Source organism: Streptomyces sp. NPDC030143, assembly GCF_055573695.1.
The window spans coordinates 56,228-112,729 of record NZ_JBVIAY010000002.1; the positions used below are offsets into that span (position 1 = coordinate 56,228).

The window sequence follows — 56,502 nt, forward strand, 5'->3', positions numbered from 1 at the left end:
CGGCTGGGCTGGAGCCTGCGCTACGTGCCCATCCCCCTCGCCACCGGCAACTGCCCCGACACGGTGAGCGCGTTCTACCACCAGCAGTACCGCTGGTGCTCGGGCTCCATGAGCCTGCTGGGGAGCAAGAAGTTCTGGGAGACCAGGCTCAGGCTGACCACCCGGCTCTGCTACGTCTCCGGTTTCCTCTACTACCTCCACACGGCGCTCTTCACCCTCGTGGCGCCGCTGATCCCGATCCTCCTGCTCGTGGCCTCGCCCGAGAAACTGAAGGCCGAGTACACGCTGCTCGTGCTGCCCAGCGTCGTCTACACGCTGCTGATCTTCCCGTGGTGGCACAGATGCCGCTACCGGCTCGAAGCCTGGGCCGCGCGCCTGATGTACGGCTGGGCGCACCTGTTCGCCGTCTGGGACACCGTGTGGGGCAGACGCCAGTCCTGGCGCCCCACCGGCTCGGCGACCGCACGGCGCAACGGCAACAGACGCCTGTGGATCGGCATCTGTTTCTGGAGCGCCGGCACGGCCGTGGTCTGGGTGGGTGCGGCGATCTGGCGGACGCTCACGCTGTACCCGCCGGACTTCGCCCTGGTGCTGGCCTCCGGGCTGTTCTACGCGGTGATCGTCGGCCGGATCCTCGTCCCGGCCCGGAGCACCGCGAAGGATCCCACGCCCGTCGCCGCGCGCACGGCACTGGTCGAACCCGCGGGGAGTCTCGGCGCCGTGTGAACACGGGGAGGTCCCCGGAGCCGGCGGAACGCTGCTCCGAGGACCTCCCCGCCACCGCGTGACGGCGTGTTCAGCCGAGGTCCACCTCGAGCACCCGGTCCGCGTCCTTGCCGGCCTTGTCCGTCGTGATCCACAGCTTGTCCCGGCCCGGCACCTTCTCGGCGAGCCGCATCCTGCCGTAGGTGTCGACGAGGTAGGGGACGGGAGTCCCGACGGTCGTGTCGGAGACGGGGACGCGCCACAGTCGCCGGCCGCGCAGCGCGGCGATGTACAGGGCGCCGTCGGCGTAGGTGAGGCCGCTCGGCACTCCTTCGGCGGGACGCCACTGGTGCACCGGATCGGTCATCCCGGCGACGGAGCAGGCGCCCTCGCAGGTCGGCCAGCCGTAGTTCTTCCCCGGTTCGATGAGGTTGACCTCGTCGTAGGCGTTCTCGCCGATCTCGGTCTCCCACAGGCGGCCCCACGCGTCCCAGGTGATGCCCTGCGGGTTGCGGTGGCCGTAGGAGTAGACGAGGGTGCCGAAGGGGTTGCCCGGTGCCGGCTCGCCGTCCGGGGTCATGCGCAGGATCTTGCCGTTGAGGGAGTTCCTGTCCTGCGCGTCGGCGGGCGTCCAGGCGTCACCGGTGGTGGCGTACAGGTAGCCGTCCGGGCCGAACTTGATGCGGCCGCCGTTCTTGCCGCCCTTCTTGATGCCCCTGACCAGGGTCCGGTAGCCGCTGAGACGGGAGCCGTCGAAGGTCATGCGCGCGATCCGGTTGCCCTCCGTGGTCGCGTGGTAGACGTACACGAAGTGGTCGCGGCTGAAGTCGGGTGACACGACGATGCTGCGCAGACCGCTCTCGGGTTTCGCGTTCACCGTGTACGGCACGGTCCCGACCTCGGTCTTCTCGCCGGAAGGGGTGAGTCTGAAGACCCGGTACGAGTCGCGCTCGTTGATCAGCGCGGAACCGTCGGGCAGCCAGCTCAGTCCCCAGGGGATGTTCCATCCCGACGAGACGGTCCGGACGGCCGAGGGCACCTTGGCGGGGGGAGCGGAGGGGTCGGGCGCCGGGTGGCCGGCCGCCGCCCGCGGAGACAGCAGTCCGGCGGCGACGGCGACGGCGGCCACGGCGCGGACCGTGACCTCCCGGTGGGTCGTGAAGGCGTACACGGGCGCGGTTCTCCTGGGAGCGGTGGCGAGGGGGGGAGCGCGTGGGGAACGGCAGGGTCACCCCCTGATCCGCTCGCGGACCCACACCCCGGACGGCTTGAGCACACCCGTGCCGGCGAACTTGCCGGCCTTGCACGTGCCCTCCTTGTAGACCGACAGATCGCGGTAGCTGTCGGAGAGACTCCACTTCGTCCAGCTGATCTTCTTCTCGGCCAGCAGGTCGACCCACTTCTGCGCCATGGTGAAGTCGTTGCCCATGCCCGCCCACGACGCGGTTCCCCACTCGGTGACGAAGACCGGGAGCTGGGCCGAGGCGCGCTCCAGGGCCGACAGGAACGGCTTCTTCGCCACCGGAGCGTAGAAGTGGAAGGTGTACATCACGTTCTTCGCACGGACGGGATTCGCGACGACCTCCCGCTCGTCGGTGTGCAGCGCCACACCGAACGTGGCCCAGGCGGGTGTGGGGACGAGGATCACGCTGTCGGGCACGCGGGAGCGGATCACCGGAATGACCTTCTCGGCGTACCGCTTGATGGTCGCCCACGGGACGTGGTGGGGTTCGTTGGCGATCTCGTAGATCACGTTGGTCTTGTTCTTGTGGCGTTCGGCGATCTTCTTGAAGAACGTGAGCGCGTTGTCGAGGTCCTCGTGCGGGTCGCCCGGGTGGATCGTGTGCCAGTCGACGATGACGTACATGCCCCGGGCGGTCGCCATGTCGACCAGTCGGCTCGCCAGTTCGGTGAACTTCTGCGGATCGGACGCGTAGCCGCCCTCGCGGGCGTACGTCGAGACACGCAGAACGCCCGCCTTCCAGTCGTGGGCGAGGGCGTCCAGCGCGGGGCCGGTCAGACAGTGCGCGTACCACTGCGTGCCGTGCGAGCTCATGCCCCGCAGCTGGATCGGCCTCCCGGACGCGGAGCACAGGAAGGTACCGCAGACGCGGATCTTGCCGTACTTCTGGACCGGGGTGACGGCCTTGGTGGCCGCCGGCCCGTTCTCCTGTCCGTGCGCCGTGGTCGCGGACAGCATGCCGAGCGTCGCGGCCAGAGCCAGACTTCGGGCGGCCCAACGGCCTGTGGAATCGAGTGAGCGCACCAGTGCCTCCGGTTGGTCGAGAGGATGCTGCACAGCACATTTGACGAAAAGAGCTTCATATGTGACGCGGCGCCGACGCGCCTCGTCCGCGGGGCGGGGTTTTTCACTCCCTTGGGGCACGGGCGCCCGTCCTCGCGTCTTCGGGACGCTGGTACGGACCGTGGCCCCCGGCCCCCGCCGTGATCTCCGACCGAAGCGCCGCCGCCGGCAGATCCACCCCGGCTCGAGTGCGCCGTCCGCGCGGTGGGTGACGGCGGTCGCGCGGCCTCCTCGGCGCCGAGGGGGCGGTGACCGCGGTGTCGCCGCCTCTTGGGCGCCGAGGGGGTCGGTGACCGCGGTGTCGCCACCCGACCCCGCGCGCGGGCAGCGCTCCACAGGGCGGCACGCAGACGGCGCTCAGGTGGAGGCGGGGACAGCCGGAGGCGGTGATCAGGCGACCTCGGCCGGCAGCTTTCCGGCGTCGACGGCGTCCACCAGTGCCCGGTGGTCCCGTTCGTTCTGGTCGGCGTAGCGCTCGGCGAACGTCACCAGTGCCCGGTCGAAGGCGTCCCCGCCGCCCAGGTAGGCGGCGATGGCGATGCGGTCGCCGGACCTGGCGTGGGCGCGGGCCAGCGTCGCACCGCAGAGGGCGCCGAAGGTCCGCATGCCCCGCGGCACCATGTCCTCGGCCACCGCGACGCCCTTCCAGTCCCACAACTGCCGTACGTAAAAATCCCGTTGTTCGCCGTCGAGCCCCTCGACACGCTCCCAGCCCAGGAAGATGTCGCTGGTGGCCTGCATCAACCGCTGCCCGGAGACGACCCGCTCGCCCTGCGTCGCACACGCTGTGGCTCCGACGTGGGGCGCCAGCACCGACTCGTCGGCCTCCTTGGCCTGGAGGAACAGCGGGTCCTCGTCGTCCCGCCCCAGCAGGAGCACGATCCAGCAGCGGGTGCCGACGCTGCCGACCCCGACGACCTTGCGCGCCATGTCGACGACCCGGTACTGCTCCAGCAGGAAGCGCCGGTCCGTCTGAAGAGTGCTGCCGTAACGCTCGATCAGCCGACCGATCTGCTCCTCGAGCCGGCCGCGCCGATCGTCCGGAAGCAGATCCTCCAGAGGGGTGACGAGCGGTGGGTCGGGGGTGATGCGGCGCCTGCCGTCGACGACCCGGGTGAGCTTGTCGAAAGCGTGTACGGCGTCGTGCGCGCGCGCCCTGGTCGCGGCCCGCCCCCAGCGTTCGCGGCCCCGCGCGGACAGGTCAGCCCCGAACCGGTCCCTCACCCACCCCTCGTCGAACTGGGCGTACCAGACGGCCAGGTTGCCGGCCCCGGCGAAGCCGCGCACGGTCTCGCGGTACGACTGCACGGTGGCCCGTACGATCGCGGCCCGCTCCTTGGTGCTGAAGCCGTTGGCGCGGCCGGCGATGGCGAGGCTGGCGGCCAGACGCTTGACGTCCCACTCCCAGGGCCCCGGCAGCGTCTCGTCGAAGTCGTTGATGTCGAACATGAGGCGACGCTCGGGCGAGGCCAGCAGCCGGAAGTTCAACATGTGCGCGTCACCGCACAGTTGGACCCGCAGACCCGTCCTCGGCGTCTTTGCGAGGTCCGACGCCATGAGGGCGGCTGCCCCCCGGTAGAACCGGAACGGCGACTCGGACATCCGTCCGTAGCGGATCGGCACGAGCTCCGGCAGCCGTGTCGCCGACTGCTTCTCGATGATCTCCAGCGGGTCCGGCCGCTTCGGTCCGGGCGCGAACTCGGCGTGGCTGGACCGGGGTACGGCGGCCCGTGCCGCCTTGCCGAGCGCGGCCCGCTCCTGCGGGGTGCGGTGCCGCATCCCGTCTCCGTCCGGATGCTTCTCGGTCATGGCGACGGCTCCCGGGGAAGATCACCTCGGCGCGGGGCGGCCGCGCCGGGCTCGTGCCGGAGGGGCGGCACGCTCACAAGCCCCTCGCCTCAACGTATCCCCGCAGGGGGAGCACGGCGAGCCGAGTGCTGCCGCCGAAAACCCCCGTCGACGCTGCCCCGGACGGGGTCGGCATCGGGCGTCGGCGCGGGGATCCGAGGCGCCCGCGCGCCCCGGGAGGGTTCGTCCGGGTGCGGTCCCTCGGCAGGACGGCAGGGAGGGCGACCTGATCGCGTCAAGGGTGGACATCCGATGTTTGCCGGATCCTCTTCCTCCTGGTCGACCGTCTGAGCTGTCCGGTCCGGGGGTTTCCACGCCATCCTCTGGCCAGGAGCACCTCCCTGACCATCAATACATCCAAGGTACGGCGCCAAGGTCATCCGGTGGCCCAGCACCGGCGGAACCAACCAGGAGTGGCAGGTCATCGCCCTGTAGACGGCCACGGGCCGGGGGACCGGTGACGAACCGGACGCTCCAGCGGCGGCCGGCACGCGGATCCGTGCCGCCCCCTCCGAGCCCGGGCGCCCCGGCGCCGACCGCGCTGCCGAGCGGCTCGACCCTCTCGCGCGGCCGACCCCCCGCGCAGGCGGCGGGCAGGACGGGGGCCGTCCCGCCGGCGGGACGGCCCCCGTCCGTGAGATGCCGGTGCGATGCCGCCGAGGCCGTCAGGACAGCGCGCTGCCACCGCGCGTCCGCCCAGGACTGTCACGCCCCGGCTCCACACCCGGCCGGAGCATCTGGCCCGCCGCCAGTTCGCGGTAGAGGGCACTGCCCGAGAGCAGCTCCTCGTGGCGTCCGCCGGCGGCGGTGCGGCCGTCCTGCAGCACCACGATGTGGTCCGCGTGCTGCACGGTGGACAGGCGGTGGGCGATGACCAGCAGGGCGCACTCCTGGGCGACGTCCTTCATGACGGTGGTGAGGGCCGCTTCGTTGATCGCGTCGAGGTGGGAGGTGGGCTCGTCCAGCAACAGCAGCGAGGGGCGGGCCAGCAGCGCGCGGGCGAGGGCGACGCGCTGGCGCTCGCCGCCGGAGAGGGTGCTGCCACGTTCGCCGATGACGGCGGACAGGCCGCCGGGCAACCGGTCGACGACGTCTTCGAGCCTGGCCAGTTCGATGACGCGCCGGACATCCGCTTCGGTGGCGTCGGGTACGGCGTAGGCGATGTTGTCGCGCAGGGTGCCGTGGATGACGTGTGTGTTCTGGTCGACGACGGCGATGCCGCGCCGGCATGCCGCACGGGTGAGTTCGGCCGCGGGCCGCCCGTCGAAGAACACGGTGCCCGCATCCGGCTCGTAGAACCGCGCCACCAGGGCGAACACCGTGCTCTTGCCGGCTCCGGACCGGCCCACCAGTGCCACGTACCGCCGGTGGGGCACGGTGAACGAGACGCCACGCAGCACCGGCCGCCGCGGATCGTAGGAGAAGTGGACGTCGTACAGGGCGAGGGCGGGGTGCTCGCGGGTGGGCGACGGCCCGGCCGGCCGCGCCGTGGGTGCGCGGTCCCTCGGCATCCGGGCTGCGGTGGGCTCGACCGTCAGACGGAGCGCCTCGTCGATGCGCTGGTAGGCGCCCATGCCGCGTTGGACGAGCCCCACGGCGCGGAAGACGGAGGACAGCGGCAGAACGAGGTACGAGGCGTACAACAGGAAGGCGACGAGGTCGCCGAGGGAGCCGGCGTCGCCGCTCACGCGCAGACCGCCGACGACGAGAACGATGAGGAACGAGCCCTGGACGGCGAGTTCGACGGCGGTGCTCATGACGGAGGCGAGCTTCGCGGTGCGTACCCCCGCGCCGTAGGCGGCATCGACGCGGGCACCGATGCCGGCCGCCTCGCGTTCCTCGGCGCGGTGCACACGGACCATCGGCAGGGAACCCAGGGCGCGTTCCAGGTCGGCGGCGAGGGCACCGACCGAGTTCTGCATGTGTTCGGACGCGCACCTGATGCCCGTGAGCAGCGAGGCGACGACCACGGCCGCAGCCGCCACGGTGAGGGCGACCAGGAGCAGCAGCACGGGGTCGAGCCAGGCCATGAGGGCGATCGCCCCGACGGCGACGAGGCTTCCCGTCACCAGATCCACCAGGGCCTGCGACACGACCTCCCGCAGCAAGGTGGTGTCGGTCGTCACCCGGGAGATGAGGTCGCCGCCCCGGTGCAGGTCGTACTCCCTCATCTCCAGCCGCAGCAACCGTCCCACCAGCCCGTGACGCAGCTGCCGTACGACTCCTTCGCCCATCCGCTCCAGGAGGTAGCGCCCCGCGGCTCCGGCCGCCGCCTCGACGAGGAACAGCACGCCGAGCAGGACCAGCAACGGCCAGACGACCTGTCCGCGGCCGGTCGCGTCCACGACGTCCTTGGCGACCAGTGGCTGGGCCAGGCCCAGCGCGGAGCCCAGGAGGGTCAGTACCGTGGCGACGGCGACGGCGCCCCGGTGCCCGGCGGTGAGCCGGTACATCGTGGCCACCGCCGCCCGGGTGGACCTGCTGCCCTCGGCGGCCTCGGCCCGGCCGCCGCACGGGACCGTCGCGCTGGTCATCGGTCCGTCGACGGTGACCGCGGGCCGACGACCACCAGCGGGGCGAAGTAGCCCGTCGGCACATCCTCGCCGACGGGACGGCCTTCCGCCTCGATCCAGGCATGCGCGGTGAACGGCGGGACGACGCGTACGCCGGTGCACCAGGTCGGCCACGTTCCGCCGAGCCGGCACAGCAGCGCCGCCCCCAGGGAGCGCGGCAGACACCCCTTGGGCCCGGCGCAGTGCAGACTGACGGCGCACAGGGCGTCGCGCGCGTTCCGGGCCTGCGCCGTGGTGGCGGGCGCGGCGCCGCGCCGCAGAACACCGAGGACGCTGCGGATGCGGCGGGGCGGCAGCAGCGCGAGGGCGACGGCGGGGAGCAGGACGAGGCGGGCGGCCAGGCGCCGGGACAGGGGCACGGCACCGGGTCGCTCGAGCGCGCTGGGCGTCGTCATGAGGCGAGCCCCGAGCTGCGAAGCTCCCGCACGAGGGTCTCGACGTCCCGCAGGGCCTGCGCCTGGTCGATGTCGAACTCCCTGACCAGGGCGGCGGCCGCGTCCACCTCCTCGCCCCCGTCCAGCAGTGTCCGCACCACCAGCGTGGCCGTCGGGTTCAACTCCCAGTAGGAGCCGCCCCGTTCGTCCAGCAGCACGGTTCCGTAGTCGGTCTCGGCCGTGGAGACGTTGTCGCCGAACCGCAGGGGCATGTGGGGACCTTTCTGACGTGTCTGACGTGACTGAGGGTCGGTGCGGTCAGGGTTGGGGGACACGGGTACGGCCGTGGGCGAGTCCCCGCAGCCACACCTCTGCGGCGATCGTGGAGTACAGGACGGCCTCGGAGAGCCCGCGGGAGGCGGGCCGCAGGGCGAGGCGGCGGAGCTCGGCGCCGTCCACCAGGCCCAGTTCCGCCAGCCGCGAGTCCTCCCACAGGGCCAGCAGGTCGGCGCGGTGTTCGCGCAGTCCGTTGGCGGCGTCCATGGAGGCCGTGGCCTTGGTGCTGCGCCGCAGGCACTCCTCGGGCACGATCCCGCGCAGGGCTGTGCTCAGGACGGGCTTGTACCGCCAGGGCGAGACGCGTTCGCTCGGGCGTACGGCGAGACACGCCTCGATCACGCGGTCGTCGAGGAAGGGGGAGGCCATCGGCAGGCCGGTGCGCGCCGCCATCCCGTCCCACTGCCGGATGACGCGGGTGCACGAGCGGATCTGCTCGAGGTCCGAGTGCAGTCCACGGTCCGGATGCAGCGGTGAGACCGTCGCCGCGGCATCGAGGAGCGCGCGGCGGGCCATCCGTTCGGCCTCCGGAGTCACCCAGTCGAACAGCCGCGGGGCCATGCCCCAGCCGAGACCCGTCGCGACGGGCGCGGGCGAGGGGTCACGCAGGTGGCGGGCGGCGTCGGCGAGCCACTTCCCGTACGGCCGCGAGTCGGCGAGGGCGCGGACCGTGCCGCCGAGCGGCCACTGCCACAACGCCCGGAACCCGCGCATCTGACGCAGGGCGAACAGCGGGCGGGTACGCAGCAGCCGGTGGTAGTACGCCTCGGAGCACCATGCCACGTGATCGCCGCCGATGCCGGTCAGGTGCACCCGGCTGCCGCGTGCGGCGAGGCCGGGCAGGTGGTGCAGGACCCGGGAGCGGTCCATGACGCCGATGGTGGGTTCGTCGAGGAGGTCGTCGATGCCGAGCAGGTCCTCGTAGACCAGCGGCGAGGCCTCGGCGTCCCAGACGAGGTGCTCGACGTCCGGGAGGTGTCCGATCGCCCGCTCGGCCCAGCGCAGGTCGGTGTCCGCCGGATCGCGTCCGGGCCATGTGCCGGCCACCACGTGGGCGGGGGAGCGGTCGGCCAGGAAACAGACGGAGGTCGAGTCCAGGCCGCCGGACAGGTCGCAGCTCACCACGCCGCCCTGACGGGTACGTGCGTCGACGGCCTCCTCCAGTGCCGTGCGGACCAGCGGCGCCGCTTCGGCGAGCGGCCGGACCGGCTCCGGCGGTGTCCACCACCGGGTGTGCCGTGGGGTGCGCCCGTCCGCGGCGACGACCAGGGCGTCCTGCGGAGGAACGGCGGTGATCCCCCGCCACATCGAGGTCTCGAACAGCGGATACGGGGCCGGCCACAGCAGTCTCACGGCCAGTTCCCGCGCGTCGGGGTCGAGGCCGAGGACGGTGGCGAGCGTGTCGGCCCGGGTCGCGGCCACCCGCACGTTGTCGATCTGCGCGTGGAAGACGAGCCGCAGTCCGGAGGCGGTTCCCTGCACTCTGATCCGTCCGTCGAGGGCGCCGACGAGATGGAAGCTTCCGGGCAGGGAGTGAGCCAGTGAGTCGAGTTCGGCGAGATCACGCACCCGTGCGGCCCGGCGCCGCAGTGCGTCGGCGTCGACAGGGCAGCAGCCGACCACGGCGAGGGAGGCGCCGCCGGCGTGAGCCGCGACGACCTCGTCGTCGTGCCAGTGGCCGACCAGCCAGGGCCGGCCCGACGCGTGCGCGAGCGTCCGGACTCCGGGGCGGGTGAAGGAGCGGGCCACGGCGGCCGCCTCCGCATGGTCGGTGAAGACCGCGAAGTGCGCGTCGCCGGGGCCCGTCCCCGCACTCTCGTGCTGTTCAGTCATGACGTCGGGTCAGGAACCGTCGCCCGTCAGTTCTTGCTCAGGATCAGCCGGTCGTTGCCGGAGCGCCCGAGGAGCCCGGTCTCCTTCCGGAAGCTGCCGAGCCGGACGAGCGTCGGTGCCTCGTATGCCTTCTTCATGACTACTCCTCACATGGGGTTTCCCGACCGCTTCCCTTGACCGACGGTCCGGGCTCTTCGGGAACCCGGGCCGGGAAGTGGCCGCAGCACCTAGCTAGCTGCGGATCGTGAGACCAGGGCAAGAACATCAACAAAGGTCAGATGATGTGCACAATCCGCCTCGCCTGGGTTGTGCGCCCCTCTCCTCACGGGTGGTCGCGCTGCCGCATCGACGGGGCGGTGGTGGTGCGCCGCATGCTCAAAGAATCGTTTCGACATGCTGCCGGGCAGTCGATCGCCCGCCTTGCCGCACACACCTGCCGGCGGCCGCGAGGCCGGCAGTGCCGGGCGCGCGCTGTCCTCCACGGAGTGCTCCCCGTCTTGTCGCTCCCACGCCGGATCCTCCGCGTCCGTGGTCACGAAGGACCGGCCTCGGCGAGGTCCCGTGCCCGCAGCGGTGTCCTCTCAGCCGCCGCCACCGGCGCTGCCGCCTGCGGAGTCGGTCCGCTGGTCGATGTCGGGAACGCCGTCGGCGTCGTCATCCCGCGTCTCCACTGCCCACAGGCGGCGGTAGACGCCGATGCGTCGCCCGACCAGCAGCGCCGCGAGGACCGCGGCGATCCGCGAGCCGAAGAGGACGGCGGCCTTGGTGTGCCACTCCGGCCGAGACCGGGTGCAGCAGACGGGAGGTCCGCTCGGCGGGGGAGGCGGCCTCGCCCTTGTCCCGACCGCTGCGCAGGATCAGTCCCCTCGCCACCCCGGCCACGGTGGCACGGACGCCTCCGTTGTACATCGGAAGAGTGCCACCGGGCGGTATCGGGCGTCATGCGGTGACGGATCGGCCCAGCGGGAGGAGTGATCTTCTCTCAATGGGTAAAACTGATGCAAAGAGCCCTTCCGTGCCCAAACCGGTGAGAAGAGGCACGCAATGGATCCTTGGCTGATCTGGTTGATCATTACTGCCGTGCTGGCCGTGGCGGAGATCCTCACCCTCACCGCTGCGCTCGGAATGCTGGCCGCGGCCGCGTTGGTCACGGCGGGTTCCGCGGCGCTGGGGCTGCCGCTGCCTTTCCAGTTCCTGGTCTTCACCGCCGTCGCCACGGTCACCGTGCTGTTCGTACGTCCCGTCGCCCTGCGCCACCTGCTCCAGCCCCACGCTCCACGGTTCGGTGTGGACGCCCTGGTCGGCAAGGGCGCCTATGTCGTCTCGGAGGTGACGGGCCTGGGCGGCAGGGTCCGCATCGACGGCGACGAATGGACGGCCCGCGCCTATGACGAGACGCTCGTGATTCCTGCCGGAAAGACCGTCGACGTCATAGAGATCAGCGGCGCCACCGCGATCGTCTACCCCCGGGACTGAAACCATGGAAACCTCGGCGTTCCTGATTGCCGGCCTGATCGTCGCGCTGTTCGCGGTCTTCACCGTGGTGCGGGCGGTCCGTATCGTTCCGCAGGCCCGCGCTCGCAACGTCGAGCGACTCGGCCGCTACCACCGGACCCTGAACCCTGGTCTCAACCTCGTCATCCCGTACATCGACCGCGTTCATCCCGTGATCGACCTGCGCGAACAGGTCGTCTCCTTCAAACCGCAGCCGGTCATCACCGAGGACAACCTGGTCGTCGAGATCGACACCGTCCTCTATTTCCAGGTCACCGATCCGCGAGCGGCCTTCTACGAGATCGCGAACTTCCTTCAGGCGGTCGAGCAGCTCACCGTCACCACGCTGCGCAACGTCGTGGGATCCATGGACCTGGAAAAAACGCTCACCTCACGGGACACCATCAACAGCCAGCTTCGCGGGGTGCTAGACGAGGCCACCGGGAAGTGGGGACTGCGGGTCAACCGAGTGGAGATCAAGGCCATCGATCCTCCGCAGTCCATCAAGGACGCGATGCAGAAGCAGATGCGGGCCGAGCGGGACAAGCGGGCCGCGATTCTCGGGGCCGAGGGACAACGCCAGTCGCAGATTCTCACCGCGGAAGGCGACAAGCAGGCCGCCGTGCTGCGCGCGGAGGGAAACCGTACCGCCGCGATCCTCCAGGCCGAGGGCCAGTCCCGGGCCATCGACGAGGTGTTCCAGGCCGTACACCGCAACGACCCCGATCCCAAACTGCTCGCCTGGCAGTACCTGCAGACGCTGCCCCAGCTCGCCCAGGGCGCGGGCAGCACCTTCTGGGTGATCCCCGGCGAGGTCACCTCCGCTCTCCAGGGCGTGTCCCGCGCCTTCAGCGAGGTGCTGCCGCAGTCGCCCGCCACCCGCGAGAAACCCACGGACGACATGGCCGCCCAGGCCGCCGACGACACGGCTCAGGCCGCGGAAGCCGCCGCCGCGGCCCTCGCCGACGCGGCCGAGGTCGATCGCGCCACCCCCGACACCCTCCCGGCGCAGCCCCCTCGCTGAGGCGGGTGACGCCGACCGGTCGACCTGGACCGGGCCCGGGGCGACGAAGGCGGTGGCGCCGAGCACGGCGCTGCGCCGGGTCCGGCGGAGACGGTGGCGCCGCGCAGGCCTGTCGGAGGAACTCCGGCCGTGGTCCACGTGAATCGACGCGGCGGCCCGGGTGGGCCGCCGCGTGCTGCGGGGTCATGCGGCAGGGGCGGTCCCGCCCTCGTCAGGGGGAACGGCAGTTCGACATGGACGCGGGAGCCCTTCGACGGCCCCCCGATGTGGCTGGCCCGCTCCCGCCAGGGCTGGTGAGCGTCGCCCGCCCCCGCGCTCCGTCGCCGTATGAGCGCTGATGTGTCGGGTGGCCCTGGGGGGGGGGGGGGGCCCCCCCCCCCCCCCCCCCCCCCCCCCCCCCCCCCCCCATCCCTCCCCCCCCCCCCCCCCACCCCCGCCCCCCCCCCCCCCCCTCCCCCACCCCCCCCCCCCCCCACCCCCACCCCCCCCCCCCCCCCCCCCCCCCCCCCCCCCCCCCCCCCCCCCCCCCCGCGGGGCCGAGGGATCCGGCTCAGGGCAGGCGCACCACCTGTCCGGCGTAGACCAGGCCGGCGCCGAAGCCGGTCAGCAGGGCGAGGCCGCCGCTGGGGGCGCGGCCGGCGGACAGCAGCTCGTCCATGGCCAGCGGGATCGAGGCCGCCGAGGTGTTGCCGCTGGTGACGATGTCCCGTGCGACGGCGGTCCGTTCGGACAGGCCGAGCTGTTCGACGACGAAGTCGGTGATGAGCATGTTGGCCTGGTGCGGGACGAACGCGTCCAGCTGGTCCACGGTCACGCCCGCGAGGTCCAGCATCCGCCGGGCCGCGGGGACGAGCTCGCCGGTCGCCCAGCGGAAGACCTTCCAGCCGGCCATGGTGATGGCCGGCCGGTCCTGCGGGCGCGCCCCGGTCCCGTCGTGCCAGGGCGCGGTCATCTTCAGGGCCGCGTTGCGCGAACCGTCGGCGTGCCACACCACCGGTCCGATGCCCGGCTCGTCGGACGGGCCGACGACGACGGCGCCGGCGCCGTCGGCGAAGAGGAACGCCGTGTCGCGGTCGGAGTGGTCGAGGATGTCCGTCATCCGCTCGGCGCCGATCACCAGGACGTAGTCGGAACGGGCCATGCGCACCAGGTCACTGGCGAGAGCGACCGCGTGGCAGAAACCCGCGCAGGCCGCCGAGACGTCGAACGCGGCGGCCTTACCCGCGCGCAGCCGGTGCGCGACCTCGACGGCGACGGCGGGCATCTGCTCCATGGAGGTGATGGTGGCCACGATGACCGTGCCGAGCTGGTCGGCGCCGATGCCCGCGGCCGCCAGCGCCTTCTCGGCGGCGGCGGTCGCCATCATCGGCAGGGTCTCGTCGGGGGAGGCGTAGCGGCGCGAGCGGATGCCCGAGCGCTTCTCGATCCACTCGGGGTCCAGCCCCGTCCGCTCGGCGATCTCGGCGTTGGGCACGGACCGTTCCGGCCGGTAGCCGCCGACGCTCAGGATGCGGCTGTGGCGCAGGTGTTGGATGTCCTGGAGGGTGGTCATGACTGGTGGGCGTCCTTTCGAGGCGCACGGGTGGTCTTCGCGCCGGAACTCCGGCGGCCCCGGGCGGTGAGGCCCCAGGGCTTGTAGGTGGAGACGGCCGTCATGAAGACCAGGCAGAGCAGGGCGAGGAGGGCCGAGCCGGACATGGCCCAGCCGACGGTGTCGAGTTCGCCGCCGCGCACCGGGGCGTTCTCGTCGACGAGTTCGTTGGCCCGCAGGATCAGCTGGTGGATCACGGAGAAGCCGAGCACCATGACGCCCATCGTCAGGAAGAACTTCACCGCCACCCATCTGCGGTGCAGCAGGCGCCACTTGGTGCCGGCGCCCACGACGATGCCGGTGATGAGCGCGAACATGCTCGTCATGCCGAGGAAGATCTCGTCGAGCATCGACATGGTGCGGTACATGGAGGCCTGCTGCTCGGCGTCGTGCGTGGTGGCGCCCGCCACCGACATGGCGAACATGCCGGTCACCAGCCCGAGCCAGCCGACCGAGATCGCCACATGGGCCGTGAGGACCGCCTTGCGCAGGCGTTGCGAGATCGTCCGGCCCTCCTCGCGCACGCTCGCCATCCACCGGTTGACAGAGGGCACGTAGAGCAGGACGAGGCCGACGACGGACGGGATCAGACTGGCCACGGCGAGGCTCGCCTGGAGCGGTCCGACCAGGGGGCGGCCGCCGAGCCGGGCGAGCCCGAGGCCGGTGAAGAGCAGGCCCAGGGAGGTGAACACCGTGAGCAGCACCCGGCCCCACTGGCGGCCGGCCCGGAGCATCTCCGCGAAGAAGCCGAACAGGGCACAGAAAGCGATGGTCAGGGCCAGGTCGCCGGTGGTCGCCGCGCCGGCCGCGCCGGTCTCGACCTGGTGGGCGATCTCGAAGACGTTGCTCGCGATCGCGGCGAGCGTCGCCACGATCACCATGGCGTAGGCCCAGCCGATGGCCGTGGGCGGGCGGGGGGAGGGCCCCGCGTCCGCGGCCGCCGCGGGGGCCGGGCGAACCGCCCGAGCAGGCGGACGGGCGGGGGCGGTAGCCTCCGCTAGCCGGTTCCGCCCGGTCCGGTCTGTCGTACTCACCGTCGCGCCTCCTTCAGGACAAGGCGCGTCCGCCCCACGGCAGCGGGGCTCTGATGCGCCGTCGGTAGCGGGTTCGTGGCGCGATCAGCGTTCCGGGGCGGCCTCGAAGCCCACTCGAAAGGCGGTGGACGGTGACACGGCCCCCGGCCGGTCAGCCCCGGTCGGCGTCGTCCAGGGAGAGCACGAACTTGTCGAGCAGCCGGGCGAACTCCCGCTGCTCGTGCGCGTCCCAGTCGGCCAGCACCCGGGAGTAGAAGTCCTGGCGGGTGCGGTGGGCGGCGGCCACGGCGGCCCGGCCCGTCTCGGTGAGCCTGAGGCAGCTGCGCCGACCGTCCTCCTGCGAGGCGATCCGCCGCACGAAGCCGGACCTCACCGCGTCGGCGACGATCCGGCTGGCGCGCGAGGGGTCGATGGCGAGCCGGTCCGCGACGAACCCGACGGTGACGTCCCGCTCGCTCTCGCTCGAACCCTCGTCGAGCACGTCGATGACGGCGAGCGTGTTCAGGTCCAGCGGTTCGGCCATGCCCTCCACGACGGGCCGGGCCAGGCTGCGCCGCGACTGGCGACGCCGGATCCGGATCATCGCCAGCTCCACGGCGTTGAGCACGCCCTGGTCCACGGGCGGTTCGTCCCCCCCACCGGGGGCGCTGTCGCGGTCTGTCCTGTTCGGCACGGTGTCCTCAGCACTCACACGTCGGAAGGCTACTCGCACATGAGTGGTCCAAGGCATTCCCGGGTGTGCAACACTTATGTGAGAAAGGCATTCATGTGCTCGCGGCAATTATGCGGTCGTGCCCGACACATCCCCCGAAGCCCCCCGAGGAGGCACGGATGTCCACCCACCCCACCGCCGCGCGCACCGCGACCCCGGTGCGCACCCGAGCGCTCGCCGTCCTGGCCACCGTGGCCGTCGGCGCACTGATCTGGCTCGTCGCCCACTCGCTCCTCGACATCGACCTGCGGGTGCCGGACGGCCCCGGCTCCACCACGACCACCGAACTCGCCCTCCCGGCCGTGCTGATCGGCACGGCGGTCGTCTCGCTGCTGGGCTGGGCCCTGCTGGCCGTGCTGGAGCGGGTGACCACCCACGCCCGCGGCGTGTGGACCGTCGTGGCGCTCCTGGTGCTCGTCCTCTCGCTCTTCGCGCCGCTGTTCGGCGAGGGGCTCGGCGCGGGCAACCGGGCCACCCTGGTGCTCCTGCACCTGGCGGTGGGCGCGATCCTCGTCCCCGCCTTCCGCCGGGACGCCCGGGCCGCCTGACGCGGCCCGCGGCCGGCCCGGGCGGTCCAGCACCCCTCCACGGGGATTCGAGTGCCGGGGGAGATCTTGGAAGCCAGGCACCGATCAGCCACGGAAGGAGACCCCTATGTGCGGCATCGCAGGCTGGGCCGGCCGCGAGGACGGACCGGCCGGCCCGGAGCCCGCGGTCGCGGCCGGCATGGCGCGGACGATGGCCTGCCGGGGCCCGGACGACTCCGGTGTCTGGGCGGACCGCAGGGCCACACTGATCCACACCAGGCTGGCGGTCATCGACCTGAGCGGTGGCCGCCAGCCCATGACCGTCGGCCCCGACGGACGGACCGGGACCGACCCGGCGGAGGCCGGCGAGGAGCCGGCCGCGGTCCTCGCCTACAACGGGGAGGTCTACAACTTCCGCGAGCTGCGCTCCGAACTGAGCGGGCTCGGCCACCGCTTCGTCACCCGCAGCGACACCGAGGTGGTGCTCCACGCCTACCTGGAGTGGGGCGAGCGGTGCGTGGAGCGCCTCGACGGCATGTTCGCCTTCGCCGTCTGGGACCCGCGCCGCCGTACGCTGCTGCTGGCCCGGGACCGGTTCGGCATCAAGCCGCTCTACTACGCCCTGACCTCCGAGGGCCTGGTCTTCGGCTCCGAGCCCAAGACGCTGCTGGCCCACCCGCGGGTGAGCCCGGCGGTCGACCTCGACGGACTGCGGGTGCTGTTCTCGATGGCCCGCGCGCCCGGCGAGAGCGTCTACCGGGACATCCGCGACCTGCCGCCCGGCCACACGCTGACCTGGGGCCCGGGCGGCGCGCGGCTGCGCCGCTACTGGCAGCTGGAGGCCCGCCCGCACGAGGACGGCCTCGAGGACACCGTGCGCACCGTGCGCGAGCTGCTGGAGAGCAGCGTCTCCCGCGAGCTGGTCTCGGACGTCCCGCTGGGCGTGCTGCTCTCCGGCGGTCTCGACTCCAGCACCGTCGCCGCCCTCGCCGCCCGCGCCCTGGCGAACGAGAACGGCGGCCGGGTCCGCACCGCCACCGTCACCTACAGCGGCTACAGCGACAACTTCCAGCCCGACCTGGTGCGCAGCGCCCCCGACGCCCCCTACGCGCGGGCCGTCGCCGAGCACATCGGCGCCGACCACCTGGAGATCGAACTCAGCACGGCGGACCTGATCGACCCGACCGCGCGCCGCGCCGTGCTGCGCGCCCAGGACGTCCCCGCCCCGTTCGGGGACATGGACACCTCGACGTACCAGGCGTTCGCGGGCGTGCGCCGGCATGTCAAGGTCGCGCTCACCGGTGAGAGCGCCGACGAGATCTTCGGCGGCTACAGCTGGGTGCACATTCCCGACCTGGCGTACGAGGAGCAGTTCCCCTGGGTCGCCTTCGAGCAGTGGCACCCGGGCACCCGCGAGGGGCTGGGACAGGGGCTGCTGGCCCCCGCCTTCAAGGCCCGCCTCGACATGGGCGCCTACTACGCGGAGCGGTACACGCAGGCCATGGCCGGCATCCCCCGGCTGGCCGGGGAGGACGCCGAGGAGCGTCGCGCCCGTGAGATCTGCCATCTCCACCTGACCCACTGGCTGCCCCGGCTGCTGGAACGCAACGACCGGCTCAGCATGGTCTCCGGGCTGGAGGTGCGGGTTCCGTTCTGTGACCACCGGCTGGTGCAGTACGCGTACAACATTCCCTGGGCGATGAAGACCTTCGACGGCAGGGAGAAGAGCCTGCTGCGGGCGGCCGTCGCGGACCTGCTGCCGGAGCGGGTGCTGGAGCGGCCCAAGGCGCCCTTCCCGGTCAGCCAGGACAGCACGTACACCAAGGCCCTGCACCAGGAGTTCGCGGAGGTCCTGGCCGACCCGGCCTCGCCGGTGCTGCCGCTGCTGGACCTGGACAAGGCACGTCATGTCATCGGCGCCGAGGGCGAGGCGGAGGCGCGGGACTGGCTGCACCGCATGAACGTGGAGATGGCCCTCCAGGTCAACACCTGGCTCTTGGCCCACGGAGACTCCGTGGACCTGTGAGGAGGACGCCCCGGACCCTGAGGAGGGGGGCGCCGGGACCGGCCGGTGGGGGAGGGGGCGCCCGGGGCCGGCCCGGTGGCGAATGCGGCCGGCGAGGACGGGGAGCCCGGACCCATGAGCACGGACCTCGGGGCTCGGACGGTGCGCCCCGGCCCCCGGCCCCCAGCCCCCGCCCCCCGGTCGGTGAGCCCCGGGCGATCGGCCCCGGGCGCGGGATCCGGGCGGGTGGGCCGGGGCGCGGTGAGTCCGGGTCCGGTGGCCGGGGCCCGTGGGCTCGGGCCGGCGGGTCACGGCCCGTGAGGGGGCGCGGTCGGTCGGCACCGGTGACGCCGTGCCCGTGAACGCGCGCCGGTGCAGCCGCGGCCGTGTCCCCGGCGCCGAACGGGCCGACGGTGCCCGGGCCGGCCGGTGCCGCCGGCACCGACCGGGGTGGTTCTGGACCGCCCGGGGCTGTTCGGTACCGGCCGGGACCGCCGGTACCGGCCGCGGTGGTCCTGGACCCGGGGCTGTTCTGGACCGGCCGGGACCGCCCCAGGGGTGCGCAGTACCGGTCGGCGGGAGTCGGTCGGCGGGGCCGGGGCCGGACATGACTCAGGGGCGCCCCGAGGGGCGCCCCTGAGGGGTCCTTGCCCTGTGCCCGCCCGGACCGCGCGGCCCGGTACCGCACTTCGCCGCGTCGCCGGAGAGCCCTGGTAGCTCCGCTACGAGGCCCCTCCGGCGGGCCTTGCGATGCACGGCACCGGACCGCGCGGCCTGATCAGGCGCTCGTAGTGCGAGGACCCCTGAGCCATGGGGGTGGACCGGTCAGGCGGCGGCGTGGGTGAGCGGTACGCGCAGGGCCGTCCGCAGCAGGGCCGGGAGCCGGTACTGGAAGTACCGGTCGGACGAGCCGTCGCTCACGAGGTCCACTTCGAGGAGGAGGAACTCGACCAGTTCCTCGAGCAGTTCCTCGGTCTCGTCCGGGTCACCGCCCAGGACGAGCGCCGCGTTCTCGACCGTGAGCACGTCCTCACCGGCGCCGGCCAGCTTGCCCAGCATCTCGCGCAGATGCGGGGCGAGACCCCGGCAGCGCCGGACGACGTGGTGGAACGGGTGCGGGCGCTGCGGCGAGACCGTCGTCGGGCGGTCCCGGCCCATCCAGTCGATGAGCTGGCGCATCGACCAGTGCGGACGCAGCGCGAGCAGGTCGGCGGCCTCCAGGACTGGGCCGGGCAGGCTGCCGCACAGGTCGACCATCCGGCGCAGGGCCGAGGCGTCGCCCAGCAGGCGGTCCCCGCCGAGGGCCTCCAGGAGGAGTTCCCCCGACTCGTCCGGGTGGAGGGGCGGGACGTCCACGGGTGTGCCGAGCTGACCGCCGCACAGGCGCCGGTAGCCGGCCACGAGCAGGGCCGACCCTGCGTGGCCCGGGACCAGATCGGTGACCTGGTGCGCCGCCGCCACGTCGTCGGCCACCAGCAGGACCCGTCGGGAGGCGAGCCAGGACTGGAGCGTCCTGGCCCGCCCGGATCTGGTCGTGGGCAGGTCGGAGCGCCGGAACCCGACCGCCTCGAGCAGTTCCGCCAGCACGTCCTCGACGGTCCGCGGCGCGGCCGGGTCGCCGAAGGTCACGTACAGCCGCCCGTCGGGGAACGCGTCGCCCAGGCGGTGGGCGACGGCGGTCGCGAGGGCCGTGACGCCCGCGCCGGGCGGCCCGGCGACGGTGACGCACCGGGCGCGGTCCGTGCCCCCCTGCTCGGTCAGCAGCCGGGTGACCCGGGCGATCTCAGTCGCCCGTCCTCTGAGCGGCACGTCCGGAGGCAGCGTCACCGGCGGGTCGGCGTCCGCGACGGCCGCGTGCGCGCCGATCACGGAGGCGCGCTCCACGGGCAGGTCCAGGCCGCGGTCGCCGGCCAGCACCTGCTGGTGCAGGCGCTGGAGCTCCGCACACGGCTCCAGTCCAAGTTCGCGTGCGAGGACCCGGCGGATGCGCTGGAACACCTCCAGGGCGTCCGGGCGTCGGCCCGCCCGGTAGAGGGACAGCATGAGCTTGGCGTGCAGTCCCTCCCGGGTCGGGTTGTCGGCGGCCAGCCCGGTCAGTTCGCTGATCAGCCGGTGGTGGCGGCCGAGGAGGAGATCGGCGTCGATCCGCTCCTCCAGCACCTCGTAGCGCTGTTCCTCGAGCCGGAGGGCGTCGATGCCCACGATCGGGCCCGGAGCCAGATCACTGAGAGCGGGGCCCCGCCACACGGCGAGCGCCCCGTGCAGCAGCTCGGCCGCCTCGGCGACCGCACCGCGCTCCATCGCCTGTCGCCCGCGTGCCGCGAGATCGGTGAACTCCCGGGCGTCCAGGCAGCCCTGAGGCAGGGAGAGCCGGTAGCCGCCGGGGGTGGTCAGCAGGGCCGGGGAGCAGTCGGCGCCTCCCGAAGGGCGTGGCTCGCTGAGTCCGGGCAACTTGCGCAGTTGATAGATGTAGGTCTGAAGTGTCGTGGCGGCGCTGCACGGTGGGCGTTCCTCCCACAGCTCCTCGACCAGTTGATGGAGCGGCACCGTGGTGTTGGCCCTCAGGGCCAGCAGCGCGAGGACTTGACGTACCTTCGGGGCGGATGGCGTGACATGCACGCCATCGTGGACGACTTGCAGGGTTCCGAGTAACCCGATCTGCAGCACTGGCCCTCCCGTTGATCGCATCTGACACGGCCTGATGCTCTTCGTGAGCCTGGGGTTGGCCCCTTGACTTCTGCTTGAGCTGCGCTCGACAGGTGCTGGCGACCCACCGTCTGTCTCAGAACCCCCTCGACGTCGAATGCCTGCGCTGAAGTATGCTACACAAGGCAATCATGTGCTGAGGGCATATAGTTGCCATATGGCTCTGTATGTGCCCTGACAAGGAGTTCCGATGACGCACACCGGCTCGGGCCACCCGAGCGGAGCAGCCGCCCCCACCCCCGCACCTGCCCCTCCACTGCCGCCCCGTTTCCCCCTCCTGCTCGCCTCCCTGCTGCTGACCAGCGCGATGTCGATGCTCGACCAGTCGATCGTCGCCACCGCGGGGCCGAGCCTGAGCGGGGACCTGGGCGCTTTGAACCTGTACGGCTGGACGTTCACGGCCTATATGCTTACGTTCAGCGTGTCCATGCCCATCTATGGCAAACTCGGCGATCTGTTCGGACGCCGGGCCGTCTACCTGTCCGCCGTCGTGATCTTCCTCGTGGGATCCGCCGCCTGTGGAGCCGCCGGTTCGATGGGCCAGCTCATCGCCTTCCGCGCCCTTCAGGGCCTGGGCGGCGGCGGGCTCCAGGTCAGCGCCTTCTCCGTGCTCGGCGACCTGATGCCGCCCCGTCAACGCGCCAAGTACCAGGGGTGGTTCGCGGGTGTCATGGTGATCGCCAACCTGGCGGGCCCGCTCGCCGGCGGTGTGCTCACCGACCAGCTCGGCTGGCGCTGGATCTTCTACGTCAACATCCCGCTCGGACTCCTCGCGCTCGCGGGCATCGCCACCCTCCTGCCGCGCACCGCGGGTCGTGCCGTCCGGCCGCGCATCGACCACGCCGGTACGGCGCTGCTCTGCCTCCTCATCGGCTGCCTGGTCCTCGGCACCGACCTGGCCGGACGGGACGGCTGGGGCGACCCGACGGTCCTCGCCCTCGGCGTCGGTGCCGTGGTGCTGGCGGTGGCGTGGGTGCGCCGTGAGCGGTCCGCGGCCGAGCCGGTCGTCCCGCTCGGGCTGTTCGCGGACCGGACGTTCACCATCTGCGTGGCCGTGGCGTTCGGGGTCAGCTTCGCCTTCTTCGGCTGCGTCAACTTCGTACCGCTCTTCTACCAGGCGGCGCTGGGCGTGAGCGCCACCCGGACGGGTCTGCTGTTCCTCCCCGCGATGATCGGCATGGCGGTGGCCACGGTCGTGGCGGGACAGGTGATCGCGAAGACCGGCCGCTACAAGTGGTTCCCGGTGGCGAGCACCGCGCTGGCCGCGGGAGCCGCCGCCGTCATGGCACTGACCTCCGAGGACACCGGCGTCACGACCGTCGCGCTGCTGCTCGCCGTCATGGGCGTCGGCGTCGGGCTGTCGTCCCAGGTGACCACGCTGGTCGCGCAGAGCACGGCGCCCCGGGAGCACATGGGCGTCAGCACCTCCACCGTGGGGCTCGCCCGGAACCTGGGCACGGCCTTCGGTGCCACCGTCTTCGGCTCGATCCTCAACGCCCGGCTGGCCGCCGAGGCGCCGCGCCTGCTGCCCGCGGGCACGGCGGACGAGATCGTGTCGGGCGCCTGGGACCCGGCGCGGACCGCGTCGCTGGACCCCCGCACCGCCGAGTCGGTGGCGGAGGTCTACGGCAACGCCATGTCCACCGTCTTCCTCTCAGCCGTCCCGGTCCTGCTGATCGGCCTGGTCCTGGCCCTGCTCCTGAAGGACACCCGCCTCCCGGCCCGCGGCCCCGGCGGCCCCGGCGGTCCCGGCGGCCCCGGCGGTCCCGGCGGCCCGGGCGGCCCGGGCGGCCCGGGCGGCCCGGGCGGCCAGGGTGGTCCCGGCGGGCCGGGTGGACAAGGCGGGCCGGGAGGACACGGTGATGCCGACGGCCCGGGCGGAAAGGGCGGTCCCGCGGGGCCCGGCGCCACCGGCGCCTCCGGGGGATCCGAAGGGCCGCTCGCGAAGCCCGGCGACGGGGGCTGAGCCCCCGGGCGCGGGCCGACGAGGGAAGCTCGACGACGAACGGGCCGTCTCCGAACGGTCCGTTCCCGAACGGACCGTCTCAGAACGGACTGTCGCCTAACGGGCGGTTCCCGAGTGGACCGTCGCCGAACGGACTGTCGCCGAAGGGGCGGTTCCCGAGTGGTCCGTCTCCGAACGGACTGTCTCCGAACGGGCGGTTCCCGAGTGGACTGTCGCCGAACGGGCCGTCTCCGAGCGGTCCGTTCCCGACGGGCCGACGACGCGCAACCGGTCGTCACCGAGGGTCGGTCGGTTCCCGGACATCGGCGAGGTCGGCCCACAGCGCGCGCTCGTGCGCGGGCAGCTCCGCGAGGGGGGTCGGGTCCAGACGTTCGGGATGCCCCGCCGCGGGGCCCGCTGCCCGCAGGCCACCGTCCCCCGTCGGGGGCAGCGCCGGCGGGACGACGTACGGGGCGAAGCCGTAGCACTCGGGCGGGGTCGGGGCGCCGAAGCAGTGCCCCACGGCGACCAGCCCCACCGCCATGTCGTGCCACACCCGCCGCAGCCACGTCCGCACCCTGCGCACCCCCGGGGCCTCCCTCCGCTCGTCTGCCGGGCCCCGAAGCTAGGCCGCGCGCCTCGAAGACCGCTGGAGCGGGGGACCAGCACGACGCCGTCGCGACCCGGCCGGGACGGGCGGCGGCCCCAGCGGGTTTCGAGCGGACGCGGGCACAGTGTTACCGGGGGTCGCATCAACGGCCTGATGGACCCCCGACCGGCGGACGGACCGGCGCGCTCCCCCCGTGGCGCGGCGACCGCCGCCGACCCGCCGCCGGCGGCTCCGGGACCGGGCACCTCGACACCCGTCCTCCCGCGCCGCCGGCGGCACCACGGCCCGCCGCCCCGGGCGCTCCCGCCCGACGCTCACCAGCCCGGCCGCGCCCGCCGTCCGAACAGCAGCCCGCGCGGTTCCGGGGGTGCCGGGGTGCCCGGTTTGAGGGGCCAGGCGAGGAGCATGCCGGCGAGGAAGCCCACGACGTGGGCCGCGTAGGCCACCGTGCCCCCGCCGGAGACGCCCTCGCCGGAGGAGTACACCGCCTGGAGCACGAACCAGAAGCCCAGCACCAGCCAGGCCGGCAGCCGCAGCGGCAGGAAGATCAGGAAGGGCACGAGGACCCACACCCGGGCCTTCGGATACAGCACCAGGTAGGCGCCCAGCACGCCGGCGATCGCTCCCGAGGCGCCGATCAGCGGGTCGCTCGAGTCGGCGTTCAGCAGGGCGAAGCCGTACGACGCCGCGTACCCGCAGGCCCCGTAGAACAGGGCGAAGCGGACGTGGCCCATGCGGTCCTCGATGTTGTTGCCGAAGATCAGCAGGAACAGCATGTTGCCCAGCAGGTGCAGCCAGCCGCCGTGCAGGAACATCGCGGTCAGGACGCTCAGCGCCGGGGACTTGTCGTAGCCCGGCGGGCCCAGCAGACAGGCTCCGTCGCGCACCTCACCGGTGGGGACCAGCCGCGGCAGCTGATCGTGGACCAGTTCGCGCGGGACGGCCGCGTAGTGCTCCAGGAACGCGTGCAGATGACACGTCTGCGCCAGCGCGCTGTCGCCGGCCACCGAACCGGACAGGCCGGGCATGAACAGGAACACGAAGACGTTCGCGGCGATCAGCGCGTACGTCACCACCGGGGTGCCGCGTGCGGGGTTCACGTCATGGACGGGGATGACCACAAGGAAGTACTGCCCCCGATCCGTTCGGCGAATCGGTGAACGCCGGTGTCCGCGGACGCGTATGAACCGGCAACCGCCCGCGGTCCGGGGAAGGCGGGCCGCGGGGACGACGTGAGGAAACAGGCGATGAACGACCGGGTTACCCCTGCCATGCACGCGACGCCCGACGGCGAGGCGGAGCTCTCGCTCGTGATCCGCCTCCCCTGGGAGGACGTGGCGCGGCTCGGCCAGGAAGCGGGCAGGCTGGCCTCCCAGATGCAGCGGCCGGTGACGCTCGACGAGGCCGTCAGCCACCGGCTGCGGTCCCGGGCCGCGACCGCCGCGCACGCCAAGCCCGCCGAGCAGCCGGCCGCGGCGCCGGTGTCGGCCCTGCCGCGGCTCAGCGGGACGGCGTAGGCGCGCGGGCCGCGTCGGGGGCGTGGGGGTGCGAGGACGGCTGCGGGCGGCGTCGTGGCGTGTCGCACGGCTCCCTCGCCCCCCGACGGCTACCCGTCCCCCCGAACTTTCGCGGCCGCCTTTCTCGCCGCCACCAGTACCGGGTCCCACACCGGGCTGAAGGGCGGGGCGTACCCCAGGTCCAGGGCCGTCATCTGTTCCACCGTCAGGCCGGCCGTCAGGGCCACCGCCGCGATGTCGACGCGCTTGCCCGCGCCCTCCCTGCCGACGATCTGGACGCCCAGCAGACGGCCGGTGCGGCGTTCGGCGAGCATCTTGACCGTCATCGGGGAGGCGCCGGGGTAGTAGCCGGCGCGGCTGGTGGACTCGACGGTGACCGTCTCGTACCGCAGGCCGACCCTGCGGGCGTCCTTCTCGCGCAGGCCGGTGCGGGCGATCTCCAGGTCGCAGACCTTGCTGACGGCCGTGCCGACGACCCCGGGGAAGGTGGCGTAGCCGCCGCCCACGTTGGTGCCTATGACCTGGCCGTGCTTGTTGGCGTGGGTGCCGAGCGGGACGTGCCGCTCCTGGCCGGAGACCAGGTCGAGGACCTCGACGCAGTCACCGCCCGCCCAGATGTCCTCGTGGCCGCGCACCCGCATCCCCAGGTCCGTCAGCAGGCCCCCGTGGGCACCGAGGGGCAGTCCCGCGGCCCGGGCGAGCGCGGTCTCCGGGCGGACGCCGATGCCCAGGACCACCACGTCCGCCGGGTACTCGGCGTCCTCGGTGAGCACCGCCCGGACCCGGCCGTCCTCCCCGGTGCGCACCTCGGTCACCTCGGCGTCGTCGACCATCGTGATGCCCAGGCCCTCCATGGCCTCGTGCACCAGCCGGCCCATGTCCGGGTCGAGGGTCGACATCGGCTCGCTGCCGCGGTTGACGACCGTCACCCGGAAACCGCGCTTGATCAGCGCCTCGGCCATCTCCACGCCGATGTAGCCGGCGCCCACGACCACGGCCCGCCGGCCACGCGTGCGCGTGAGCGTGTCGAGCAGTTCCTGCCCGTCGTCCAGCGTCTGCACGCCGTGCACACCCTCGGCGTCGGCCCCCGGCATGTCCGGCCGGACCGGACGCGCACCCGTCGCGACGACGAGCTTGTCGTACGACGTCCAGGACTCCGCCCCGGAGTCGACGTCACGCGCGCGTACCCGCCGCCCGGCCACGTCGATCTCGGTCACCTCGGTACGCAGGCGCAGGTCGATCCCCCGCGCGCGGTGCTCCTCGGGGGTGCGGGCGATCAGGTCGTCCCGCTCCGTGACGTCGCCGCCCACCCAGTACGGGATGCCGCACGCGGAGAAAGACGTGAAGTGCCCGCGCTCGAAGGCCACGATCTCCAGTTCCCCGGGCCCTTTCAGCCGGCGGGCCTGGGACGCCGCGGACATGCCCGCGGCGTCCCCGCCGATCACCACCAGCCGTTCACGCCCCTGACCCGTGCCGCGCCCGCTGTCGCTCATGCTCATGCGAACACGCTAAGGGGTCCTTGCACCCTGCCCGCCTGGGCCGCGCGGCCTGGCACCGCACCTCGCCGCGCTGCCGGAAAGCCCCGGTAGCTCCGCTACAGGGACTCTCCGGTGCCGTGCGATGCACGGCACCGGACCACTGGGCCTGACCAGGCGCTCACCGTGCGAGGACCCCTGAGGGGTGCTCGCACCCTGCCCGTCTGATCAGGCGCTCATCGTGCGAGGACCCCTGAGGGCAGCCGCGGTTCACTCCTGCCCGGGCTCATCCGGCCGCGTCCGGACCCGACTCCGGATCAGCCGCGTCCGGCGCCGGCCGCCGAACAGCCGCAGCCACACCAGCAGCAGCACCAGGCCCGCCGCGGCGAACGGCAGCACCGCGGCGCACACGACGGCGATCCACCGCAGCGTCGTCACGAACGCGTCCCAGCCGCCGGACAGCGCGTCCACGAACCCCGGGTCGTCGTCCTGCGGCTCGTCCTCCACCGGCGTCGCCGACAGCGTCAGCGTGATGGTCGCCAAGCTGGTGCGGTCCTTCAGGGACGCCTGCTGGGCGAGCAGCGCCTCCAGGTCGGCCTGGCGGCGGCTCAACTCGCCCTCCAGGGTGACGACGTCGCTCAGCTGGGTCGCCCGGTCCATCAGCGCGCGGACCCGGGCGACACTGGCGCGCTGCGAGGTGATGCGGCTCTCGACGTCCACGACCTGGTCGGTGACGTCCTGCGCCTTCGCCGTGCGCTCCAGGAGCTTGCCGGAGCCCTGGAGGTCGTTGAGGACGGTGTCGTACCGCTCGACGGGGACGCGCAGGACGACACGGGTCTGCTCGCCGCTGTCCTCGTCGCGGGTGGTGGTCTCGTCGCCGACGTAGCCGCCCGCGGCGGCGGTGGTGGCGCGGGCCCGGTCGAGCGCCTTGCCCACATCCTTGACCTGCACGGTCAGGGACGCCGTACGGATGATCCGGTTCACGGGGAGCTTCGGTGCGGCGCCGGGCTTGGCGTCGCCCGCGGCCGAGCCGGCCGCGCCCCCCTCGGCCGCCTCGGCGGCACCGGCGTGCGCCTCCCCGGCGGCGGCCTTGTCCTGTGCTGTGGAGCCGGCCCCCCTGTCGTCGCCGGCGCCGCACCCGGCGAGGGCGAGACCGGCGGCGAGCAGGACCGCCGCCAGGGCGTGGACCGGCCGCGGCGGACGGCGTGTGGGTGAGGTGCAGGGTGTGCGTCGTGTGCGCATGCGGGCGTTCCCCCCGAGGGTCGTCGGACCACTGACGTCTCTTCGACGCCCGAGCGGGGCGGGACGTTGGGGGAAAACGGTTCCGATGAGGTCACGGTCGGGACGCGGACCGGACACCGGGGCGCGGCGGGAGCGTCGGTGGGGTCTGGGAGAGTGGGGTCATGAGCGCAACGGGTACGAGCACGGGGCACGCCGTCGTCGTCGGAGCCGGGATCGCGGGCCTGGCGGCCGCCCACCGGCTGCTGGCGCGCGGCGCGCGGGTGACCGTGCTGGAGGCGTCCGACCGGGTCGGCGGCAAGCTGCTGCCGGGCGAGATCGCGGGCGTCCGCGTCGACCTCGGCGCCGAGTCGATGCTGGCCCGCCGCCCCGAGGCGGTGGCCCTCGCCCGTGAGGTGGGCCTCGCCGACCGTCTTCAGCCGCCCGCCACCGCCACCGCCTCGCTCTGGACCCGCGACGCCCTGCGGCCCATGCCCAAGGGCCACGTCATGGGCGTCCCGGGCACCGCCTCCGCCCTGGCCGGCGTGGTGTCCGAGGAGGGTCTGGCCCGGATCGGGCGCGACGCCGACCTGCCCCCCACCGAGCTCGGCGAGGACGTGGCGGTCGGGGAGTACGTGGCGGCGCGCCTCGGGCGTGAGGTCGTCGACCGTCTCGTCGAGCCGCTGCTGGGCGGGGTCTACGCCGGTGACGCCTACCGCATCTCGATGCGTTCGGCGGTCCCGCAGCTCTTCCGGGCCGCCCGCACCCACACCTCCCTGACCGAGGCCGTCCGCGACCTCCAGGCCGAGGCCGCCGCGAACGCGCAGACCGGGCCGGTGTTCATGGGCATCGAGGGCGGCGTGGGCTCGCTGCCGCTCGCGGTCGCGGAGTCGGTGCGCGCACGGGGTGGCGAGATCGTGACCGGCGCCCCCGTGACGGAGCTGCGCCGGACGACCCCGTCCGCCGGGAACCGAACGGCCTGGCGGGTCGTCGCCGGGGACCGCGTCCTGCACGCCGACGCGGTGGTCGTCGCCGTCCCCGCGCCCGCCGCCGCCGCGCTGCTCGCCGCCGAGTCGCCCGCTGCCGCCGCCGAGCTGCGCGCCGTCGAGTACGCCTCGATGGCGCTGGTCACCCTCGCCTACCGCCGCGCCGAGGTGTCCCTGCCCGACGGCAGCGGCTTCCTCGTCCCGCCCGTCGACGGCCGTACCATCAAGGCGTCGACGTTCGCCTCCCAAAAGTGGGGCTGGATCGGCGACGAGGACCCGGAGGTGGTCGTGCTGCGCACCTCCGTCGGGCGGTACGGCGAGACGGAGATCCTCGGGCGCGGGGACGACCACCTCGTCGACGTCTCCCGGCGGGATCTGGAGGCGGCCACCGGCCTCACCGCCACGCCCCTGGCGACCCGCGTCACCCGCTGGACCGACGGCCTGCCCCAGTACCCGGTCGGCCACCACGCGCGCGTGGCCCGCGTCCGCGAACACGTCGCCGCGCTTCCCGGACTCGCCCTCTGCGGTGCCGCCTACGACGGCGTGGGCATCCCGGCGTGCGTGGCGAGCGCCCACGCGGCGGTCGACCAGATCGGTGGTGACCTGCGCGCCGTGCGGGAACTCACCGCCCACCCGGTGCAGAGCCTGCACGGCGGAGCGGGAGAATGAGAACCATGAGTGACGACGCCCCCACCACCGAGCCCGGCCGGATCCCCAACAAGGGCAAGCTGGCCAAGGACCTCAACGAGGTCATCCGCTACACGCTGTGGTCCGTCTTCCGGCTGAAGGACGTGCTGCCCGAGGACCGCACCGGCTACGCCGACGAGGTCCAGGAGCTGTTCGACCAGCTCGCCGCCAAGGACGTGACGATCCGCGGCACCTACGACGTGTCCGGTCTGCGCGCCGACGCCGACCTCATGATCTGGTGGCACGCGGAGACCAGCGACCAGCTCCAGGAGGCGTACAACCTCTTCCGCCGCACCCGGCTGGGCCGCGCGCTGACGCCCGTCTGGTCGAACATGGCGCTGCACCGCCCCGCCGAGTTCAACCGCTCCCACATCCCGGCGTTCCTCGCCGACGAGACGCCCCGCGACTACGTCAGCGTCTACCCGTTCGTGCGCTCCTACGACTGGTACCTGCTGCCCGACGAGGACCGCCGTCGCATGCTCGCCGACCACGGCAAGATGGCCCGCGGCTACCCGGACGTGCGCGCCAACACGGTCGCCTCGTTCTCCCTCGGCGACTACGAGTGGATGCTGGCCTTCGAGGCCGACGAGCTGTACCGCATCGTCGACCTCATGCGTCACCTGCGCGCCTCCGAGGCCCGGATGCACGTCCGCGAGGAGGTGCCGTTCTTCACCGGCCGGCGCAAGTCCGTCGCCGAACTGGTCGAAGGCCTCGCCTGATCAGCCCTTCGCCGCCGGCACCGCCGCCCTCTCGGGGCGGTCCGCCGTGGTGGGGCGGTCCGCCGGGCTCGGCTCCGGGTGCGGTGCGCAGGCCGCGCGCCGCACCGGCAGGCGGCCCTCCAGCAGGTACGCCTCCAGGTGGCCGTTGACACAGGCGTTCGGGCCGCCCGCGATGCCGTGGGTGCCGGCGTCCCGCTCGGTCACCAGCACCGAGCCGGTCAGCCGCCGGTGCATCTCCAGCGCCCCGTCGTAGGGCGCGGCGGCGTCCCGCTCGGCGGCCAGGATCAGCGTCGGCGGCAGCTCGCCCGGCCCGGTCCGCACGTCCAGCGGCTTCTGCCGGGGCGCCGGCCAGTACGCGCACGGCAGATTCGCCCACACGTTGTCCCAGGTCTCGAAGGGCGCCACCCGCGCGAGCCGGGTGTTGTCCCGGTCCCACACCGCCCAGTCCGTCGGCCAGGGGGCGTCGTTGCACTCGACGGCCGTGTAGACGGCGTGCGCGTTCTCCGCCTCCGCCGCGGCCTCGGCGAGCGGCGCGGCCAACCCGATCAGCGGCTCGGCGTCGCCCTTCAGATACGCCGACAGCGCCTCGGCACGCGAGGGCCAGTAGTCGTCGTAGTAGCCGGCCTGCAGGAACGCGCCCTGCAACTGGCCCGGCCCCACCTTCCCGCCGGCCGGCTCGACGGCCAGCCGGGCCCGCGCCCGCTCGTAGCTGCGCAGCACCGCCTCCGGCGTCCGGCCCAGTCCGTACACGCCGTGGTGGCGGGCGGCCCACTGCCGGAAGTCCGCCCAGCGGCTCTCGAACGCCACCGACTGCGCGAGGTTGTTGCGGTACCAGATCTGCGCGGGATCGGGGTTCACCGCCGCGTCGAACACCATCCGCCGCACGTGGCCCGGGAACAGCGTCGCGTACAGCGCCCCGAAGTAGGTGCCGTACGAGGCCCCCATGAACGTCAGCCGCTTCTCCCCGAGCGCGGCCCGCACGACGTCCAGGTCCCGGGCGTTGTTCAGCGAGGTGTAGTGCCGCAGCGCGTCGCCCGTCCGCTGGGCACAGCCGCGCGCGTACGCCTTCGCCCGCGCGATGCGCTCCCTCTTGTAGGCCTCCGAGGGGTGCGTCGGCGCCGGTGAGGGGCCCTCGAGGAACCGGGCGGGGTCCTGGCAGGACAGCGGTGCCGAACGGCCGACCCCGCGCGGGTCGTAGCCGACGAGGTCGTAGGCGGCGCCGATGCGCTGCCACTGCGGCAGCAGACCGGCCAGCGGGAAGTACAGCCCGGAGGCGCCCGGTCCGCCCGGGTTGAACACCAGCGCGCCCTGCCTGGGCACCCGGCGCTTGCTGTTGCGCGGGTCGCGATGGGTGGCGGGCACCCGGCTGACGGTCAGTTCGATCTGCGTACCGTTCGGCCGGCTGTAGTCGAGGGGGACGCCGACCGTGCCGCACCGCATGCTGCCGGGCACCTCGCGGGCGTCCGCGCACGGTCCGAAGTCGATCCCCTCGGCGGCGGCGCGGGCCGCGGCCACCGCGACGCCGGACGGCCTGCCCGTGTCCGGCGCCCCGACCGCCGGACCGGCACAGAGGGACGTCAGGAGCAGGGCTCCGACGGCCGGGTGGAGGACGGAAGCTCTCATCGGGGGTCCCTTCGGTGCGCGGCGGCGACAGAAGGGATGTTTGGTGTGCCGGTCGGTCAAGGCAAGCACCGTGGGCGGGTGTCGGTCCCCATGCCCCCTGTGCGCCACCCGAGGGGCCCTCACGCCCGTCGGCAGGGCTCCCGGTGCGCGAGAGTCGCACGCGGGTTCGGTCCGCCGGTGGCGCGGATCCCCGTGGACGGCGACGGAGTCCCGAACAGGTGCTGCGGTCGTCGCGGCGCGCGGCGGGGGAGGGTCTCCAGGAGACGCGGTCCGGTGGGGGGCCCGGCGGGAGCACGGCTGCACCTCCACCCGGACGAGGGTGCCAGGCAACTCAGGTTCCCGAGCCCGAGGGCCCCTGAGCCCGACGGCCCGACGTGCCCGACGCGTCCGAGGCCCGAGGCGTCCGCGAGCCCGACGCGTCCCGAAGTCCTGAGTTCAAGGCCCCCGGAGTCCGAGGGCCCAACGCGTCCGTGGGTCCCTGAGCCTGACGACCCGACGCGTACGAGGATCCCCGCGTCCGACGGCCCGCCGTCGTACGAGGATCTCCGCGTCCGACGGCCCGCCGAGTCCGACCGCCCGAGCCTGCCCGACTGACGGCGCGTCGGCGGCCCGAGGGCGCGTCCGCCGGCCGGTCCTCAGGAACCGTCCCGCGCGGGCGGCGGCCCGGTCGCCGCGGGCGGAAGGGTGTAGTCCGGGGTGGGCGAGGGCGGGACCGGCACGAGCGGGACGACCTTCCCGGGGCCGGCCCCCGGGACCGGTGAGGCGGAGCCGCCCGTCGCGGAGGACGGGCCGGCGGCCGTCAGGTCCCTCGCCAGGGCGGCGAAGTCGACGTACCCGGTGGCCTCGAGGACCCTGATGTGGTCCAGGACCGTGGTGTTGGCGTCGTCGGCGAGCCCGCGCACCAGCGCGTTCTGGGTGCCGGCCCGCACCTGGGCGACGACGGAGAACACCCGCCCGTGCGCGAGGCGCAGGACGTTGGCGAACTTCCGGTCGTAGTCCACGCCCTGTGCCGCGTCCAGCTCCTCGAGCCAGCTCTTCTGCTGCTCGCTGGGCTCGCTCGGCAGCGCCGCCCCGAGCTGCGCGGCGACGGTGCGCACCCGCTCGTCCAGGAAGGCGTGCCCCTCCACGAGGTGCCGGCCCGCCGTCCGTACGGCCTCGGTGGTGCCCTTCGTCTGCGCCTGCCGCCCGGCCGGCAGCTCCCACAGCCCGGCGAGGCGCACCTTGGTGAGGAAGTCCCGGTCGAGTCCGGTCAGCGGCCCGTACAGCGTCGCCACCGTCGTCTCCGCGTTCAGCACGTCCACGGTCGTCGCGGGCGGGTCCTCGTACGACCAGAGCGGAAGGACCAGGGCCACGAGGGTCGCGGCCAGGCCCGCCACGATGAGCCCGGTACCGCTGAAGATGCCTCGGCCCTGGATCGGGGGTCGCGGTCGCATGGTGCCTCCTGCTCACGGCACCGCACACCAGTGCGCTTCGGGTGCGGGACCGACATATTACTGCGGCGTCACTCCGCTCCCCGGAACCCGGGTGCCACGGTCCCGGGCCCGAGGCCCCCGGCCCACGATTGCCGTCCCCGCGGTAATCCGGCCCCATCCCGGTCGTGACGGCCGCAGTCTCGTCACCGTCGCGTCGACGTCACGTCGTCCGCACCTCGAAGACGGGAGCCCCCATGTCGTCCGCCCTGCCCACCTCGTCCGCCCTGCCCACCTCGCCCGACCCGAACGACCTGTCCGCCCTGTCCGCCGAACTCGCCGTGCTGCGGCCCCGGATGGACGCCGTCAGCCTCGCCGTCCACGGGCGTCCCGAGCTGAAGTTCGCCGAGTTCCACGCCCAGCGGGTGCTGACCCGCTGGCTCGGCGAGGAGGGTTTCACGGTGACCGCGCCGGCCGGCGGCCTCGACACGGCGTTCGTGGCCGTGCACGAGGGCGCGACGCCCGGCCCGTTCGTCGCCGTCCTCGCGGAGTACGACGCGCTGCCGGGCGTCGGCCACGGCTGCGGCCACAACCTCATCGCCGCCGGGGGCGCCGCCGCCGCGATCGCCGTCGCGCGCGCCCTGCCCGCGCACCCCGGCACGGTCGCCGTGATCGGCACGCCCGGCGAGGAGATGGGCGGCGCGGGCAAGGTGCGGCTTGCGGAGGCCGGGGTCTTCGACGGCGTCGACGCTGCCGTGATGTTCCACCCCGGCGACCGCTGGCTGACCGGCCGGCCCGGCCTCGCGGCGGCGCACCTGAGGATCGCGTTCAGCGGGGTCAGCGCCCACGCCTCCGTCTCGCCGTGGCGGGGACGCAGCGCGCTCGCGGCGGCCCAGCTCTTCCTCGCCGCCCTCGACACGCTGCGGCAGTTCGTCCCGCCGACCGCCCGCCTGCACGGCATCGTCTCCGACGGCGGGCAGGCGCCGAACGTGGTGCCCGCCCACGCCGCCGTGGACCTCTACGTCCGCGACCGCACGGCCGCCTCCGCCCGGGCGCTGGTCGAGCGGGTGCGGGCCGCGGCCGAGGGCGCCGCGCTCGCCACGGGGACCCGCGCGGAGGTCACCGAGACCGGCCCGCTGTACGCGGAGCGCCGCAACAACGCGGTGCTCGGGGAGCGGTTCGAGGCGGCGGTGCGCGCCCTGGGCGCGGACATCGGCCCCTTCGACCCCGACAGCCCCGCCGGCTCCTCCGACATCGGCAACCTCTCCCTGCTGATGCCGGTCATCCACCCGTACGTCCAGATCGCCGAGCCCGGCACCCCCGCCCACTCCGAGGCGATGCGCGAGGCCGCGGCGACGCCCCTCGCCCACGACCGCACCCAGGTCGCCGCGACCGGACTGGCCGCCGTGGTCGTCGAGGCGCTCACCCACCCCGGGCTGCTGGAGGCGGCCCGGGCGGAGTTCGCCGCGGGCTCGGACCCGGACGCGACGGCGTGAGCGCCTACACTCCCGCCCATGTCGGTCGTGATCGTGCTGGAGGGGGCCGCCCCCGACCGCTTCACGGTGGCGGTGTCCCCGGCCGCGGAACTCGCCGCGAGCCTGCACGTGCTGACGGAGTACGCCCACCACGCGGAGCACGCGTCCTGGGCCGAGCGGACCACCACCGCCGGACCGCCCGCCTTCCGCGCCGGACTGCGCCGCTTCGCCCCGCTGTGGACGGCGCTGCGCTGGCGGGGCTTCTACCCGGGCCTGGACGCGCCGCTGCCGGCCCTGTCCCCGGACCTCTTCGCCGAACTCACGGCGTACACCTGCGCCAGCGGCTACCGCGGCTTCGACTTCACCCGGGTGCTGCACGACCCGGCGCAGGCCCGGACACTCCGTCAGGCGGCCTGCGCCCTGCCCGACCCGCACCCCGCCCTCGCCGAGGACCTGCTGCGCGACCCGGAGCGGCTGCGGGCCGACCTCGTCGACTTCCTCGGGCTGTGCCGCCGGGTCTTCTTCGACGACCTGTGGGCCCGCACCGAGCCCGAACTGGCCCGGGCCGCCCACCGCGTACGGCAGCGGCTCGCGGACGAGGGCCCGGTCGCGGCCCTGCTGTCGCTCAGCCCCTCCGGCGTCCGCCCGGCCGGACCGGCCCGTGTCGTCCTCGACAAGGTGCACCACACGGTGATCAACCCGGCCCGTACGCCGCTCCTGCTCATCCCCACCCGGTTCGGCGCACCGCACCTGCTCGTCAAGGACGAGCCGCGCCTGCCGCCCGTGGTGCACTTCCCCGTGGACGGTCCGGAGGTCGGCGTCACCCTGGCCCGCAGTCGCATGCTGGCGCTCACCGACCCGCGCCGGGTGCGGTTGTGCCGGCTCATCGCGCGCCAGGCGATGACCACCGCCGATCTGGCCGACCGGTTGTCGATGACCCGTCCGCAGGTCTCCCGTCACCTCCGGGTCCTGCGCGGCCTCGGTCTGGTGCGCGTGGAGCGCCACGGCCGGTACGTGCACTACGGCCTCGACCTGGCCGCCGTCGAATGCATCGGCCGGGACGTGGCGACCGCACTGCAGTACTGAGACCCGACAGCACGGGAAGGGCCGTCCGATGAACCCTCGCTACCCGGTGCTCGGCCACCGCGAGCTGGGCCCGTTCCACCCGTGGAACCGGTGGAGGCAGCGCTGCCGGCCGCTGACGGCGGGTGCTGGCGTGGTCCTGGTGCACGAGACCGACGGGGTGTACGGCACCGCCGCGGCCGCCCCCGCGCGGGCCGGCGCCGTGACCCTGGTCGACGCCCGGCGCGACGTGCGCGTGACGGTCCGCTGGGAACTGGCGACGACGGACGAAGCGTGGGCCCTGCCCGTGCTGGTCGGCTTCGACTGCACGGTCGTCGACCCGGTGGCGGTCGCCCGCTCCCGCCGTGCCGACGGCCGCTGGACGGCCCGGCAACTGCTGTCCCGGGACCAGAGACCCCGGACCCTGGACAAAGTCCACTGCGTCGACGACGTGACCGGCCTGGAGAACTCCCTCACCGCGCTGCTCGCCCCGCGCCCGGCGCACCGGGAGATACCGGGGTTGCGGGTGCGTCTGGCGGGAGTGGAGGTGGGGCCCCCTCGCGTGCTCGGCGTCGACGAGGCGTGACGGCACCCGAGCGGGCGGCCCGGCTCCTGCGGCCGCGAGCGCCGCAGCTCGCGGCCGGCCGGACCGGCGGGTCCCTGCGCCGCACGGGGCGGGGGCCGCCCGACGGGGGCCGCCGCGCCGCACCCGGGCGGGCCGCTCGGGCGGGGTTCCGGACTGCTTCCCGGGCCGGGGTGGGGGTGGTCCGGTTGCGGTGGTGTGTCATCGCCCGGCCGGTGCGTGTGCCGTCCGCCCGGGTCGTGGGCGCGGTCTCGGTGTCGCCGGGTGGTCCGGTCACCGCGGCGGCGGTTCGCGGCTCGTGGGGGTGGCCCGGTTGCGGTGGTGTGTCATCGCCCGGCCGGTGCGTGTGCCGTCCGCCCGGGTCGTGGGCGCGGTCTCGGTGTCGGCACCGGGTGGTCCGGTCACCGCGGCGGCGGTTCGCGGCTCGTGGGGGTGGTCCGGTTGCGGTGGTGGGGTCACCGCCCGACCAGCGCGCGTCCCATGCGCCCCAGCCGCGAGCGCGGCTTCGGTGCCGGCCCCGAGCGGTCCAGCCACCACCGCCGCAGCTCGCGCCGGGCCCGGCCCTCCGCGAGGCCGCCACCGAGCAGGACCCGCTCGGCGAAGTCCAGGGCGTCCCGGCGGTAGCCCGCGCGCATCGGGTGGGCCTGGGCGTAGGCGAGGAACGCGGGCCGGTAGCCGGGGCCGAGGATCACCGGCAGCTCGGGGGCGACCTTCGCCACCACGTCCGCCCGTTTGGCGGCCAGTGCCCGGGCCTGCACCCCGACGCGGACCCGGTCGAACCCCTCGGGCACCGGCGTCCCGGCGACCAGCGCGGACAGCAGGGCGGCCTGGGAGAGACCGAGACGCTGGCGGGTCGCCTCGTCGACCGGCGCCTCGGCCGCCCGGGAGGGCGCGACCGCACCGCCCGCCGCACCGCCCCGCATCCGGGCGCCGATCTCCACGGCCTCCCGGATCGTGGCCAACTCCCGCTCCAGTTCCGCCGGTTCGGGGAAGTTCTCGTCGCGCTCCAGCAGCACTCCCGGCGGGGACACCCGGGAGGCGAGGTCGGTGAGCACGTCCAGGACCGGGCGGGGCACCGGGTGGGCGTGGCTGTCGTGCCAGACGCCGTCCCGTTCGAAGCCGCCCGCGACATGGACGTACGCGATGGCCTCCAACGGCAGTTCGGCGAGCGCCTTGGCCGGGTCCTCGCCCCGGTTGACGTGGTTGGTGTGCAGGTTGGCGACGTCGATGAGCAGGCGCACTCCGGTGCGGTCGGCCAGCTCGTACAGGAACTGGCCCTCCGTCATCTCCTCGCCCGGCCAGGCGAGCAGCGCGGCGATGTTCTCCACGGCGAGCGGAACCGGCAGCGCCTGCTGGGCGATGCGCACGTTCTCGCACAGCACGTCCAGCGCGTCCCGGGTGCGCGGCACCGGCAGCAGATGCCCGGCCTCCAGCCGCGGCGAGGCGGTCAGCGCGCCGCCCGCCCGGACGAACGCGATGTGTTCGGTGACCAGTGGCGCGCCCAGCGCCTCGGCCCGCTCCGCGAGCGCCGTCAGCCGCCCCTCGTCGGGCCGGTCCGCGTCGCCGAGCCCCAGCGAGACGCCGTGCGGGACCACGGTGACCCCACGCTCGCGCAGCCGCAGCAGGGAGTCGGGGAGATGCCCGGGGCAGACGTTCTCGGCGACGACCTCCACCCAGTCGACTCCCGGCATCCGCTCCACGGCGTCCGCGATCTCCGGCCGCCAGCCGATTCCCGTCCCGAGTCGCGTCATGGTCCCCTCCTCCATCCGGCCCCCTCCGTGGTGACGGGGATATGACCCCGCCGTCCCGACCCGAACCGCCCGCCGCGCTCCTTCAGAGCAACATTTGAGGTTCGGCGGCGGCCGGCGTCAGCGCAGGGCCGGATGGTCGGCGACGACGGTGCAGCTCCCGGGCGCGATCTCGGTGAACCCCGCGTCCCGCACCAGCGGCAGCCCGCCGGCGGTCAGCTCCCGCCACCGCCGCGGCCGCGCCGTGCGCACCGCGAGCGGGAACCCGGCCTCGCGCCACGCCGTCCGCTGCTCGTCCGTCAGTTCCCACCAGGCGAGCTGCGCCCCGTGCCCGGCCTGCGCCATCGCCTTGCCCGCCGACATCTCCACCTCGGGGCTCATCCACAGCACCGGCGCTCCCGGGTCGGCCGCCGGCGGAGGCTCCGGATCGTCGAGATCGGTTCCGGACACCTGGAGCTTCGCCAACTCCTTGGGCCATCCGTCAAGCGGCACGGGCGGGAACACCCGCACCTCCGCCGCCTTCCCGGTCACCGTGATCCCCGGCAGTGTCCCGGCCCGCCGCCACTCGGCCCCGCGGGCCCGCCGCACGACCTTGCGGATCCGCGCGTCCTGCCAGTCCCGCATCGCCCGCGCCCACTCCCCGTCCCCCAGCGACCGTGCGTCGCTGAGCATCACGAGCACGGCACGGGCGGCGGTCTCCAGGGCGTCGGTCCGGGCGGGCGGCTCGGCCTTCTCCAGCCGGACGACGAGGGGCAACACGAACTGCTGAGCCCGGTCACGCGGGTTCGGCTCGGTGTGGAAGGGGCTGTCACTCACGTGGCGCAGGGTACCTGCACGCGCGTACGAGAGGATGCCCCCCATGGAACGCGCAGTACGTCTCGACGACGTGGGCCGCCGCTACGGCGTCCGCGGCCCGTGGACCCTCCGCGCCGTGAACCTGTCCCTCGCGCCGGGCACCCTGACCCGCGTCGAGGGCGCCAACGGCACCGGCAAGTCCACCCTCCTCCGTCTCCTCGCCCGCATCGACGCCCCGTCGGAGGGCCGGATCACCGGCCGGCCCCGTACCGCCTACGTACCCGAACGCTTCCCCGCCGCCCTTCCCTTCACCGCGACCGGCTACCTGACCCACCTCGGCACCGTCCACGGCCTCGGCCGCGGCGCGGCGCGGCGGGCCGCCGTCGAGTGGCTGGAGCGCTTCGGGGCCGCCGCCCACGCCCGCACCCCGATGTCCCGGCTGTCGAAGGGCACCAGCCAGAAGATCGCCGTCGCCCAGGCCCTCCTCGCCGAGCCCGAACTGCTCGTCCTGGACGAGGCGTGGACCGGTCTGGACACCGACGCGCGGGCCGAGCTGGAGCGGGCGGTCGCCGAGCGCACGGCCGCCGGCACGGCCGTCGTCTTCGTCGACCACGACCCCCGTCGGCTCGCGGGCACCCCCGACGCCGTGTACACGGTCCGCGACGGCGGCCTCCACCGCCGTCCGCAGGCCTCCGCGTCGCCGGTCGGCCCGCACGCGGTGGTCGTGGCGCAGGGGCGGCCCGGCGGACCGCTGCCCGCCGAGGCGCACCGGCTCGCGACCGTGGCCGAGGAGGTCGCCCCCGGCACCCACCGCCTCACCGTGGCCGCGTCCCGCTCCGACCTCCTGCTCCGCGCCCTGCTGACCGCCCGCCCGCCGTTCCACGTCGTCGGCGTCGACCAGGTGAGCGTCCCGCACGACCCTGCGGCCGAGGACAGCCGATGACCGCCCTCCTGCGCTACCAGTGCGCCCTGCTCGTACGCTCCCAGCGCTGGCTGCCGCCGTTCCTGCTGTACGCGGTCTTCCTGGGCGTCGGCGTGCAGGGCGGGCAGCCGGTGCTGGACTCGCTGGGCTACGCGGCCGCCGCCGTGCTGCCCGTCGCCGCCTGGCTGGTGCGCGTCTGCGTGAGCAACGAGCCCCCGGCGGCCCGCGCGGTCGTGGCCGCGGCGGCCGGACCCGCGCGGGCCCACCTCGCCGCGCTGCTGGTCGCGCTCGGCACCGCCACCGTGCTCGGAGTGGTCGCGACGGCGGTGGTGACGCTGATCAGCGACCCGGTGAGCTCCGACCACCAGCTGCGCGTGCCGCTCGCCGAAGCCTGCGCCGCGGGTCTGCTCGCGGCTCTGACCTGCGCCCTGCTCGGGACGGCCATCGGCGCGCTCACCGCCTGGCCGGTGCTGCGCTCACCCGGCCGGGCGGTCCCCGCCCTGCTGCTCGCGGCCCTGCTCGCACTGGTGGTGGCGGGTTCCCCGGCGCAGGCCGCGGTCCAGGCGCTGGTCACCGGGTCGCGGTCGGCGACGGTCAGCCCGCCCGTCCTGCCGGTGCTCGCGGCGACACTGGTGACGGCGGTGGCGACCGCGGCCGCCTGCCGGCTCACCGCACGCCGGTCGTCATCCTGAGCAGGCCGTGCGCTGCGCCTCCTGCCACTCGCAGACCGGACACAACGTGATCCCCTTGTACGACTCCGGGTACTCGGTGGGCTCCCGGCACAGCACGCACTCCGCGTACGGCGGTCCGTCGGCCCTGGGCGGCCTGGTCGCGTCGATCAGGCAGTAGGCGTTGTCGCTGTCGTCGCTCATGTCTCCAGCGTACGAGTGCGGGCGGCGCTCACCCCCGGCCGCCGGCGGCCCCGATCAGCTCGGACACCTTGACGAACCGGTAGCCCCGCCGGCGCAGCTCGGGCACGATCGCGCGCACCGCCTCCTCCGTCGTCGGAGCGGCGCTGCGCGTGCAGTGCATGACCACCACCGACCCCGGCCCGACGCCCTCCAGCACCTGCCGGGCCACGGCGTCCGCGTCCGTCGCGAACGCGTCGCCGCTCACCACGTCCCATTGCACGGCGGTGACGCCGGCCCCGGCCACCGCGCGCAGCGCCCGCCGGTCGTAGCAGCCGCCGGGGAAGCGGAAGTACGGCTTGGCGTCTGGTACCCCGACCGCGCGGAACGCCGCGTACGCCCGTTCGACGTCCGCCCGCATCCGGTCCTCGGGCACGGCCGGCAGGCCGTAACAGTCGTCGGTGAAGGCGAAGTGGCTGTAGGAGTGGTTGGCGACCTCGAAGAGGGGATCGCGGCCGATGGAGCGGGCCTGGTCCGGGTACTCCTCGGCCCACCGGCCCGTCATGAACACGGTGGCCGGCACCTTCAGCGTCCGCAGCGCCGCGATCAGCCCGGGGTTGTCGAACCGCTCTCCGGCCGCGGCCCGAGCTCCCTGACCCGCCGTCATGTCGGCGTCGAAGGTGAGGGCGACGGTCCTGTCGCGGCCGTGCGGGGCGCGTGCGAAGACCGGGGTGAGCCCGGCCGGACCCGGTGCCAGCGTCGGCGGACGGGACGGGGCGGCGGGCGAGGGCTGTGCCGGGGCCGGGCGCGCGACCTGCGGAGGCCGGACGGTGCCGCAGGCGGAGAGCGCGACACCGAGGGCGCAGAGGGCGACGAGACGGCGTACGGGAGAGATCACCGTACGAAAATATGACGAGACGTGCGGGTGGTGCGGGGAGGTGAACGCGGGTCCGCGGGCGGTGTCACCCGGGTGGGCCCCCGCCCGCGCACCACCGCGCGAGGGGACTACCGGCGCCAGGGGCCCGTCACCGCGAACGTCGTGCCCGGGGTGTAGCAGTTGACGTACATCGTGCGGCCGTCGGGGGAGAAGGTGACGCCGGCGAACTCACCCCACTCGGGTTCCTCGGGGGTGCCGATGTTCTGGCGGCCGCGGGCCACCGCGTACACCTCGCCGTCGCGGGTGACGCCGTAGACGTGCTGGGCGCCGTTGCCGTCCTCGCACACCATGAGGTTGCCGCCGGGGGCCAGGCAGATGTTGTCGGGGGACTCGCCGGGCAGCCGGATGTCCGTGTCGGGGCCGAAGACGATCACCAGGGTCAGCCGGCGGCGCCGGGGGTCGTAGCGCCAGACCTGGCCGAAGTGGTCGCCCGCCGAGCCCTCCGCCCCGCGGGCGAACGACGACACGAAGTACACGTACCGCCGGCCCCAGTAGCAGCCCTCCAGCTTCTGGGCGTGGGTGATGCCCTTCGGGCCGAAGTCCTGGAGCCGGACGGGCGTGGCGGCCGCGAGCGGGTCGGGCACGTCGACCCACTCGACGTGGTCGAAGGCCGCGCCCGTCTCCTGGATCGAGGACAGGTCCGGCACGCCCGGGACGCGCATCGCCTGGAGCCGGCCGCCCGCGCGCAGCGAACCGACGCCGCCCAGCGGCTTCTCCGGCAGGAAGCGGTAGAACAGGCCGAACGGTGTGCGGAACGCGTCCTCCGTCTCGTAGACGATCCCGCTGTGCGGGTCGACGGCGATCGCCTCGTGCTGGAAGCGGCCCATCGCGGTCAGCGGCACCGCACCGGTGCGGCGCGGGTCGGACGGATCGACCTCGAAGATGAAGCCGTGGTCCTTGGAGTAGCCGTTGGTGCCGGCCCGGTCCTCGGTCTCCTCGCAGGTCAGCCAGGTGTTCCACGGCGTCGGGCCGCCCGCGCAGTTGACGGCCGTCCCGGCGATCGCGACCCGCTCCGAGAGCACCGCGCCGCGGGGGTCCAGCGTCAGCGCCGTACAGCCGCCCTTGCCGGCCGGGTCGTAGGTCAGCCCCTCGACGGCGGGCACGGGGATTCTCGCGTCGGCGCGGTTCTCGTGGTTGCGGACCAGGTGCACGCGTCCGCCCCGGCCGGGCAGGGCCGTCATGCCGTCGTGGTTCGACGGCACGGCGCCCTCGCCGGAGCGCAGCCGGTCGCCCTCGCGGGAGAGGACCCGGTAGCGGAAGCCCTCCGGCAGGTCGAGCAGTCCCTGCGGGTCGGGGACGAGGGGGCCGTAGCCGCCGTGGCCGAGGTCGTCGGCGGCGGCGCTCTGCGGGAACAGCTCGGGCAGCGCGCCGGCGAACACGATGCCCGCGCCCACGGCGCCTGCGCCGGCGAGCATCTGACGTCGGGTCGCGGCGGGACGGGGTTGCGACATGGGGTGACCTTCCTGCTGGCGGACAGGGACGGTGACCCCGCCGTGTCTATCACCCCTCGCGCGCCCCGGGAACCACGCGCGTAGCTCGTGTCACCGCTCCACGCCGTGCGGCACGGACGGCTGTTGCTGGGCCTTCTCCAGGAAACGCAGCAGCTCCACCGGGAAGGGCAGGACCAGCGTCGAGTTCTTCTCGGCGGCCACCGCCACCACCGTCTGCAGCAGCCGCAGCTGGAGCGCGGCGGGCTGGTCGGACATCTGCTCGGCCGCCTCGGCCAGCTTCTTGGAGGCCTGGAGTTCGGCGTCCGCGTTGATGATCCGGGCCCGGCGCTCGCGGTCGGCCTCGGCCTGGCGGGCCATGGACCGCTTCATCGTGTCCGGCAGCGACACGTCCTTGATCTCCACCCGGTCGATCTGCACGCCCCAGCCCACCGCCGGGCTGTCGATCATCAGCTCCAACCCCTGGTTGAGCTTCTCCCGGTCCGACAGCAGGTCGTCCAGCTCGCTCTTGCCGATGATCGACCGCAGCGAGGTCTGCGCCATCTGCGACACGGCGAACCGGTAGTCCTCGACGTTGACGATCGCCGCCGTCGGGTCCACGACCCGGAAGTAGACGACCGCGTCGACGCGCACGGTCACGTTGTCGCGGGTGATGCCCTCCTGGGCGGGCACGGGCATCGTCACGATCTGCATGTTGACCTTGCGCAGCCGGTCCACGAACGGCACCACCGTCGTGAAACCCGGTGAGCGGACGCTGCCGACGACCCGGCCGAGCCGGAAGACCACCCCGCGCTCGTACTGCTTGACCACCCGCGCCGCCGCTGCGAGGTACGCGCACCCACCGGCGCCGACCGCCACGGCCGCCGTCAGCAGCTCCTCGAGCATGTCGACCTCTTCCGCCAGAGGCCCGAAACGGATACTCCTGCCACGATATGTCCGTGGCCGGGTCGGGGGCCATGCCCCGACCCGGCCACGAGGGGAAGACGCGCTCGGGCTAGGCCGCCGTCGTCATCCTCACCGGTTCCGTGCCGACCGTGCTGTGCCGCTCGGCCCAGTTCTCCAGCGCCGTCCGGCAGGCGTGGTCGAGGTGGTGCAGACCGGAGAGGTCCAGCTCGACCGGGCGGTCCTGCGGGAGGGACTCCAGACTGTCGAGGATCTTCGGCAGCCTGAGGAAGGTCGCGTTGCCCGACAGGTACGCCTGGACGGGCCCGGCACCCTTGTCGACGATCTCCAGCCTGATGTGCGAGGCCTCCCAGGCCGTCTTGACGACGGCGAGCGCGAGACCGATCAGGACGCCCTCGAACATGCTGACCGCGACGATCGACACGGCCGTGACGACCAGGATCAGCGCCTCGCCCCGGTGGTCACGCCACAGCGACACGAGTGAGCGGACCGGGACCAGCTTGGCGCCGGCGTGCACCAGGACGCCCGCGAGCGCGGCGAGGGGTATGTACGCCAGCACGGTGGGCAGCAGCGCCGCGAACAGCAGCAGCCACACGCCGTGCATCACCCGGGACGCCTTGGTGCGGGCGCCCGCCTGGACGTTGGCCGCGCTGCGCACGATCACCGCGGTCATCGGCAGCGCGCCCAGCACACCGCACACCGCGTTGCCGGTGCCCTGCGCGACCAGCTCCCGGTCGTACTCGGTGCGCGGCCCGTCGTGCAGCCGGTCCACCGCCGCCGCGCTGAACAGCGACTCGGCGGACGCGATCAGCGTGAAGGCGACGATCGTGCCGAGCAGACCGACGCCCGCCAGCCCGCCGAAGGCGTCGAGCGGCGGCGGCTGGATCGAGCCGAGCAGGCCCTGCACCTCGATGGTGGCCACCGGCAGGTTCAGCACCAGCGCGGCGAGCGTGGCCAGCCCGACCGCGGCGAGCGGTCCGGGCACGGCGCGCACCTTCGCCGGCATCCGCTTCCACAGCACCAGGACGGCGATGGTGCCGGCACCGAGGGCGAAGGAGGCCGACGCGTCGGTGTCCCCGATCACGTCCACGAGCGCCCCCGGCAGCCCGATGATCTTGTCGAGGCCGGAGTCCGGCGCCTTGGCACCGACCATCGAGTACATCTGTCCGGCGATCAGCACCAGGCCGATTCCGGCCAGCATGCCCTCGACGACGGAGACCGAGATGGCCCGGAAGTAGCGCCCGAGCTTCAGCAGGCCCATCGCGATCTGGAGCACGCCGGTGACGAGCACGATCACCCCGAGGGCGGGCAGCCCGAACTCCTTCACCGCCTCGAAGACCAGCACGGTCATACCGGCCGCCGGACCGGACACCTGGAGGCTGGAGCCCCGCATGAGTCCGGTGACGATGCCGCCGACGATGCCGGTGACGAGCCCGAGTTCGGCCGGCACGCCGGAGGCCACGGCCACGCCGACGCACAGCGGCAGCGCGACCAGGAAGACGACGAGCGAGGCGGCGAAGTCCTGCTTGAGGTGGGGGAACCTGGATATGGGTCGGTTCGTCTGCTGTGCCACGCCGGCGCTCACAGGGCCTCGAAGGTGTCGGTGTCGATGCGGTGTTCGCGGACGGCGCCGGTGTGCACCTCGTAGTACCAGCCGCGCACCCGCAGCCGTCCGTCCGCCAGCCGCTTCTCGACGCACGGGTAGGACCGCAGCCGCATCAGCTGCGCGAGGACGTGGTTCTGCACGGCCCGCATGACCGTGGGGTCGTCGGGGTCGACCGCCGAGGGCTCGTCCGCGGCGTGCGCGAGCCAGTCCCGGACGGCCGGCACGCCGTCGAGGTCGTCGCCGCGCACCAGCGCGCCGACGGCACCGCAGTGCGAGTGGCCGCAGACCACGACGTCCTGGACGCCGAGTACCTCCACGGCGTACTCGATGGTCGCGGCCTCGCCGGTGGGGCGGTCCGAACCGTAGGGGGGAACGATGTTGCCCGCGGTGCGCAGCTCGAAGAGCTCGCCGGGCCGGGCGCCCGTGATCAGCGCGGGAACGACCCGCGAATCGGAGCACGTGATGAACAGAACCTGAGGGGACTGGCCTTCGGCGAGCTTGGCGAACTCCTCAGGGCGCTGTCCGAACGTGCGGGCGTTGTCGATGAGGGGCTGCATGTCGTGGTGACTCCTCCTGGCGCGTCGTGGGGGACGCGTCGGACGGGCAGGACAGGGGGAACTGCTGTGGTGCTCCCTCTCAGCGGCGGAAGACCTGAAGTGCCGCCGGAGAGCGGTCCGCCGAGGATCTCGACGGACGGTGACACGGCGAGCCCGGCCCGTGGGGCGGGTGGGCGGCCGCGGGATCCAGTGCCCGCGAGGCGCGCTCGGACTCCTGGGAGGCCGAGTCGGCCGTCGCGGTGGAGCGGTGCCGGTCGCGGGTGCGCAAGGGGTCCATGGGCCCCCGTGACCGGTCGCACGCGCGCGACGTGAGGATGTCGTCGCGCGAGGACGTGCCGGAAGGTTTGATTCCGGCCTGGTCCTTGGCCGTGACGTGACGGCCCGTGTGCGCGTGTGCGAAGGGAGACGTCAAGGAGAGGAGCGGAAGGGCCAGCAGGACGGTGGCGAGGATCGAAACCACGGTCCGTACCGTCGTACCTCGCAACATGCGCCCCCCTCGAACACTCCACACCTCTAGTCCAGACCAACGGTTGGTCAATGGCTGGTCAAGAAACACGGTAACCCTGCGACGTTGTTTGCAGGGTTAACTCGGCGTTTCGAAAGAAAGTGCGCCTCAAAAGTGCGGGTCGGGTGGCGAGAACCGACCCTTGACCCGGGTGGGCAAGATCGATTAGTGAAGCTCGACGAGCCGCTGGGCGTCGCGGGCCAGGGCGGTGAGCCGGGAGATGGCCCGGAAGTACTTCTTGCGGTACCCGCCGTTGAGCATCTCCTCGCTGAACAACCGGTCGAAGGGCAGCCCGGACGCCAGCACCGGGACCTCGCGGTCGTAGAGCCGGTCGGCGAGGACCACCAGGCGCAGGGCCGTCGACTGGTCGGGAATGGGCCGCACGTCCGTGAGGCAGACCGCCTTCAGGCCGTCGGTGAGGGCGCCGTAGCGGCTCGGGTGGACCTTGGCGAGGTGGTCCAGCAGGTGCGGGAAGTCGTCGAGGGAGGCGCCCTCGGTGGCGTACGCCGTCTTCGTCACCTGCTCGTCGGAGTACGGCGACGGCGCCTCGGGCAGTCCGCGGTGGCGGTAGTCCTCGCCGTCGATGCGCAGGGTGCGGAAGTGCGCGGACAGGCCCTGGATCTCCCGCAGGAAGTCGGCGGCCGCGAACCGGCCCTCGCCGAGCTTCCCGGGCAGGGTGTTGGAGGTGGCGGCGAGCGCCACGCCCGCCTCGACCAGCCTGCCGAGGAGCGTGGAGACCAGGACGGTGTCACCGGGGTCGTCCAGCTCGAACTCGTCGATGCACAGCAGCCGGTGCCCGGAGAGGGTCTTCACGGTCTGCTGGAAGCCGAGGGCGCCGACCAGGTTGGTCAGCTCCACGAACGTGCCGAACGCCTTGAGCGCGGGCTCGGCCGGCGTCGCGTGCCACAGCGAGGCCAGCAGGTGGGTCTTGCCGACGCCGTAGCCGCCGTCGAGGTAGACGCCGCGCGGGCCCGCGGGGACCTTGGGCGCCTTCGGCCTGCCGAAGCCGAGAAAGCCCCGTTTGGCGGAACCGGCCGCGTGTGCCCCGCCGAGGCCCGTCGCGAAGCCCTCCAGGACGCCGACCGCCTCGATCTGGCTGGGCTGGTTCGGGTCCGGGACGTAGGTGCCGAAGCGGACCGAGTCGAAGCGCGGCGGCGGCACCATCTCGGCGACCAGGCGGTCCGCGGGCACGTGCGGCTCGCGGGCGCACAGGGACAGCGGGGTCGCCTCGGCTATCGGGTCGAGGCCGGTGGCGGAGCTGGAGGAGGACACGGTTCCCCATGGTAGAGCTCGTGCCAGACTGCACGGATGCGACGCCTGTTCCCTGTGACCGACCAGACAGCGACGGTTCCCGGTGAAGGGGGTGGGGCGACACCGGACCGCGAGTGGAGCCTCGACGAGCTCGCCGAGGCCTACGCCTACCCCGAGCCCGCGCCGGGGGAGCCGCGGCCGTGGCTGCGGGCCAACATGGTCTCCACGCTCGACGGGGCCGCCCAGCACGACGGCCGGTCCCAGCCCATCTCCAACGCCACCGACATGCGGATCTTCGGCACCCTGCGCGCCATCGCCGACGTGGTCGTGGTCGGCGCGGAAACGGTACGGCAGGAGGGGTACCGCCCCGCCCGCGCGCGGGCCGAGTTCGCCGGTCGGCGGGAGGCGGCCGGGCAGGGGCCCGCCCCGGTGATCGCGGTGGTCACCGCCAGCCTGGACCTGGACTTCTCGCTCCCGCTGTTCACCTCGCCGCTCGTGCCCACCCTGGTCCTGACCGGCGCGGCGGCCGCCCCCGACCGGGTCGCCACGGCGGAGCGGGCCGGCGCGCGGGTCGTGGTGGCCGGCGACGGCACGGGCGTGGAGCCCGCGCGGGCCGTCCGCGCCCTCGCCGACCTCGGGCACACCCGGCTGCTGACCGAGGGCGGCCCGCGGCTGCTGGGCCAGTTCGTGGCCGACGAAGTGCTCGACGAGCTGTGCCTGACCGTCTCGCCGATGCTCACCGCCGGCGGCGCCCAGCGGATCGCGGGCGGTCCCCCGGTCGCCGTCCCGCGGCGGTTCGCACTGGTGTCCCTCCTGGAGGAGGGCGGATTCCTGTACGGGCGGTACGGGAGGAACGACAGGGTCTGACGTGTCGTACGAGGGCCGGTGTGGCGCGCGGAATCCGGGGCATGCGGGGTCGATGCGCCCGTGGTCCCGAATTCGGCGGAATGTGCCGTTCCGGTTAGCTTCGGGTGGGCAGACTAGGAGTCGCAATCCCCGTGCGAGTACGGGGAAGGATGGTTTCCGCAGGGCCCCGTGGCCCACGGAGGACCGAGGGCCACGGGGGTCCTCGAAGGAGAATGGGGCGCTGGTGTTCACAAGCGTTTTGATGATCGAGAAGGCCCTCACGTCCGCCGACGTGGAGTTCGTCACCACCTTGCACGGGGACGAGCCGGTCTCCTTCCACGTGCTGCTCCAGCCGCGCGGCGACCAGGCGGACCGGTTGCTGAGAGCCATCGACGACATCGCCCTCGGCGAGCTCGACGAGGCCGTGCGGGAAAAGGAGACGCCGGAGGGCGAGGAGGCCAAGAGCGTCGGGGAGAGAGCGCTCGAGGTGTCCCTCACGGCGTTGCGCTCCTCGGGCAGCGCGGCGCAGGGCCGGCTCGTCGCGGACCATCCCCTGGACGCGCTGAAGTCCGTGGTGGAGGAGGTCGGCGCGGACGAGGTGATCGTCCTCACCGATCCGCACTACGTGGAGGAGTTCTTCCACCGGGACTGGGCGTCCCGGGCCCGGCACCGGGTCGGGGTGCCGGTGCTGAAACTGTTCTCGCACAGCAAGGCGTGACGGCGGGGCGAGCCGCGCCCGGCGGACCGCGGGCGGCGGGGTGCCTTCGCCCACGCGGCACAGCCCCCCGTCGCCGCGGCGCCACGCCTCCTCCGCGGCGGCCCGGCCGTCCGCTGCGAGGCGCCGTCCCCCGACGCAATAGGCTGGGCCCGCTCACTGACACAGGCACCGCACTCTGGGAGAACACACATGGCACCCGGCCTTCCTACCGCCATGGACCGACCGCACTTCATCGGCATCGGGGGCGCCGGAATGTCCGGGATCGCCAAGATCCTCGCCCAGCGCGGCGCCAAGGTGGCCGGCAGCGACGCCAAGGAGTCCGAGACCGCCGAGGCGCTGCGGGCGCTGGGGGCGACCGTGCACATCGGGCACGCCGCCGAACACCTCGCCGACGACGCGAGCTGCGTCGTCGTCTCGTCGGCGATCCGCGCGGACAACCCCGAGCTGGCCCGGGCGGCGGAGCTGGGGATCCCGGTGGTCCACCGGTCGGACGCCCTCGCCCGCCTGATGGACGGACTGCGGCCCATCGCGGTCGCCGGCACGCACGGCAAGACCACCACGACCTCCATGCTGGCGGTCTCGCTGAGCACCCTGGGGCTGAACCCGTCGTACGCGATCGGCGGCGACCTCGACACGCCCGGCTCCAACGCCCTGCACGGCGAGGGCGAGATCTTCGTCGCCGAGGCGGACGAGTCGGACCGCAGCTTCCACAAGTACGCCCCCGAGGTCGCGATCGTCCTGAACGTCGAGCTGGACCACCACGCCAACTACGCCTCGATGGACGAGATCTACGCGTCCTTCGAGACGTTCGCCGGGAAGATCGTGCCCGGCGGCACACTGGTGATCTCCGCCGACCACGAGGGCGCCCGCGAGCTGACCCGCCGGGTCGAGGGCGTGCGCGTGGTGACGTACGGCGAGGCGGAGGACGCCGACGTGCGGGTGCTGTCCGTCGTCCCGCAGGGCCTCAGGAGCCGGGTGACCGTCCTGCTGGACGGACAGGAGCTCGCCTTCACGGTGTCGGTGCCCGGGCGGCACTACGCCCACAACGCGGTCGCCGCGCTGGCGGCGGGCGTGGCCCTCGGGGTGCCGGCCGCCGAACTCGCCCCCGCCCTCGCCGCCTACACCGGCGTCAAGCGGCGCCTCCAGCTCAAGGGCGAGGAGGCGGGCGTGCAGGTCATCGACTCCTACGCGCACCACCCGACGGAGATGACGGCCGACCTGGAGGCGATGCGCGCGGCGGTGGGCGACGCCCGCATCCTGGTCGTCTTCCAGCCGCACCTGTTCTCCCGCACCCAGGAGCTGGGCACGGAGATGGGGCAGTCGCTGGCCCTGGCCGACGCCTCCGTCGTCCTCGACATCTATCCGGCCCGCGAGGACCCGATCCCGGGCGTCACCAGCCGGCTGATCATCGACGCGGCCCGGGCGGCCGGCGCGGACGTGACGCCGGTCCACGCCAAGGACGAGGTGCCGTCGGTGGTCGCGGGAATGGCCGGACCCGGCGATCTCGTTCTCACCATGGGCGCGGGCGACGTCACCGACCTCGGCCCGCGGATCCTGGACCGTCTCGCGCAGAAGTGACGGAACGCGCGGAAGCAACGGAAGAAGAGGGGTTGGCCTTCATGTCGTACGACGTCGAAAAGCCCGACGAGCAGTGGCGGGCGGAGCTGACCCCGGCCGAGTACGCGGTGCTGCGCCAGGCCGCGACGGAGCCCGCGTTCACCGGTGAGTACACCGACACCAGGACGAAGGGCGTCTACTCCTGTCGGGCCTGCGGCGCCGAACTGTTCACCTCCGACACCAAGTTCGAGTCGCACTGCGGCTGGCCGTCCTTCTTCGACCCCAAGGACAGCGACGCGGTGGAGCTGGTCGAGGACCGCTCGCACGGCATGGTGCGCACCGAGGTGCGGTGCCGGCGCTGCGGCTCGCACCTCGGGCACGTGTTCGCGGGGGAGGGCTATCCGACCCCCACGGACCAGCGGTACTGCATCAACAGCATCTCGCTGCGCCTGACGCCCGCCGAGGGCTGACGGCAGCTCGGGACACCGCCCGCTCCGGCTCCCCGTCCAGTGCCGCCACGGTCCGGGACAGGGGGCCGGTGCTCGCCGCGGTGTCGTCATCGGCCGGTCGGGCCGGGAGTGGACCGGGAGTCCCCGGGTGCCCGGGGCGGGCGTCGGGCGGTCCCGGTGCGCGGCGCCGCGGTTCAGGGGTCCTTGCACTGTGCCCGCCCGGTCCGTGCGGCCTGGTATCGCACCTCGCCGGCAACGCGGCGAGGTGCGGCACCGGACCACACGGCCTGATCAGGCGTCCGTAGGGCAAGGACCTCTCACAGGACCTTGCGCTGGACCAGCGCCGACAGCACCAGCATCCCCGGCACCAGCGGGAGCCAGACCGTCAGGGCGCGGTAGCCGATGACGGTCGCGGTGGCGAGGGAGAGGGGCGTGCCGTAGCCGGCCAGGGTGAGGATCAGGGCCGCGTCGATCGGGCCGATGCCGCCCGGGGCGGGGACGGCGCCGCCCACGGTGCTCGCGGCGAGGAACGCGAAGACCAGTTGGGTCCAGGTGAGGGGCACGCCGAGTGCCGTGCCGACCGCGGCGACCACACACGCCTGGAGCAGCGGCGTCGCCGTCGCACCGCCCCACAGCGGCAGGCAGCGGCCGGGGCGGGTGTGCAGACGGCGGGCGTCGGTGAGCGCCGTACGGACGAAGGACAGCGCCGGGCGGCGCCAGCCGGGGACCAGCACCAGGGCGACGGCGGCCGTGGCGGGGACGAGCAGCAGCCCCCCGCCGGCGAGCAGCAGCGTCCGCCGGTCGGGCAGCAGCGCGACGGGCGGAACGGCGGCGGGGGCGGCCAGCAGGAACACCAGCAGCAGGGGAGTCTTCGCCAGGGCCCTGACCAGGGAGTACAGGGCGATCGAGGCGGTGGCCCGGGGCAGTGGGACGCCCTGGCGCTGGAGGAAGCGGACGGTGACGGCGTGGGCTCCTATGCTCGCCGGCAGGACATGGTTCGCGGCGCCCGCGGCGACCTGGGAGGCGAGCAGCAGGCCCTTGGGCAGCGGGTCGGCGATCGCCCCCTGGCGGGCGCAGGCGGCGGCCACCCAGCCCAGGCAGGTGAACAGCGCTCCGGCCAGCAGCCACCAGGGATCGGCGGTGGCGAGGCGCGCGGCGCCGTCCTGCACGGCCCGCCGGTCGATCGCGGCCCAGACCCCGAGCAGCAGGAGCGGGAGCAGGCTCAGCACCCGGCGCACCGCGGTGGAACTCAGGGCGCGGTGGGCGGGCAGGGGCTCGTGGGCCGGCGGGGGAGCGGGGGGCGACGGGGGGCGCTCGTCCGCACAGGGGGCGGGGGAGGCGGGACCGTCGAGCGGCAGCAGGGGCACGGTGCACGTCGTCCTTCCGCGTCACCTCGCGCGCGGCGGGTGACGGATCGGGGGCGAGGCGGGGCAGGGGAAGGGGCGGGGACGGGGGCGGAGGAACGGTTCCCCTCCGGTGTGACCGTGCGGCGTCCGGAGGCCGACAGCGGGCGGGCGGAGGGGCGAGCCGGATGCGGTGGGGCTGGGTGATGTCTGCCCGTGGCGCCCCCCGCTCATCCCGCCCCCACACACCCGTTCCCCCGCCCGGGGCCACCCGCGCGCCCCGCCCCCCGAAGGCGGTCAGCACGCGGGTACCGCTGCCGAGACCTGCGCGAGCAGTCCCTCCACCCCGGCACCCCAGCGCGAGCTGATCACCAGGTCGCGGGCCGGGTCGACCCACAGCAGGTGGCTGCCGCCGTCGCCGCGGGCGCACCGGCCGGTCGCGGGGGCCGTGGGCCAGACGGTGCGGCGGTCGTTGAGCCACCAGGACAGGCCGTAGTCCGGCTTGACCCGGCACGGCGTCCACAGCTCCCGCACCCAGTGGGCGGACAGTACCTCCTTGCCGTTCCAGGTGCCGCCGCGCAGGCACAGCTGACCCGTCCGCGCCAGGTCGAGGGCGCTGATCCACAGGCCACCGCCCCAGTGCGCCCCGCCCGACACCACGGGCAGCAGGGCGCCGCCCACCTCGACGCGGGAGGTGTCGTAACCGTGCCAGGACCAGGAGGCCGAGGCGTCGACCTCGGACATCACGCGCTCGCGCAGCAGGTCGGGCAGGGGGCGGGCGGTCAGGGCCGTCAGGGCGAGGGCGGTGAGGTTCACCCGGACGTCGTTGTAGGACCAGCCCGCGCCGGGCGGGCCGCCCGCGGACCGGGTGCGCCCCCGCGCGCTCTGCGCGTCCGCCGCGGTGGGCTTGGACCACAGGGTGCCCTCCCACTGGCTCGTCTGGTCCAGCAGATGCCGCCAGGTGACCGCCCGCCCCCGCACTCCGGTGAACTCGGGCAGGTCGAGCGAGGCGGACACCGGTTCGTCGAGGGCCAGCAGTCCGTCGTCGTACGCGACGCCCGCGACCAGTGCCAGCACGCTCTTCGTCGCGCTGTACGCCATCTCCACGCGCGTCGGGTCTCCCCAGGACGCGAGCACCGTCCCGCGCCGTACGACGACCCCGCTCGGGCCGCCGCCGTCGAGCAACGGACCCACCACCTCGCGGTGGGAGACGTCGGCCACCTGGGCGGCCAGGTACGCCGCCATGTCCTCGACGCCCGGCACCGGGCGTTCCTCCTGCGCCCGCACCGCCCGGGTCAGCGCGTCGGCGTCGACGCCCTCCCAGGGGTCGTTCGCCGCGGCCGCGTTCTCCAGTACGTAGGGCACGGTCGGGACCGTACCCGCGGCCTCCCGCGCTCAAAGGTCCCGCCGCCCGCAAGCCCGTCACCGGGCCGGGGCCGGGCCCGGCGGCAGGGCCACCGTGAAGACCGTCCGGCCCGGTGTGTCGGCGAGGGCGAGGGTGCCGCCGTGGGCGCCGATCAGGGACCGGGCCACCGCCAGGCCGAGACCGCTGCCGCCGCGGTCGCGGCTGCGGGCCTTGTCGACGCGGTAGAAGCGGTCGAAGATCCGTTCCCGGTCCTCGGGCGGGATGCCCGGCCCCTCGTCGGTGACGCGCACCAGCGCCGCGTCCGGCGCGAGCACCACCCGCACCGACACCGGCGTGCCGGGCGGGGTGTGCACGGCCGCGTTGGTCAGCAGGTTGTCCAGGACCTGCCGGACCCGCTGCGGGTCCAGCCGCAGCCGGACCGACTCCGGGCCCGGCGCCACCGTCAGGGGGTGGCCGGGATGGCTCGCGCGGAACGCGTCGGCCGCCTGCTCGACCAGCTCCACCAGGTCGGCGTCCTCCATCCGCAGCGGCGCCTCCACCTCCGCCGCGTCCAGACGGGCCAGCAGCAGCAGGTCGTCCAGGAGGACGCCCATCCGGGCGGCCTCGGCCCGCAGCCGGGCCAGGTGCCGGTCCCGCTCCTCGGGCGCGTTGGCCGCCGCGTACTGGAAGAGGTCGGCGTAGCCGCGCACCGACATCAGCGGGGTGCGCAGTTCGTGCGAGGCGTCCGCGACGAAACGCCGCAGCCGCTGTTCGGCCCGCGCGCGCACCGCGAGGGAGTCGTCGATGTGCTCCAGCATCGAGTTGAACGCGGTGCGCAGCTCCTCCACCTCCGGCGCGCCGCCCGAACGGTCGGCGCGCAGCGGCAGCCGCGCCGCCGACTCGGTGAGGTCGTGCGAGGCGATGCCGTGCGCGGTGTGCGCCATGTCGCTCAGCGGTTTCAGCCCGCGCCGCAGCATCGCCCGGCCGAACACCACGAGGGCCAGCAGCGCCAGCCCGAACGCGACCGCCTGGAACGTGACCAGTTGCCGCACGGTGTCCTCGAGGTCCGCCATGGGCGCCGCGCTCACCAGGACCACTCCGGGCTCCACCTCGCAGGCCCGCAGCCGGTACGCGCCGGCGCCGCCGAGGCGTTCGGTGCGCGTGATCTCCGTGTCCGACGCGGCCTGCGCCTTCGCCAGGGAGGTCAGCTCCCCGACGTCGCCGGGCACGTCGGTGGACTCCTCCGGCGGGCGCAGCACCGGGGCGCCGTCCGTCACGTCGTACACGGCGTAGTACCAGCGGTAGTACTTCTTGCCCTGGAGCGTGCCGTGCTCGGCGATGCTCTTGGACTGGGCGAGCTGGGCGAGCGTCAGCTGCTCGTCGAGCTGCGCCGACAGGTAGTCCCGCATGTACGTCGTCAGCGCCGTCCCGACGACGGCGAACACCACCAGCGACAGCACGCCCAGCCCCAGCGCGAGCCGGGTGCCCAGCCGCAGCCCGCGGTACGCCCGCACGAACCCGCCGATCACTCCGCCGCCTGCCGGATCACGTACCCGAAGCCGCGCACGGTGTGGATCAGCGGCGCGCCCGTCGCGTCGAGCTTGCGGCGCAGCCGGCTGACGACCAGCTCGACGACGTTGGAGCGCCCGCCGAAGCCGTACTCCCACACGTGGTCGAGGATCTGCGCCTTGGTCAGCACGGTCGGCGACTTGCGCATCAGGTAGCGCAGCACCTCGTACTCCGTCGGCGTCAGCGTCAGCAGGTGCTCGCCGCGCCGCACCTCGCGGGTGTCCTCGTCCATCGTCAGGTCGCCGACCCCGAGCACCGACCGCTGGAAGGCGGGGCCGGCGCTGCGCCGCAGCACGGTCCGCAGCCGGGCCATCAGCTCCTCCACGGCGAACGGCTTGACCAGGTAGTCGTCGCCGCCGCGGGTCAGCCCGGCGACCCGGTCGGCGACCCCGTCGCGGGCGGTGAGGAACACCACCGGCACCATCGTGCCCGAGCGGCGCAGCCGGTCCAGGACGCCGAAGCCGTCGACGTCGGGCAGCATGAGGTCGAGCACCACGATGTCCGGGCGGAAGTCGGCGGCGCGGCGCAGCGCCTCCTCGCCCGTGTTCGCGGTGACCGCCTCCCAGCCCTCGTACCGGGCGACCGTCGCCACGAGATCGGCGATCGGCGGGTCGTCGTCCACCACGAGGAGTCGCACTTTTTCCACCCGCTCATAGTGCGCCACGCGCTCCGCCGCACCGGGCCCCGGTCGGTCCGCGCGAGCAGATCGATATGCTCTTGAAAGTTGTACGACAGGTGATCGACAGCTCCGGGTTGCGAAGCTCGGTGTCCTGAGGACC

The 56,502-nt window shown here is 73.7% G+C and carries 49 protein-coding genes (1 of these 49 running past the window's edge); 18 read left to right on the forward strand and 31 right to left on the reverse strand.

What is annotated here, in order from left to right:
• Positions 1–726 carry the final stretch of a glycosyltransferase family 2 protein gene (locus ACZ4YY_RS03400; RefSeq protein WP_468283366.1) on the forward strand. Its footprint begins 954 nt before the window's first position, so 726 of the gene's 1,680 nt are visible here — the last part of the coding sequence; its start codon lies off the left edge, out of view; its stop codon occupies positions 724–726.
• A 70-nt stretch (positions 727–796) separates the two neighbouring features.
• Here the strand turns inward: ACZ4YY_RS03400 and ACZ4YY_RS03405 are convergent, their stop codons facing one another.
• From ACZ4YY_RS03405 to ACZ4YY_RS03440, 8 genes are all read right to left on the reverse strand, one after another.
• Positions 797–1,876 (reverse strand): PQQ-dependent sugar dehydrogenase, encoded by a 1,080-nt coding sequence (locus tag ACZ4YY_RS03405; RefSeq protein WP_468283368.1) that lies wholly within the window; start codon positions 1,874–1,876, stop codon positions 797–799.
• 57 nt (positions 1,877–1,933) lie between these two features.
• Positions 1,934–2,971: a glycoside hydrolase family 5 protein gene (locus ACZ4YY_RS03410; RefSeq protein WP_468283370.1), complete on the reverse strand. Its 1,038-nt coding sequence runs from the start codon at positions 2,969–2,971 to the stop codon at positions 1,934–1,936.
• A gap of 429 nt (positions 2,972–3,400) precedes the next feature.
• Entirely contained in the window at positions 3,401–4,819 is a 1,419-nt protein-coding gene (locus ACZ4YY_RS03415) for a DUF2252 domain-containing protein (RefSeq protein WP_468283372.1), read from the reverse strand.
• Positions 4,820–5,523: 704 nt separating this feature from the next.
• Positions 5,524–7,392, reverse strand: a complete 1,869-nt coding sequence (locus ACZ4YY_RS03420; protein ID WP_468283374.1) for an ABC transporter ATP-binding protein — start codon at positions 7,390–7,392, stop codon at positions 5,524–5,526.
• A complete protein-coding gene (locus ACZ4YY_RS03425) occupies positions 7,389–7,826 on the reverse strand; it encodes a lasso peptide biosynthesis B2 protein (RefSeq protein ID WP_468283376.1) in 438 nt (145 codons plus the stop codon). The genes ACZ4YY_RS03420 and ACZ4YY_RS03425 overlap by 4 nt, the downstream gene beginning before the upstream one ends.
• Positions 7,823–8,077 carry a lasso peptide biosynthesis PqqD family chaperone gene (locus ACZ4YY_RS03430; RefSeq protein WP_468283378.1) on the reverse strand — a complete coding sequence of 85 codons (255 nt, stop codon included), beginning with the start codon at positions 8,075–8,077 and terminating at the stop codon, positions 7,823–7,825. The genes ACZ4YY_RS03425 and ACZ4YY_RS03430 overlap by 4 nt, the downstream gene beginning before the upstream one ends.
• Before the next feature lie 46 nt (positions 8,078–8,123).
• Positions 8,124–9,974: a lasso peptide isopeptide bond-forming cyclase gene (locus tag ACZ4YY_RS03435; protein ID WP_468283380.1), complete on the reverse strand. Its 1,851-nt coding sequence runs from the start codon at positions 9,972–9,974 to the stop codon at positions 8,124–8,126.
• Between the two features lie 26 nt (positions 9,975–10,000).
• Positions 10,001–10,111, reverse strand: coding sequence for a keywimysin-related RiPP (locus ACZ4YY_RS03440; RefSeq protein WP_019759430.1), 111 nt, complete (start codon positions 10,109–10,111; stop codon positions 10,001–10,003).
• 907 nt (positions 10,112–11,018) lie between these two features.
• Between ACZ4YY_RS03440 and ACZ4YY_RS03445 the strand changes: the two genes are divergently transcribed.
• Both ACZ4YY_RS03445 and ACZ4YY_RS03450 read left to right on the forward strand, forming a co-directional pair.
• Positions 11,019–11,450, forward strand: a complete 432-nt coding sequence (locus ACZ4YY_RS03445; RefSeq protein ID WP_468283382.1) for an NfeD family protein — start codon at positions 11,019–11,021, stop codon at positions 11,448–11,450.
• 4 nt (positions 11,451–11,454) lie between these two features.
• Positions 11,455–12,492: an SPFH domain-containing protein gene (locus ACZ4YY_RS03450; RefSeq protein WP_468283384.1), complete on the forward strand. Its 1,038-nt coding sequence runs from the start codon at positions 11,455–11,457 to the stop codon at positions 12,490–12,492.
• Positions 12,493–13,042: 550 nt separating this feature from the next.
• Here ACZ4YY_RS03450 and ACZ4YY_RS03455 read toward each other — a convergent pair.
• From ACZ4YY_RS03455 to ACZ4YY_RS03465, 3 genes are all read right to left on the reverse strand, one after another.
• Positions 13,043–14,044: a beta-ketoacyl-ACP synthase III gene (locus ACZ4YY_RS03455; protein WP_468283386.1), complete on the reverse strand. Its 1,002-nt coding sequence runs from the start codon at positions 14,042–14,044 to the stop codon at positions 13,043–13,045.
• Entirely contained in the window at positions 14,041–14,964 is a 924-nt protein-coding gene (locus ACZ4YY_RS03460) for a hypothetical protein (protein ID WP_468283388.1), read from the reverse strand. The genes ACZ4YY_RS03455 and ACZ4YY_RS03460 overlap by 4 nt, the downstream gene beginning before the upstream one ends.
• A gap of 304 nt (positions 14,965–15,268) precedes the next feature.
• Positions 15,269–15,736: a MarR family winged helix-turn-helix transcriptional regulator gene (locus tag ACZ4YY_RS03465; RefSeq protein WP_468284329.1), complete on the reverse strand. Its 468-nt coding sequence runs from the start codon at positions 15,734–15,736 to the stop codon at positions 15,269–15,271.
• Between the two features lie 212 nt (positions 15,737–15,948).
• On the opposite strand from ACZ4YY_RS03465, the gene ACZ4YY_RS03470 reads away from it, so the two are divergent.
• Positions 15,949–16,377 carry a DUF6069 family protein gene (locus ACZ4YY_RS03470; protein WP_468283390.1) on the forward strand — a complete coding sequence of 143 codons (429 nt, stop codon included), beginning with the start codon at positions 15,949–15,951 and terminating at the stop codon, positions 16,375–16,377.
• A 106-nt stretch (positions 16,378–16,483) separates the two neighbouring features.
• The gene (gene asnB / locus ACZ4YY_RS03475; RefSeq protein WP_468283392.1) at positions 16,484–18,382 is read left to right on the forward strand and encodes an asparagine synthase (glutamine-hydrolyzing); all 1,899 of its coding nucleotides are present in this window, start codon (positions 16,484–16,486) and stop codon (positions 18,380–18,382) included.
• Between the two features lie 804 nt (positions 18,383–19,186).
• On the opposite strand, the gene ACZ4YY_RS03480 is transcribed toward asnB, so the two are convergent.
• Positions 19,187–20,980, reverse strand: coding sequence for an AfsR/SARP family transcriptional regulator (locus tag ACZ4YY_RS03480; RefSeq protein WP_468283394.1), 1,794 nt, complete (start codon positions 20,978–20,980; stop codon positions 19,187–19,189).
• Between the two features lie 277 nt (positions 20,981–21,257).
• On the opposite strand from ACZ4YY_RS03480, the gene ACZ4YY_RS03485 reads away from it, so the two are divergent.
• Positions 21,258–23,033, forward strand: coding sequence for an MDR family MFS transporter (locus ACZ4YY_RS03485; RefSeq protein WP_468283396.1), 1,776 nt, complete (start codon positions 21,258–21,260; stop codon positions 23,031–23,033).
• 274 nt (positions 23,034–23,307) lie between these two features.
• On the opposite strand, the gene ACZ4YY_RS03490 is transcribed toward ACZ4YY_RS03485, so the two are convergent.
• Positions 23,308–23,598: a DUF6059 family protein gene (locus ACZ4YY_RS03490; protein WP_468283398.1), complete on the reverse strand. Its 291-nt coding sequence runs from the start codon at positions 23,596–23,598 to the stop codon at positions 23,308–23,310.
• 338 nt (positions 23,599–23,936) lie between these two features.
• The gene (locus tag ACZ4YY_RS03495) at positions 23,937–24,743 is read right to left on the reverse strand and encodes a rhomboid family intramembrane serine protease (RefSeq protein ID WP_468283400.1); all 807 of its coding nucleotides are present in this window, start codon (positions 24,741–24,743) and stop codon (positions 23,937–23,939) included.
• A 126-nt stretch (positions 24,744–24,869) separates the two neighbouring features.
• Between ACZ4YY_RS03495 and ACZ4YY_RS03500 the strand changes: the two genes are divergently transcribed.
• On the forward strand, positions 24,870–25,139 hold the full coding sequence (locus ACZ4YY_RS03500; RefSeq protein ID WP_468283402.1) for a hypothetical protein: 270 nt from the start codon (positions 24,870–24,872) through the stop codon (positions 25,137–25,139).
• A gap of 89 nt (positions 25,140–25,228) precedes the next feature.
• On the opposite strand, the gene ACZ4YY_RS03505 is transcribed toward ACZ4YY_RS03500, so the two are convergent.
• On the reverse strand, positions 25,229–26,638 hold the full coding sequence (locus ACZ4YY_RS03505; protein ID WP_468283404.1) for an FAD-dependent oxidoreductase: 1,410 nt from the start codon (positions 26,636–26,638) through the stop codon (positions 25,229–25,231).
• A gap of 246 nt (positions 26,639–26,884) precedes the next feature.
• Entirely contained in the window at positions 26,885–27,856 is a 972-nt protein-coding gene (locus tag ACZ4YY_RS03510; RefSeq protein WP_468283406.1) for a DUF4349 domain-containing protein, read from the reverse strand.
• Positions 27,857–28,017: 161 nt separating this feature from the next.
• Here ACZ4YY_RS03510 and hemG point away from each other — a divergent pair, with 161 nt between their 5' ends.
• Both hemG and hemQ read left to right on the forward strand, forming a co-directional pair.
• The gene (gene hemG / locus ACZ4YY_RS03515) at positions 28,018–29,487 is read left to right on the forward strand and encodes a protoporphyrinogen oxidase (protein ID WP_468283408.1); all 1,470 of its coding nucleotides are present in this window, start codon (positions 28,018–28,020) and stop codon (positions 29,485–29,487) included.
• Positions 29,488–29,492: 5 nt separating this feature from the next.
• Complete coding sequence (hemQ, locus tag ACZ4YY_RS03520) at positions 29,493–30,224, forward strand: hydrogen peroxide-dependent heme synthase (RefSeq protein ID WP_468283410.1); 732 nt, start codon at positions 29,493–29,495, stop codon at positions 30,222–30,224.
• Here hemQ and ACZ4YY_RS03525 read toward each other — a convergent pair whose 3' ends face one another.
• Positions 30,225–31,847 (reverse strand): alpha/beta hydrolase, encoded by a 1,623-nt coding sequence (locus tag ACZ4YY_RS03525; RefSeq protein ID WP_468283412.1) that lies wholly within the window; start codon positions 31,845–31,847, stop codon positions 30,225–30,227.
• A 635-nt stretch (positions 31,848–32,482) separates the two neighbouring features.
• Positions 32,483–33,280, reverse strand: a complete 798-nt coding sequence (locus ACZ4YY_RS03530) for a DUF4142 domain-containing protein (RefSeq protein ID WP_468283414.1) — start codon at positions 33,278–33,280, stop codon at positions 32,483–32,485.
• A gap of 233 nt (positions 33,281–33,513) precedes the next feature.
• On the opposite strand from ACZ4YY_RS03530, the gene ACZ4YY_RS03535 reads away from it, so the two are divergent.
• The 3 genes from ACZ4YY_RS03535 to ACZ4YY_RS03545 are packed head-to-tail and all read left to right on the forward strand — an operon-like array spanning position 33,514 to position 36,379.
• Positions 33,514–34,752 (forward strand): amidohydrolase, encoded by a 1,239-nt coding sequence (locus ACZ4YY_RS03535; RefSeq protein WP_468283416.1) that lies wholly within the window; start codon positions 33,514–33,516, stop codon positions 34,750–34,752.
• 18 nt (positions 34,753–34,770) lie between these two features.
• Positions 34,771–35,817: an ArsR/SmtB family transcription factor gene (locus tag ACZ4YY_RS03540; RefSeq protein WP_468283418.1), complete on the forward strand. Its 1,047-nt coding sequence runs from the start codon at positions 34,771–34,773 to the stop codon at positions 35,815–35,817.
• A gap of 28 nt (positions 35,818–35,845) precedes the next feature.
• Positions 35,846–36,379 (forward strand): hypothetical protein, encoded by a 534-nt coding sequence (locus ACZ4YY_RS03545; RefSeq protein WP_468283420.1) that lies wholly within the window; start codon positions 35,846–35,848, stop codon positions 36,377–36,379.
• A 452-nt stretch (positions 36,380–36,831) separates the two neighbouring features.
• On the opposite strand, the gene ACZ4YY_RS03550 is transcribed toward ACZ4YY_RS03545, so the two are convergent.
• Positions 36,832–38,127, reverse strand: a complete 1,296-nt coding sequence (locus tag ACZ4YY_RS03550) for an MbnB/TglH/ChrH family RiPP precursor modification enzyme (protein WP_468283422.1) — start codon at positions 38,125–38,127, stop codon at positions 36,832–36,834.
• A 117-nt stretch (positions 38,128–38,244) separates the two neighbouring features.
• A complete protein-coding gene (locus ACZ4YY_RS03555) occupies positions 38,245–38,940 on the reverse strand; it encodes a peptidyl-tRNA hydrolase (RefSeq protein WP_468283424.1) in 696 nt (231 codons plus the stop codon).
• Between the two features lie 43 nt (positions 38,941–38,983).
• On the opposite strand from ACZ4YY_RS03555, the gene ACZ4YY_RS03560 reads away from it, so the two are divergent.
• Positions 38,984–39,862: an ABC transporter ATP-binding protein gene (locus ACZ4YY_RS03560; protein WP_468283426.1), complete on the forward strand. Its 879-nt coding sequence runs from the start codon at positions 38,984–38,986 to the stop codon at positions 39,860–39,862.
• Positions 39,859–40,533, forward strand: a complete 675-nt coding sequence (locus tag ACZ4YY_RS03565; protein ID WP_468283428.1) for an ABC transporter — start codon at positions 39,859–39,861, stop codon at positions 40,531–40,533. Before ACZ4YY_RS03560 ends, ACZ4YY_RS03565 begins: the two co-directional genes overlap by 4 nt.
• Here ACZ4YY_RS03565 and ACZ4YY_RS03570 read toward each other — a convergent pair.
• The 7 genes from ACZ4YY_RS03570 to zapE all read right to left on the reverse strand — a co-directional run bounded on the left by ACZ4YY_RS03570 (position 40,525) and on the right by zapE (position 47,917).
• The gene (locus ACZ4YY_RS03570) at positions 40,525–40,713 is read right to left on the reverse strand and encodes a hypothetical protein (RefSeq protein WP_468283430.1); all 189 of its coding nucleotides are present in this window, start codon (positions 40,711–40,713) and stop codon (positions 40,525–40,527) included. The genes ACZ4YY_RS03565 and ACZ4YY_RS03570 overlap by 9 nt on opposite strands.
• A 28-nt stretch (positions 40,714–40,741) precedes the next feature.
• The gene (locus tag ACZ4YY_RS03575; protein WP_468283432.1) at positions 40,742–41,587 is read right to left on the reverse strand and encodes a polysaccharide deacetylase family protein; all 846 of its coding nucleotides are present in this window, start codon (positions 41,585–41,587) and stop codon (positions 40,742–40,744) included.
• A 107-nt stretch (positions 41,588–41,694) separates the two neighbouring features.
• Positions 41,695–43,077 (reverse strand): alkaline phosphatase PhoX, encoded by a 1,383-nt coding sequence (locus ACZ4YY_RS03580; protein ID WP_468283434.1) that lies wholly within the window; start codon positions 43,075–43,077, stop codon positions 41,695–41,697.
• A 90-nt stretch (positions 43,078–43,167) separates the two neighbouring features.
• On the reverse strand, positions 43,168–43,959 hold the full coding sequence (locus ACZ4YY_RS03585; protein WP_468283436.1) for a slipin family protein: 792 nt from the start codon (positions 43,957–43,959) through the stop codon (positions 43,168–43,170).
• Positions 43,960–44,068: 109 nt separating this feature from the next.
• Positions 44,069–45,550, reverse strand: coding sequence for a SulP family inorganic anion transporter (locus tag ACZ4YY_RS03590; RefSeq protein ID WP_468283438.1), 1,482 nt, complete (start codon positions 45,548–45,550; stop codon positions 44,069–44,071).
• Positions 45,551–45,558: 8 nt separating this feature from the next.
• Entirely contained in the window at positions 45,559–46,140 is a 582-nt protein-coding gene (locus ACZ4YY_RS03595) for a carbonic anhydrase (protein ID WP_468283440.1), read from the reverse strand.
• 670 nt (positions 46,141–46,810) lie between these two features.
• Positions 46,811–47,917, reverse strand: a complete 1,107-nt coding sequence (gene zapE / locus ACZ4YY_RS03600; protein WP_468283441.1) for a cell division protein ZapE — start codon at positions 47,915–47,917, stop codon at positions 46,811–46,813.
• Between the two features lie 36 nt (positions 47,918–47,953).
• Between zapE and ACZ4YY_RS03605 the strand changes: the two genes are divergently transcribed.
• The 4 genes from ACZ4YY_RS03605 to msrB all read left to right on the forward strand — a co-directional run bounded on the left by ACZ4YY_RS03605 (position 47,954) and on the right by msrB (position 51,487).
• On the forward strand, positions 47,954–48,763 hold the full coding sequence (locus ACZ4YY_RS03605) for a pyrimidine reductase family protein (protein WP_468283443.1): 810 nt from the start codon (positions 47,954–47,956) through the stop codon (positions 48,761–48,763).
• Positions 48,764–48,986: 223 nt separating this feature from the next.
• Positions 48,987–49,460 (forward strand): indole-3-glycerol phosphate synthase, encoded by a 474-nt coding sequence (locus ACZ4YY_RS03610; RefSeq protein ID WP_468283445.1) that lies wholly within the window; start codon positions 48,987–48,989, stop codon positions 49,458–49,460.
• 189 nt (positions 49,461–49,649) lie between these two features.
• The gene (murC, locus tag ACZ4YY_RS03615; protein ID WP_468283447.1) at positions 49,650–51,038 is read left to right on the forward strand and encodes a UDP-N-acetylmuramate--L-alanine ligase; all 1,389 of its coding nucleotides are present in this window, start codon (positions 49,650–49,652) and stop codon (positions 51,036–51,038) included.
• Between the two features lie 41 nt (positions 51,039–51,079).
• A complete protein-coding gene (gene msrB / locus ACZ4YY_RS03620) occupies positions 51,080–51,487 on the forward strand; it encodes a peptide-methionine (R)-S-oxide reductase MsrB (RefSeq protein ID WP_468283449.1) in 408 nt (135 codons plus the stop codon).
• Positions 51,488–51,783: 296 nt separating this feature from the next.
• Here the strand turns inward: msrB and ACZ4YY_RS03625 are convergent, their stop codons facing one another.
• From ACZ4YY_RS03625 to ACZ4YY_RS03640, 4 genes are all read right to left on the reverse strand, one after another.
• Positions 51,784–52,833: a lysylphosphatidylglycerol synthase transmembrane domain-containing protein gene (locus tag ACZ4YY_RS03625; protein ID WP_468283451.1), complete on the reverse strand. Its 1,050-nt coding sequence runs from the start codon at positions 52,831–52,833 to the stop codon at positions 51,784–51,786.
• 273 nt (positions 52,834–53,106) lie between these two features.
• Complete coding sequence (locus ACZ4YY_RS03630; protein WP_468283453.1) at positions 53,107–54,174, reverse strand: serine hydrolase domain-containing protein; 1,068 nt, start codon at positions 54,172–54,174, stop codon at positions 53,107–53,109.
• Positions 54,175–54,231: 57 nt separating this feature from the next.
• A complete protein-coding gene (locus ACZ4YY_RS03635) occupies positions 54,232–55,683 on the reverse strand; it encodes a sensor histidine kinase (protein WP_468283455.1) in 1,452 nt (483 codons plus the stop codon).
• The gene (locus ACZ4YY_RS03640) at positions 55,680–56,369 is read right to left on the reverse strand and encodes a response regulator transcription factor (RefSeq protein ID WP_468283457.1); all 690 of its coding nucleotides are present in this window, start codon (positions 56,367–56,369) and stop codon (positions 55,680–55,682) included. The genes ACZ4YY_RS03635 and ACZ4YY_RS03640 overlap by 4 nt, the downstream gene beginning before the upstream one ends.
• Between the last annotated feature and the right edge of the window lie 133 nt (positions 56,370–56,502).

Bases quoted from the DNA above. Each gene is read 5' to 3' on its own strand.
- ACZ4YY_RS03415 (WP_468283372.1), bottom strand. From the start codon at position 4,819: ATGACCGAGAAGCATCCGGACGGAGACGGGATGCGGCACCGCACCCCG.
- ACZ4YY_RS03420 (WP_468283374.1), bottom strand. From the start codon at position 7,392: ATGACCAGCGCGACGGTCCCGTGCGGCGGCCGGGCCGAGGCCGCCGAG.
- ACZ4YY_RS03425 (WP_468283376.1), bottom strand. From the start codon at position 7,826: ATGACGACGCCCAGCGCGCTCGAGCGACCCGGTGCCGTGCCCCTGTCC.
- ACZ4YY_RS03430 (WP_468283378.1), bottom strand. From the start codon at position 8,077: ATGCCCCTGCGGTTCGGCGACAACGTCTCCACGGCCGAGACCGACTAC.
- ACZ4YY_RS03435 (WP_468283380.1), bottom strand. From the start codon at position 9,974: ATGACTGAACAGCACGAGAGTGCGGGGACGGGCCCCGGCGACGCGCAC.
- ACZ4YY_RS03440 (WP_019759430.1), bottom strand. From the start codon at position 10,111: ATGAAGAAGGCATACGAGGCACCGACGCTCGTCCGGCTCGGCAGCTTC.
- ACZ4YY_RS03445 (WP_468283382.1), top strand. From the start codon at position 11,019: ATGGATCCTTGGCTGATCTGGTTGATCATTACTGCCGTGCTGGCCGTG.
- ACZ4YY_RS03450 (WP_468283384.1), top strand. From the start codon at position 11,455: ATGGAAACCTCGGCGTTCCTGATTGCCGGCCTGATCGTCGCGCTGTTC.
- ACZ4YY_RS03455 (WP_468283386.1), bottom strand. From the start codon at position 14,044: ATGACCACCCTCCAGGACATCCAACACCTGCGCCACAGCCGCATCCTG.
- ACZ4YY_RS03460 (WP_468283388.1), bottom strand. From the start codon at position 14,964: ATGGTGATCGTGGCGACGCTCGCCGCGATCGCGAGCAACGTCTTCGAG.
- ACZ4YY_RS03470 (WP_468283390.1), top strand. From the start codon at position 15,949: ATGTCCACCCACCCCACCGCCGCGCGCACCGCGACCCCGGTGCGCACC.
- asnB (WP_468283392.1), top strand. From the start codon at position 16,484: ATGTGCGGCATCGCAGGCTGGGCCGGCCGCGAGGACGGACCGGCCGGC.
- ACZ4YY_RS03485 (WP_468283396.1), top strand. From the start codon at position 21,258: ATGACGCACACCGGCTCGGGCCACCCGAGCGGAGCAGCCGCCCCCACC.
- ACZ4YY_RS03500 (WP_468283402.1), top strand. From the start codon at position 24,870: ATGAACGACCGGGTTACCCCTGCCATGCACGCGACGCCCGACGGCGAG.
- ACZ4YY_RS03505 (WP_468283404.1), bottom strand. From the start codon at position 26,638: ATGAGCATGAGCGACAGCGGGCGCGGCACGGGTCAGGGGCGTGAACGG.
- ACZ4YY_RS03510 (WP_468283406.1), bottom strand. From the start codon at position 27,856: ATGCGCACACGACGCACACCCTGCACCTCACCCACACGCCGTCCGCCG.
- hemG (WP_468283408.1), top strand. From the start codon at position 28,018: ATGAGCGCAACGGGTACGAGCACGGGGCACGCCGTCGTCGTCGGAGCC.
- hemQ (WP_468283410.1), top strand. From the start codon at position 29,493: ATGAGTGACGACGCCCCCACCACCGAGCCCGGCCGGATCCCCAACAAG.
- ACZ4YY_RS03525 (WP_468283412.1), bottom strand. From the start codon at position 31,847: ATGAGAGCTTCCGTCCTCCACCCGGCCGTCGGAGCCCTGCTCCTGACG.
- ACZ4YY_RS03530 (WP_468283414.1), bottom strand. From the start codon at position 33,280: ATGCGACCGCGACCCCCGATCCAGGGCCGAGGCATCTTCAGCGGTACC.
- ACZ4YY_RS03535 (WP_468283416.1), top strand. From the start codon at position 33,514: ATGTCGTCCGCCCTGCCCACCTCGTCCGCCCTGCCCACCTCGCCCGAC.
- ACZ4YY_RS03540 (WP_468283418.1), top strand. From the start codon at position 34,771: ATGTCGGTCGTGATCGTGCTGGAGGGGGCCGCCCCCGACCGCTTCACG.
- ACZ4YY_RS03545 (WP_468283420.1), top strand. From the start codon at position 35,846: ATGAACCCTCGCTACCCGGTGCTCGGCCACCGCGAGCTGGGCCCGTTC.
- ACZ4YY_RS03550 (WP_468283422.1), bottom strand. From the start codon at position 38,127: ATGACGCGACTCGGGACGGGAATCGGCTGGCGGCCGGAGATCGCGGAC.
- ACZ4YY_RS03560 (WP_468283426.1), top strand. From the start codon at position 38,984: ATGGAACGCGCAGTACGTCTCGACGACGTGGGCCGCCGCTACGGCGTC.
- ACZ4YY_RS03565 (WP_468283428.1), top strand. From the start codon at position 39,859: ATGACCGCCCTCCTGCGCTACCAGTGCGCCCTGCTCGTACGCTCCCAG.
- ACZ4YY_RS03570 (WP_468283430.1), bottom strand. From the start codon at position 40,713: ATGAGCGACGACAGCGACAACGCCTACTGCCTGATCGACGCGACCAGG.
- ACZ4YY_RS03580 (WP_468283434.1), bottom strand. From the start codon at position 43,077: ATGTCGCAACCCCGTCCCGCCGCGACCCGACGTCAGATGCTCGCCGGC.
- ACZ4YY_RS03585 (WP_468283436.1), bottom strand. From the start codon at position 43,959: ATGCTCGAGGAGCTGCTGACGGCGGCCGTGGCGGTCGGCGCCGGTGGG.
- ACZ4YY_RS03595 (WP_468283440.1), bottom strand. From the start codon at position 46,140: ATGCAGCCCCTCATCGACAACGCCCGCACGTTCGGACAGCGCCCTGAG.
- ACZ4YY_RS03605 (WP_468283443.1), top strand. From the start codon at position 47,954: ATGCGACGCCTGTTCCCTGTGACCGACCAGACAGCGACGGTTCCCGGT.
- murC (WP_468283447.1), top strand. From the start codon at position 49,650: ATGGCACCCGGCCTTCCTACCGCCATGGACCGACCGCACTTCATCGGC.
- msrB (WP_468283449.1), top strand. From the start codon at position 51,080: ATGTCGTACGACGTCGAAAAGCCCGACGAGCAGTGGCGGGCGGAGCTG.